Source organism: Vitiosangium sp. GDMCC 1.1324, assembly GCF_003044305.1.
Taxonomy (GTDB): Bacteria; Myxococcota; Myxococcia; order Myxococcales; family Myxococcaceae; genus Archangium.
On sequence record NZ_PZOX01000035.1, the window covers coordinates 57,099 to 108,492 of the forward strand.

General features: G+C 68.0%; 38 protein-coding genes and 3 pseudogenes (1 of these 41 running past the window's edge). 23 read left to right on the plus strand and 18 right to left on the minus strand.

Annotation, left to right across the window (positions count from 1 at the left end):
* Nucleotides 1-435, minus strand: the beginning of a protein-coding gene (locus DAT35_RS54130) for an RICIN domain-containing protein (RefSeq protein WP_108077334.1). 1,437 nt of this gene lie to the left of the window's left edge; the window shows 435 of its 1,872 coding nt (coding positions 1-435); the start codon lies at nucleotides 433-435; its stop codon lies off the left edge, out of view.
* 485 nt (nucleotides 436-920) lie between these two features.
* Here DAT35_RS54130 and DAT35_RS54135 point away from each other — a divergent pair, with 485 nt between their 5' ends.
* Entirely contained in the window at nucleotides 921-2,345 is a 1,425-nt protein-coding gene (locus DAT35_RS54135) for a hypothetical protein (RefSeq protein ID WP_108077335.1), read from the plus strand.
* Nucleotides 2,346-2,372: 27 nt separating this feature from the next.
* On the opposite strand, the gene DAT35_RS54140 is transcribed toward DAT35_RS54135, so the two are convergent.
* Complete coding sequence (locus DAT35_RS54140; RefSeq protein ID WP_108077336.1) at nucleotides 2,373-2,699, minus strand: hypothetical protein; 327 nt, start codon at nucleotides 2,697-2,699, stop codon at nucleotides 2,373-2,375.
* Nucleotides 2,700-3,016: 317 nt separating this feature from the next.
* Between DAT35_RS54140 and DAT35_RS54145 the strand changes: the two genes are divergently transcribed.
* Entirely contained in the window at nucleotides 3,017-4,720 is a 1,704-nt protein-coding gene (locus tag DAT35_RS54145; protein WP_233262254.1) for a serine hydrolase, read from the plus strand.
* Between the two features lie 60 nt (nucleotides 4,721-4,780).
* Here DAT35_RS54145 and DAT35_RS54150 read toward each other — a convergent pair whose 3' ends face one another.
* The 7 genes from DAT35_RS54150 to DAT35_RS54180 all read right to left on the minus strand — a co-directional run bounded on the left by DAT35_RS54150 (nucleotide 4,781) and on the right by DAT35_RS54180 (nucleotide 15,009).
* Nucleotides 4,781-5,713 (minus strand): alpha/beta fold hydrolase, encoded by a 933-nt coding sequence (locus DAT35_RS54150; protein ID WP_108077338.1) that lies wholly within the window; start codon nucleotides 5,711-5,713, stop codon nucleotides 4,781-4,783.
* 1 nt (nucleotide 5,714) lies between these two features.
* Nucleotides 5,715-6,104, minus strand: a complete 390-nt coding sequence (locus DAT35_RS54155) for a MerR family transcriptional regulator (protein WP_108077339.1) — start codon at nucleotides 6,102-6,104, stop codon at nucleotides 5,715-5,717.
* A gap of 98 nt (nucleotides 6,105-6,202) precedes the next feature.
* Complete coding sequence (locus DAT35_RS54160; RefSeq protein WP_108077340.1) at nucleotides 6,203-8,146, minus strand: AbfB domain-containing protein; 1,944 nt, start codon at nucleotides 8,144-8,146, stop codon at nucleotides 6,203-6,205.
* Nucleotides 8,147-8,544: 398 nt separating this feature from the next.
* On the minus strand, nucleotides 8,545-9,714 hold the full coding sequence (locus tag DAT35_RS54165; protein WP_108077341.1) for a hypothetical protein: 1,170 nt from the start codon (nucleotides 9,712-9,714) through the stop codon (nucleotides 8,545-8,547).
* A 129-nt stretch (nucleotides 9,715-9,843) separates the two neighbouring features.
* The gene (locus DAT35_RS54170; RefSeq protein ID WP_108077342.1) at nucleotides 9,844-12,009 is read right to left on the minus strand and encodes a M4 family metallopeptidase; all 2,166 of its coding nucleotides are present in this window, start codon (nucleotides 12,007-12,009) and stop codon (nucleotides 9,844-9,846) included.
* 217 nt (nucleotides 12,010-12,226) lie between these two features.
* Nucleotides 12,227-14,314 (minus strand): serine/threonine-protein kinase, encoded by a 2,088-nt coding sequence (locus tag DAT35_RS54175; RefSeq protein WP_108077343.1) that lies wholly within the window; start codon nucleotides 14,312-14,314, stop codon nucleotides 12,227-12,229.
* 44 nt (nucleotides 14,315-14,358) lie between these two features.
* Nucleotides 14,359-15,009 carry a TetR/AcrR family transcriptional regulator gene (locus tag DAT35_RS54180; protein WP_146210263.1) on the minus strand — a complete coding sequence of 217 codons (651 nt, stop codon included), beginning with the start codon at nucleotides 15,007-15,009 and terminating at the stop codon, nucleotides 14,359-14,361.
* Nucleotides 15,010-15,125: 116 nt separating this feature from the next.
* Between DAT35_RS54180 and DAT35_RS54185 the strand changes: the two genes are divergently transcribed.
* Nucleotides 15,126-15,692: a VOC family protein gene (locus DAT35_RS54185; RefSeq protein WP_108077345.1), complete on the plus strand. Its 567-nt coding sequence runs from the start codon at nucleotides 15,126-15,128 to the stop codon at nucleotides 15,690-15,692.
* Nucleotides 15,693-15,696: 4 nt separating this feature from the next.
* On the opposite strand, the gene DAT35_RS54190 is transcribed toward DAT35_RS54185, so the two are convergent.
* On the minus strand, nucleotides 15,697-17,856 hold the full coding sequence (locus tag DAT35_RS54190) for a neutral/alkaline ceramidase (RefSeq protein ID WP_233262255.1): 2,160 nt from the start codon (nucleotides 17,854-17,856) through the stop codon (nucleotides 15,697-15,699).
* 117 nt (nucleotides 17,857-17,973) lie between these two features.
* On the opposite strand from DAT35_RS54190, the gene DAT35_RS54195 reads away from it, so the two are divergent.
* Nucleotides 17,974-18,345: a hypothetical protein gene (locus DAT35_RS54195; RefSeq protein ID WP_108077347.1), complete on the plus strand. Its 372-nt coding sequence runs from the start codon at nucleotides 17,974-17,976 to the stop codon at nucleotides 18,343-18,345.
* A 217-nt stretch (nucleotides 18,346-18,562) separates the two neighbouring features.
* Here DAT35_RS54195 and DAT35_RS54200 read toward each other — a convergent pair whose 3' ends face one another.
* On the minus strand, nucleotides 18,563-20,380 hold the full coding sequence (locus tag DAT35_RS54200) for a long-chain fatty acid--CoA ligase (RefSeq protein WP_108077372.1): 1,818 nt from the start codon (nucleotides 20,378-20,380) through the stop codon (nucleotides 18,563-18,565).
* 237 nt (nucleotides 20,381-20,617) lie between these two features.
* Between DAT35_RS54200 and DAT35_RS54205 the strand changes: the two genes are divergently transcribed.
* The 5 genes from DAT35_RS54205 (at nucleotide 20,618) to DAT35_RS54225 (ending at nucleotide 28,929) form a co-directional block, all read left to right on the plus strand.
* Nucleotides 20,618-22,042 (plus strand): WGR domain-containing protein, encoded by a 1,425-nt coding sequence (locus DAT35_RS54205; protein ID WP_108077348.1) that lies wholly within the window; start codon nucleotides 20,618-20,620, stop codon nucleotides 22,040-22,042.
* A gap of 1 nt (nucleotide 22,043) precedes the next feature.
* Entirely contained in the window at nucleotides 22,044-25,118 is a 3,075-nt protein-coding gene (locus DAT35_RS54210) for a hypothetical protein (RefSeq protein ID WP_108077349.1), read from the plus strand.
* Complete coding sequence (locus DAT35_RS54215) at nucleotides 25,108-26,754, plus strand: SWIM zinc finger family protein (RefSeq protein WP_108077350.1); 1,647 nt, start codon at nucleotides 25,108-25,110, stop codon at nucleotides 26,752-26,754. Before DAT35_RS54210 ends, DAT35_RS54215 begins: the two co-directional genes overlap by 11 nt.
* 278 nt (nucleotides 26,755-27,032) lie before the next feature.
* Entirely contained in the window at nucleotides 27,033-28,631 is a 1,599-nt protein-coding gene (locus DAT35_RS54220; protein WP_108077351.1) for a reverse transcriptase family protein, read from the plus strand.
* Between the two features lie 28 nt (nucleotides 28,632-28,659).
* On the plus strand, nucleotides 28,660-28,929 hold the full coding sequence (locus DAT35_RS54225; protein ID WP_233262256.1) for a hypothetical protein: 270 nt from the start codon (nucleotides 28,660-28,662) through the stop codon (nucleotides 28,927-28,929).
* Nucleotides 28,930-28,997: 68 nt separating this feature from the next.
* On the opposite strand, the gene DAT35_RS54230 is transcribed toward DAT35_RS54225, so the two are convergent.
* Nucleotides 28,998-29,585, minus strand: coding sequence for a GAF domain-containing protein (locus DAT35_RS54230; RefSeq protein WP_158502323.1), 588 nt, complete (start codon nucleotides 29,583-29,585; stop codon nucleotides 28,998-29,000).
* Nucleotides 29,586-29,868: 283 nt separating this feature from the next.
* Between DAT35_RS54230 and DAT35_RS54235 the strand changes: the two genes are divergently transcribed.
* Nucleotides 29,869-30,498, plus strand: coding sequence for a hypothetical protein (locus tag DAT35_RS54235; RefSeq protein WP_108077353.1), 630 nt, complete (start codon nucleotides 29,869-29,871; stop codon nucleotides 30,496-30,498).
* 30 nt (nucleotides 30,499-30,528) lie between these two features.
* Here DAT35_RS54235 and nth read toward each other — a convergent pair whose 3' ends face one another.
* Nucleotides 30,529-31,272, minus strand: a complete 744-nt coding sequence (gene nth / locus DAT35_RS54240; RefSeq protein WP_108077354.1) for an endonuclease III — start codon at nucleotides 31,270-31,272, stop codon at nucleotides 30,529-30,531.
* Between the two features lie 351 nt (nucleotides 31,273-31,623).
* Between nth and DAT35_RS54245 the strand changes: the two genes are divergently transcribed.
* Together DAT35_RS54245 and DAT35_RS54250 are read left to right on the plus strand one after the other, a co-directional pair.
* Nucleotides 31,624-31,851: a hypothetical protein gene (locus DAT35_RS54245; RefSeq protein WP_146210264.1), complete on the plus strand. Its 228-nt coding sequence runs from the start codon at nucleotides 31,624-31,626 to the stop codon at nucleotides 31,849-31,851.
* Nucleotides 31,852-31,986: 135 nt separating this feature from the next.
* A complete protein-coding gene (locus DAT35_RS54250; protein ID WP_108077356.1) occupies nucleotides 31,987-32,559 on the plus strand; it encodes a hypothetical protein in 573 nt (190 codons plus the stop codon).
* Nucleotides 32,560-32,591: 32 nt separating this feature from the next.
* On the opposite strand, the gene DAT35_RS54255 is transcribed toward DAT35_RS54250, so the two are convergent.
* Entirely contained in the window at nucleotides 32,592-33,095 is a 504-nt protein-coding gene (locus DAT35_RS54255; RefSeq protein WP_108077374.1) for a GNAT family N-acetyltransferase, read from the minus strand.
* 207 nt (nucleotides 33,096-33,302) lie between these two features.
* On the opposite strand from DAT35_RS54255, the gene argC reads away from it, so the two are divergent.
* Nucleotides 33,303-34,367 (plus strand): N-acetyl-gamma-glutamyl-phosphate reductase, encoded by a 1,065-nt coding sequence (gene argC / locus DAT35_RS54260; RefSeq protein ID WP_108077357.1) that lies wholly within the window; start codon nucleotides 33,303-33,305, stop codon nucleotides 34,365-34,367.
* The gene (gene argB, locus DAT35_RS54265) at nucleotides 34,364-35,212 is read left to right on the plus strand and encodes an acetylglutamate kinase (RefSeq protein ID WP_108077375.1); all 849 of its coding nucleotides are present in this window, start codon (nucleotides 34,364-34,366) and stop codon (nucleotides 35,210-35,212) included. The genes argC and argB overlap by 4 nt, the downstream gene beginning before the upstream one ends.
* A gap of 67 nt (nucleotides 35,213-35,279) precedes the next feature.
* On the opposite strand, the gene DAT35_RS54270 is transcribed toward argB, so the two are convergent.
* Both DAT35_RS54270 and DAT35_RS54275 read right to left on the minus strand, forming a co-directional pair.
* On the minus strand, nucleotides 35,280-35,651 hold the full coding sequence (locus DAT35_RS54270; RefSeq protein WP_146210265.1) for a hypothetical protein: 372 nt from the start codon (nucleotides 35,649-35,651) through the stop codon (nucleotides 35,280-35,282).
* A gap of 250 nt (nucleotides 35,652-35,901) precedes the next feature.
* Nucleotides 35,902-36,705 (minus strand): helix-turn-helix domain-containing protein, encoded by an 804-nt coding sequence (locus DAT35_RS54275; protein WP_108077359.1) that lies wholly within the window; start codon nucleotides 36,703-36,705, stop codon nucleotides 35,902-35,904.
* Between the two features lie 116 nt (nucleotides 36,706-36,821).
* Here DAT35_RS54275 and DAT35_RS54280 point away from each other — a divergent pair, with 116 nt between their 5' ends.
* The 8 genes and pseudogenes from DAT35_RS54280 to DAT35_RS54315 all read left to right on the plus strand — a co-directional run bounded on the left by DAT35_RS54280 (nucleotide 36,822) and on the right by DAT35_RS54315 (nucleotide 49,443).
* Nucleotides 36,822-38,282 (plus strand): FAD-dependent monooxygenase, encoded by a 1,461-nt coding sequence (locus tag DAT35_RS54280; RefSeq protein ID WP_233262257.1) that lies wholly within the window; start codon nucleotides 36,822-36,824, stop codon nucleotides 38,280-38,282.
* A gap of 230 nt (nucleotides 38,283-38,512) precedes the next feature.
* Nucleotides 38,513-43,927 (plus strand): hypothetical protein, encoded by a 5,415-nt coding sequence (locus DAT35_RS54285; protein ID WP_233262258.1) that lies wholly within the window; start codon nucleotides 38,513-38,515, stop codon nucleotides 43,925-43,927.
* A gap of 49 nt (nucleotides 43,928-43,976) precedes the next feature.
* On the plus strand, nucleotides 43,977-44,234 hold the full coding sequence (locus DAT35_RS54290; protein ID WP_108077361.1) for a hypothetical protein: 258 nt from the start codon (nucleotides 43,977-43,979) through the stop codon (nucleotides 44,232-44,234).
* Nucleotides 44,235-44,303: 69 nt separating this feature from the next.
* Entirely contained in the window at nucleotides 44,304-45,977 is a 1,674-nt protein-coding gene (locus DAT35_RS54295; RefSeq protein WP_108077362.1) for a hypothetical protein, read from the plus strand.
* An 11-nt stretch (nucleotides 45,978-45,988) separates the two neighbouring features.
* Nucleotides 45,989-46,621 carry a hypothetical protein gene (locus DAT35_RS54300; protein WP_108077363.1) on the plus strand — a complete coding sequence of 211 codons (633 nt, stop codon included), beginning with the start codon at nucleotides 45,989-45,991 and terminating at the stop codon, nucleotides 46,619-46,621.
* 102 nt (nucleotides 46,622-46,723) lie between these two features.
* Nucleotides 46,724-46,940 (plus strand): annotated as a pseudogene (locus DAT35_RS54305) (hypothetical protein); the annotation flags it as partial.
* A 317-nt stretch (nucleotides 46,941-47,257) separates the two neighbouring features.
* Nucleotides 47,258-48,190: a carotenoid biosynthesis protein gene (locus tag DAT35_RS54310; RefSeq protein ID WP_108077364.1), complete on the plus strand. Its 933-nt coding sequence runs from the start codon at nucleotides 47,258-47,260 to the stop codon at nucleotides 48,188-48,190.
* Nucleotides 48,187-49,443 (plus strand): FAD-dependent monooxygenase, encoded by a 1,257-nt coding sequence (locus tag DAT35_RS54315; protein ID WP_199243288.1) that lies wholly within the window; start codon nucleotides 48,187-48,189, stop codon nucleotides 49,441-49,443. Before DAT35_RS54310 ends, DAT35_RS54315 begins: the two co-directional genes overlap by 4 nt.
* Before the next feature lie 134 nt (nucleotides 49,444-49,577).
* On the opposite strand, the gene DAT35_RS54320 is transcribed toward DAT35_RS54315, so the two are convergent.
* Both DAT35_RS54320 and DAT35_RS62610 read right to left on the minus strand, forming a co-directional pair.
* The gene (locus tag DAT35_RS54320; RefSeq protein ID WP_233262259.1) at nucleotides 49,578-50,753 is read right to left on the minus strand and encodes a hypothetical protein; all 1,176 of its coding nucleotides are present in this window, start codon (nucleotides 50,751-50,753) and stop codon (nucleotides 49,578-49,580) included.
* Nucleotides 50,754-50,792: 39 nt separating this feature from the next.
* Nucleotides 50,793-51,029: pseudogene (locus tag DAT35_RS62610) on the minus strand (SEC-C metal-binding domain-containing protein); the annotation flags it as partial.
* Here DAT35_RS62610 and DAT35_RS54325 point away from each other — a divergent pair.
* A pseudogene (locus DAT35_RS54325) lies at nucleotides 51,028-51,394 on the plus strand (hypothetical protein); the annotation flags it as partial. The pseudogenes DAT35_RS62610 and DAT35_RS54325 overlap by 2 nt on opposite strands.

Below are 51,394 nucleotides of genomic sequence, written 5' to 3' on the forward strand. Positions count from 1 at the left end.
GATCCGCGCGGTCGTGCCTGGGAAGACCAGCGGGAGAATGGCGACCCGGATGGTCCTCGGCGTGCCATTGAGCAGGGCGTCACTCGTGGTCGCGAGCCCCTCGGCGGGTCGTACGACCTCGATGGACTCGGCCTGGAGGAGCTCGCCGACCCGCCCGGGCTGCTCACCACCGGAGCGCGATCCGGGCTCGAGCCGACCGCGAACCTTCACGTGGTCACCCGTCTGGAAGTCAGACGGCCCATCGAAGGACAGCTCGAAGCTCTGGCCTTCCGGAGTCGTCAGGCCATACCCCATCCGATGTGAGCCGTCCGCGTTGTCGACGGAGAACATTCGCAGCTCGCCCTCGTAGAGGGGCAGCTCGTCGGCACCGGAACAACCCAGCGCCAGGACGGAACACGTCCCGACAAACCATTTCGTGATGCGTCCAGGAAACATGAGCTCACCTTTCGCATTCGGTTGAAACGAAACGTTGGTTCGACATGGGTCACGCCCATGCCGTGCGCGCATATAGCGCTCTCGTCTCTCCGCATGAAATGAAAAACGTGTTTAAGCTGAAATCCATGCAATCGAACCGAAAACATCCAGGCCCTCTGTATCTCCTCCGCGCCGTATCCCTCGCGAAGTCATCCAGGGAGGAATCTGCTGCCGAGGGTGTTCAGCATCCGGTTGTGATTGAGGACGCCACTGTTCGGGAGCTCGATGGGGTGGCGGAGCGGATGGGCCGGCTTCCTGCTCGCGGGTGTTTTGCCGGGCCCTCGTACGACGCAAATTCGTAGAAGCCGAGAAGGTGGCCCCCGCGCGTGCCGAGGTGCTGTCACTCATTGGCTGTAGAATGGCCGCGGCCACGAGTCGGGGCAGGCTCTCAGGGGCGCCTTCCGCACGTTGCGTGGCCGTTCAGCAATCCTCTCGAGGAGTGGAGCATGAGCGCAGTCCTTCTGGGCCGACGTTCGTCATCTTGGGGTTTCTTCCTGGCGCTCTCTGTCGCGGGAGTGCTCGCTGGCTGCACTTCGTCGTCGGAGGGCCCGTCTGAAGAGACTCCTCGACCCGAGGAAGAGTCTCCGCCAACACCGGTCCCTTCGTTCACCTGGGGCAGTGGCACGGACACCGGCAAGCTCGAGGGCAACGTGTGGACCCCTGGGCGTGACGCGACGGGACTCGTGAACGAGGTGTCGTGGGCGCTCGTCCCCAAGGGGCGGTGGATCGAAGTCGCTGGAACGCCGCTCACCTCGCTCGACGCGGAGGTCAAGGCGGCGATTCCTGGCTTCCGAGATCTCGGCTCCCAAGGGCTTGCCGGGGTCATCAACGCCTACTCCGGCGTGGCGGTCGACGCGCCTCACGCCCGCTGGTGGGCCTTCGGTGGCGGGCACGCCGACAGCTCCAACAATGGCCTCTACCGCTTCGACATGGCGAAGATGCGCTGGAGCATCGAGCAGCTCCCCGATGACCCGGCGAACTGGGCGGGAGTCACCTACGGAAACACGTACAGCTTCTACCCACCCGCCGCGGAGTACTCCAAGGCCCACCCAGACAGTGACGTCTACTCGGATGAGTTCTTCGATCCAGGCCGGCCTGCCGCGTCGACCGGCCACCCGGTGGCCCGCCACACGTACAACGGGCTCGTCTACAACCCGGACCTCCAGGAGGTGGCTTTTGGCGTCCGGCGGATGTGGCGCTACAGCCTGACCACCCACACCTGGAAGCGCCACAACCCCTTCAACACCCCGGGTGCCACGTACGACGGGGCGACCGGATACGGCGGCGCGTCCGGCTGGACGTTCTGGGACGAGGTGAAACACCGTTACCTCTTTGGCCCCACGGAGAACTACAACTATTCGAGGTGGTGGTCCTTCGACACCGACGACCAGTCCTGGAACTGGGAGGTCATCACTCCCCCCGCGTGGTATTTCGCCCAGATGGTCAGGGTCGATCGGAAGCTGGTGAGCTTCCCCGCCCCGGAGGAGGCCCACGGCACCTTCCCTCCGAGGCTGGTCACGTACGACATGGACACGGGGAAGTGGGAGACCCTGCTCCTGGAGAGCAACCTCGAGCTCTCACGCTGCTACAGCGAGTACTTCGAGGGACAGATTTTCGCCTACGTGCCACCGCGCAACCGCTACGTCGCCGCGTTCCGGTACGACGGCGATGGGGATGGGAGGTTCGAGTACCGGACCTTCGAGATCGACCCGGTGACCCTCGAGCTTCGCGAGGCGCCGGAGTACGAGGCCGGCGCCTTCGGCGGGTGGCACGACAACGTCAAGAACCGCTTCTTCTACCTGGCGACGCATGACGCCCTCGTCTACGTGCGCAAGGGAGAAGAGAACCTGCGAGTCTTCCGGCTCCCCTGAGTCAGCCGTTCTCCACGGCCTCGGCGCCTACAGCACGCGGTAGTCGTTGCCGCGGCCGTGGTGCTCCATCAGGGCCTCGACGATGACGTACTGGCCATCTCCTGGTTGGTTCTCCAGGCGCCAGGCGATGGCCAACGACCCGCCCACATGCGTGTGGTAGCAGTTGTAACCGTTGACGCTGTAGACGCCGTTGTTGGCGCCAATGCCACCACGGATCTCCTTGATCTTCCGCAGGATGTCCGAGCGGCTCGCATGGTTGTTGATGGCCATGGAGGCCCCCGAGTACGTCTTCCAGCCCTTGAGCTGACGGCCCGCCTCGTCGGCGCCAGAACCTGCTTCCTTGCGGTAGCCCATGTAACCTCCCATCGTCCACCGGTCGTGGTGGAGGGGGACGAGTATAACACCCCTGTAACGGCGCAGGGTGAGCGCATGAATTCAGTGGGCGTGAGATTGGGCAGGGCAAGCGTACCGTCTGCCTTTATTTTGCTGCATGCGTCCCGTTTCTGCTGGGCTGCCGAGTCCAGGGCCAGGATGATCGACCACCCCATGGGTGGTGTGCTCATCCTATAGATAGAGGCGCCCCATCTGGGAAATATCGCCACATGATTTCTGTTCGAGCGCCGGTCCTTGCCTGGTTGCCGGCTGCGCGGACAGAGAGAAGGAGGTTCTTGGTGAATGCCGTTCGAGTGAGCTGTTGTCTGGTGGCCGCCGTCCTGGCCTGGTCCGCGCAAGCGTCGCCGGCCCGGGCTCAGGCGGTGGAGGATGCCGACGCCACCCGGCGCCACCAACAGGTGGATGCGATCTTCGCGCCATGGAGCGGCGCGGATACGCCCGGTTGTGCGGTCGGCATCTCCCGCGACGGAGTGCTCGACTATGCGCGCGGCTACGGCGTGTCGAATCTGGAGTACGACGTTCCCATCACGCCGGAATCGATTTTCCACGTCGCCTCGATCTCAAAGCAGTTCACCGCCTTTTCGATCCTGCTGCTGGCGCACGAGGGCAAGCTGTCGCTGGACGACGACATCCGCAAGTATCTCCCGGAACTGCCTGACTACGGCAAGACCATCACCATCGCCCACTTGCTCCATCACACCAGCGGCCTGCGCGAACAGGGGCAGTTGCTGAACCTGGCCGGTTGGCGCAGCGACGACCTGTCCACTCAGGCCGACATGCTGTGGGCCGTGACCCGGCAGCGCAAGCTGAACTTTGATCCGGGCAGCGAAGTCGTTTACGGCAATGCCGGCTACACGCTCTTGGCGCTCGTCGTGAAGCAGGTGACAGGACAATCGCTGCGGGCATTTGCCGACGAGCGCATCTTCCGGCCGCTCGGCATGAGCGACACGCATTTCCATGTCGACCACAGCGAAATCGTGAAGCGGCGCACCTCCGCCTATCGTCCGGGCGACAAGGGCGGCTGGCGCGTGAGCATCCCGAACTACGACCACTACGGCTCGACCAGTCTCTTCACCTCGGTCGGCGACCTGCTGAAATGGCAGGACAACCTCATTCGCCCGCGTGCCGGCGCGACAGCCGTCATGGCCTCGATGTTGACGTCGGGCACGTTGAACGACGGCCGGTCGATTGGCTACGGCGGCGGGGTGATGCTGAGCACCTATCGCGGCTTGCGCACCATCGAGCATGACGGTGTCGACGCCGGTTATCGCGCGGATGCGCTGACCTTTCCCGATCAGCGGCTGAACATCGCGGTGCTGTGCAACGGCGCTTCGATCGAGCCGCAAGAGCTCGCGCAGCGGATCGCCGAGGTGTATCTGGGCGACCGCATGGGCCCCAAGCTGGTGCCCGCGGTCGAGGCTCCCATGGCGACGCTGCAGGCGTTGGCCGGCACCTACTGGAGCCCCTTGACGGACGAGGTGGTGCGCGTGGAAATGAAGGACGGCGCGCTGCGGCAGGTCGGTGTGAAGACGGCGTTTGTTCCGATCGGCAAGGACGTGTTCCGTCCCGGCGAATCGACACACGAATGGCGCTTCCGCAGGTCGGCCGATGGCCGGCACGCGTTGAGCATCCTCGACTTCTGGCCTACGGCCCGGAGCTTCGAGCGCGTCAGTGCCCCGATGCCGACCCCGGCCGCACTGGCTTCGTTCGCCGGGCAGTACCGCAGCGACGAAGTCGACATGACCTATGCGGTGCGCCTGGCGGACGGCAAGCTGACGATGCGCTGGTCGCGGCAGAAGGAGACCGCGCTCGAAGCCGTCGGCGGCGATCGTTTCATCAGCGACATGCTGGGAACGGTGACCTTTACGCGGACAGCGACGGGCGAGGTGAACGGCCTGATGATCAGCAACCGCCGCCTGCGCCGCCTGCATGCCGAGCGCCTTGCGACGAGTGGGGCCTCGGCGCAGGCGGACGGGCCGTGAGACTGCACCCGTTTCGTGACTCTCCTGGCTCGAGCATGCCCCCTGGGATTCGCGTCGCGCTCAACCCGCTCCGAGGCTCGCCAGGAGCTCGGCGAGCCGTGCAGGCTGCGACGCGAAGGGCGAGTGGCTCGCCTCCAGGGTCTTCTGCTCGAACGGGTTGGCGGGAGTGAGGGCATCCGCCTCGCGGATCATCAGATCCTGGAGGGCGGGCGCCATGGCTCGGTCCTTCGTGCAACGGATGTAGCTGCGCGGGATACGGCCCCAGCGCTCGCGCGTTGCGATGACCTCGGACGTCCACAGGGCGATCGGGAGGTCCGGTGTGAGCGCGAGCGCGAAGGGCAGGAACTCCTGGGCGTCCACGTCGTTGTAATAGGCCGCGCGCAGCGCCTCGAGGTACGCGGCATCCCCGCGCGGATTGATGCGGACCGCCCCCAGGGCCGCCGGGTCTCCCACGAAGAGCTTGTCTCCGTAACCGGTCTTCGCCTCGGGCAGCGCCCCATAGGCGCTCGGCTTCTTCAGCCGCACGGGGCAATAGGCACTCAGGTAGACCAGCCGGCCCACCCGTTCGGGAGCGAGCTCGCCCACCCGGGTAATCACCGTCCCGCCCATGCTGTGGCCGACGAGGATCGGCCGGTTCGCGCCCCTCAGCGCCTCGAGCGCGTCGACCACCGCCGAGGCGCACTCGTCGAGGCGGATGTCTCGCTGCGGCGAGGGCTCCTGGGCGAACTTCGCCCCATCTCCCGTGAGGTACGAGGAGGGAAAGCGGGCGTTGAGGCCGTGGCCCGGCAGATCGATCGAGACCACGCGGTGGCCGAGACCGGAGAGGTTCTGCGCGACACGTCCCCAGTGCAAGGCGTTGTGCCAGGCACCGTGCACCAGCAGGAAGGTCTTGCTCTCTGTGCGGGAGGCCGCTTGGGCCTGGGAGCCGGGGCCTGCGAGGGACAGCGCGGCGGTGGTGAGCACGGTGCCCTTCAGGAGGTCTCTGCGTTTCATGTCATCCTCGTCTGGCGGAGGCGGCCCTTCGCCAGGGAATGCTGGGAAGGGCCGCTTGTGAGAGCGTTTCAATGAGCCGGGCGCGACGAGACTCCAGCTCGGCGATCTGCCGCTCGATGTCGGCGAGCTTCTCCTCGTGCGCGGCGAGGGCGTTCGGGCAGACGATGTTCGACTTGCTCCTGAACATGCACGGGGAGAAGGTGGCGATCTCCTCGAGAGAGAAGCCCAGACGGATCATGCGGGCGATGTGCCGGACCCGGAGCACGGCCTCGGGATCAAAATCACGGTAGCCATTGCTCCGGCGGCTCGAGACGAGCAGCCCTGCCTTCTCGTAATGGCGGATCGAGCGCGCACTCGCGCCCGACAGCCTGGAAAGCTGTCCGATGTTCATTCCTGCCTCGATGAGAAAAGACCGTAGCACCTGACACTGGTGTCAAGGTCAAGGGCCCTCCGCAACCTCCATGCGCGAGGAATCGGTGAGCGCCCGGCTCACTCCCGGAACGTCGCGTCGCTGCGGTCGAGCGCCGTGGACAGGGGCTCGCTGTAGAGCAGGCTGTCTCGGTGCCGGATGTAGCTGCCCGGGAAGTTGTAGGACTCGAGCGACGTCAGGCTCGAGTTGGCCTGTCCTGGCCGCCGCCACCAGGTGGCGTCCGCCTTGAACAGGGCGGAGCCATCGTTGGGGTCCAGCCACAGCAGCCCGTTGCGGTGGCGCAGATAGGTGCCCGGGAAGGCGACGGACTCCAGCGAGATGGCCGATGCGTCGGCCAGGCCCGGGACGATCCGCCACTCGGCGTCCTCGGCCGGAGACAGGAAGTTGTCGATCCGGCCCCGGCCCTCGCGGTGCCGGATGAAGTAGCCCTGGTAGGACGACTCGAAGCGGGTGAAGGCGCTCACCGTCACGTTGTCGAACCGGGCATCGGCCAGGTAGGTCCTCACGCCCACCGTGCCCGCCGTGTACGAGACGTCCGTCACGTTGAGCTTCGGCGTGGCCATGTCATCCAGGTAGACCTTGAGGTTGGAGCCCACGGCCACCACGCGCAGGTGGTGGGGCACGTTGGCGGCGATGCTCATGGCCACCGAGGCCACCAGGGTCCAGTTGTTGTCCGCCCTGCCCAGGAACACCTGGCCCTGATCGATGCCGGCGAAGTAGCCCTGGTAGGCATCCGTGCCGATCTCCAGCCGGCTGGCCCGGAACAGCAGTCCCGCGTTGCCCGCGGTGCCCATCGTGATGTCGGCGTCGAGCGTGCCATTGGAGAAGAGCACGCCAGCGGGCACGGCCTTGGCGCCCGCGTGGGCCGCGACGCTCAGCTGGCCGTTCGTCACGCTCCAGCTTCCGCCGTGGATGTTCCACCCGTTCGCGTTGCCGTCGTTGAAGTCATCGCCGAACGGAGGCACCCACCGCGCCGTCTTGGCGATGAAGGGCGCCAGCAGCCGGGCGATCTTCACGTGGCCGCTGTCGGACGGGTGCAGCGAGTCCGTGAAGTCCGAGGTGCCCACCGTCACCCAGCCCGTGGTGTCCACGTAGTAGAGCTTCGTGTCCCCGGCGGCGATGCGCGCTTTGACGGCGTTGAGCGTGGGCACGGCTTTGAAGCCGCCGAAGGGCCGCAGCGCGAAGAGCACGGCGTTGGGGTACTTCGCCCGCACGTCCTGCAGGAAGGTGGTGTACGTGCCCTGGAAGGTGGCGTCCGAGACGCCGAAGTTGTGGTCGTTGGTGCCCAGGTTGATGACCACCGCGTCCGGCTGGTAGCGGGTGAAGTCCCACGCGGGCGAGGACGGGTACTGCACCGTCTGCAGCTTGAAGAACCAGGTGCTCATGCCCAGGCTGTTCGGCGAGGAGCAGGACACGCCGTTCTGCAAGCAGATGCCGGAGTAGGCGACCTGGGTGTGATCCGCGTTGAGCGCCTCGCCCACCAGCCACGAGTAGTCACTCAGGATGACCTTGCTCAGGGCGCAGCAGCCCGCGGTGATCGAGTCCCCGATGAACTCGAGTCGTCGGCTCCGGGTGGGGGACTCCAGCGTGGTGGCCCCGCTGCTCAGCACCAGCCCCTGGAACTGCAGGACCTCCACCTCGGAGCGGGACGTGACGCGCAGGGTGTGGTTGCCCGCGGCCAGGGGCGTCGGGGTGAGGTTGATCGTGCCCGAGCCGGAGAAGGCCACATCCGCCCCGCCGTCGATGCTGACGAAGAAGTTGGCGGCCGCCGCCAGGCGCAGCTGCACGGTCGTGCCGGTGAAGCCCACCCGGAAGTAGGCGCCCGACCAGTAGCTCCGGGCGATCGACGCATTCGACGTGTCCCACCGGCCCACGTAGCGGATGTTGGTGTCGGAAGGAGAGCCGTCCCCCGTGGCCGCATTCGCCACGGGACCACTCAGCAACCCGGAGAGGATGCCGACCCAGACCGCCGTCAGCAGGGGGGTGAGAACGTGCCTCGTCATCTCGATGGCTCCTGGCCGTGAGGGGAAAGGGGTTCGGCCAAGAAAGCCGCTTAACACGAAAAAGCCGGAAGTAAGAGACCTCCTCTTCCAAGCTGGCTTCAAGGAGTGACTCGGTGATCACAACCACAGCACCCATGCTCAGTCCTGCTGAAACGCAGCACAACCCAGGAGCGAGCACATGAAGGTCAAGACGAACATTCGTGGTGGATTGAATCCCCAACCCGAACCGCCGGGTCGTCTCGGATTGAGACGACTCCTGGGTCTATGACGAGCCGAAGGAGCACGGGGCTCGAGTCGCCAGTGGGCGGTACGCCGCCCGCTGGCGGGAGGGCTCGTAGGTGCAAGACGGAACGGAGATTCCGCCAGAAGCACCCGCCCGCGCTGCGGGACCTCCAGCGCTAGTCGACGTACCAGAACGAGCCATAGCCGTACACGCGGGCGGCCATGGAGATTTGCCGGTCCGTGATGACGGTGTCGCAGCCCGTGGTGTTGCACTGGATGATTTCCCCGAGCACGCCCGTGTACTCGATGACGTAGTGGTCGGGGTTCGTGGAATAGCCAATGGGCGGACAGTTCGTTCCGGGGACCGAGCAGTTGCAGCTGTTCGGAATCAGGTTCCCCGAGGCGTCGCTGGCGCACTGCATGTTGTTGATGCGGTTGACGAAGTTGATGAGGTTCTGCCGCGTGTAGTGCATCCGGAAGAACCGCAGGTCGGAGAACTGGGAGATGCTCATCGTCGCGCCCGTGTAGCGCACCGTCGACACGTCCGTGGTGCAGATGGCGTTCCCGGAGTACCAGGCGCCCGTCGGATAGTCGAAGCTGACGTTGCCCCTGCCATTCGTGGGACAGGTCGTCGAGCCGTTGTTCGCATAGGCGCCGGCGAGCACCGCGATGGGACGGAGGTTCGGGTGAGACGTGTCACGCAGGTACGCGAACATGCTCAGTTGGGCCGCGCCGGAGTTGAGGAGGTCTCCGGGGCCCGGGTTGCTGATGCCATTCCACGTCGCACCGCCGTTGGACGTGTTCCAGCCTGTCACCAGGGGTACGGCCATGCTCCCCTGGAGAACGAGCTCCGAGGGCCAGGTTCCGAGGACGCCGTTTCGCGTCGTGACGAGCGAGAACGGACGGGGCCTGTTCGCCGAGCTCCAGGCGTAGCCATACATGTCATTGTAGCCGCCTCCCTCCACGTGAGTGCGCGGCGAGCTCCACGTGTTGAGGATCATGCCCGCGTCGTAGCAATAGACCTGAGCTGCCGGCGTCCCCGACGCGCTCTCCGGCTGCTGGCCCCGCTGCCACGAGGAAAAGGGCGTCGGGACGGACAGCCCCGTGAATGTCCCCACGTTGTACGAAACGGGCGTCGACGCGATGTTGCCCTGCCAGCGCATCAACATGGACCACGCGTCCTGGCGGACGCCGTTGTTCGGGTCGAGATACTGGCCCCCCGTGGTGAACAGGGGCGCGACGTTGGTGTGACAGGTCGTCGGCGTCATGCCGTAGAAATCTCCGGCCATGGCGCTGGTGGACACGAGCACGGTGAGTGCCGCGCGGACGAGTGGAGTGGACTTCATGACCCGGTTCTCCTGGATGTGGGACTGGCGGGATGCCAGGCTCAGTATGTTCGCCGAGCCTGACAGACCATGGGTCCTCGCGGCGTGGAGGTGTTGACCTGTCCGGGTTCCTTCGCTGGACGCGCTGAGCTAGTTCACACCCACGGCGCTCCAGCTGTCCTTCACCTTCTGCACCTCGGCGGAGTTGGCGCCGTACAGGTCCGTGGCCGCGCTGATGCACGCCTGGCGCGCCTGGGCGAAGGTGGTGTTGGGCGTCATGTAGTGGGCCAGGGCGCGGCCGAAGACCTTCAGCCCCTTCTCCATGCCGATACCGTCCTTCACCTGGAGGCCCGAGGTGCGGTTGGTGCCGCCGTTTGCCAGCAGGTAGAAGGCGTTGTTGGCGATGCCGCTGGAGCTGTGCACCTCGGTGTTGTTCTTGAAGTTCTTGTAGTTGTCGAGCGAGTACCCGTCCTTCGTCGGGTCATCCATGTAGCGCAGGGCATCGTTGGTGCCGTTGCCCGGCGTGTAGGCGTCCTCGCCGATCTTCCAATCGAACTTCACCGAGGGGTTCTTCTGTGAGGCGTACCACTCCACGCCCACGCCCATGATGTCGCTCATCGCCTCGTTGAGGCCGCCGGACTCGCCGCTGTAGACGAGGCCCGCGGTGCGCTCGGTGAAGCCGTGGGAGATTTCATGGCCGGCGATGTCCAGCGTGGTGAGCGGGCTGAACTCGCTGCCGTCACCATCGCCGTAGTTCATCTGGTTACCGTCCCAGTACGCGTTGTCGTAGTTCTTGCTGATGTGCACGTAGGACTTGAGCTGCTCGCCGCTGCCGTCGATGGAGTCGCGGCCGAGCACGTTCTTGTAGAAGTCGTACGTCATCTCCGCGCCGTAGTGCGCGTCCACCGCGGCCTTGGAGCGGGCCGGGTCGCTCGTCTCGCCCCAGACGTCATTGGTGTCCTTGAAGTCCGTCTGGCCGCTGGCCTTCTCCTTGTTCTGCCCGTCGAACGTCACCACGCCCTTGCCACGGGTGTTGTCGCGCAGGCTGTAGGTGCCATCCGCGTTCTTCGTCGTGACGAGGTCCACCTTGCCGCTGTACATCGTGGTGTCGTTCGGCGTGCCCGTCGGCGGAGGCGGCTGCGGGGTGCCCGTCTTCGCGGTGGCGGTCAGGCCCCACGTGTTGAGCGTGCCCGTGCCCTTGCGCACGCCGTCCTTCACGGTGAGGGTCCAATCGCCCTTCGAGTGCTCGCCCGCGAAGGCGCTCAGGTCGAAGTCGCCCTTCACCCCCGTCGTGCTGGTGCTACCGGCGCCGTTGAACACCACCGCGCTCTTTCCCGAGGGGCTGGTCAGGGTGACGGTCAGGTCGCTCGGCTTCGAGTGGGTGAGGTCCAGCGAGAGTTTCAGCTTGCCGATGGAGACGTCCTGGCCGAGCGTCAGCTTCGACGTGAGGGTTCCCAGGTCCTTGATGTGCTCCTTGGGGCTGACGCTGCCCGTCGCCTGCGTGGGCGCGGTGCTGGTGCTGGTGCTCCCGGCCTTCGCGCTGCCCTGGCGCACGAAGCCATCGATGGTGTTGAACTTGTCGTAGATCTTCCCGGTGTTCGCATCCACCAGGTAGTTCATCCGGCGGGGCTGCGCCTGGCCGGCGATCTGGGAGATCTCCACCCGGTAGGCCGAGTGGTAGGTGCCGGAGGGGTCCTTGTAGATGACGCGCTCGGCGGAGGGCTGGCGGTCCGGCTTGTCGGCGAAGTCCTTGCGGACGAGCTCCTCCACCTGCGCGGGCGACAGCTTGGGCTTCTGGCTGCCCAACCCCGCGGGGATGACGGACTTGTCGCCGGTGAGGCTCGTCACCTTGCCGTCCTTGTCGAGGTGCGAGATGACCTGCTCACCGAAGACCTTCACGCCCTCGTGCAAGCGGTCCATGCGCACGTGCGTCATCCCGAGGTCATCGCGTTCGATGTTGCGCGGGACGAAGGCCTGGGACGTCGCGGACGCGCTCATGAGGGCACGGCCCGTGGGCGCGGCGCTCTGGGGATCGAGCGTGGCGAGTGTGGCCTGGATGGCGGTCTGACCCTCGGGGCTGTTCAGGGCGACGCGGCCCGGGCGGGGCTGCGGCACCAGCGGCGTCAACGTCTGCTCGGCGCGGGCGAGCTCGCTGGGGCGTACCGTGGGGCCGAATCCGTCTGTGGAGACGCGGTTGCCCTTGGCTTTCTCCGGGGTGGCGGCGGGCTTCACGGTGTTCTTCGCCGTGGGTTCGGAGGAAGTGGTGGAGCGGGGGGTGTTGATCGGCTTCTGGCCATCGGTGCGACGAATGCTCATGGGATGCTCCCTGCGCGAGGGTTGAACAATTATCGCCCAGATGTGCCCCGGGTTGCTCGTCACGGGTGAGACGGAGTGGGGACGTGTCGTTGGTATGTCTGTCGTTGGTGTGTCTGTCGTTGGTGTGTTTGTGGTTGGTGTGTCAATGAATCGGGGCCGGCTCCTTGCTCGCAGGAGCAGCGTCCGGGCACTCTCTATTCCGTGGCGGAAGACAGGCTCAGTTGGCGGAGAAACCCAGCCGCGCGCTGCCCTCCGCGCACTTCACGTCCACCCAGGTCAACTCCGCGTCCAGCTCCTCGCCGTCCTGACGGAAGCGAGCCATGGCGATGCTCTCCTGGTCGCCCGCCGCCAGGTGCGTCAGTTTGTACTGCTTGTTGTTGGCCAGCCGCAGGTTGCACGCCGTCCAGGGGCGCGTCTCCATGTTGTGGATGACGAGCCGCTTGAGCGGCCCAATCCCTCCGAGAGATGCCCGCCCCTTCAGCGACTTCTGTACGGCGGGCGCCGCGACCACTGGTGCGACCGGAGCCGTGGCGGCGGCCGGTACCACTGTCGCGCTGGGACGCTCGGGAGCCGGTGATGCAACGGCCGGGGCGGCGCGCTGCGGGCGGCGGCGATTGCCACGCTCCTCGGCCGGCTCCGGCGCGCGAGGGACGAACAGCTTGCTCCCCTCGGGCGGGGCCTCGTCGAGATGCAGGCGCGCCAGATGGTCTCCGCTCACCTCCATCACCACGGCCTTGCCATGGCTCGGGCGGCGGCCGTCACTGTCCGGTGGCCCCACCAGTTCCAATTCGGTGCCCTTGCGAATGCCATCCAGCCGGCCGGCGCGAACGTAGTGCTGCCCGTGGTCCTCGAGGACTTCGTGGAACGCGTTGTCCTCGTTGGACTCGGCGGGTGCACGCTCGGCGCGGGAGGGCGCATCAACGGCGGGCGCGGGCGCGGGGTCCGGGGGCGCGGGGGTGGAGGGAGTCTCCCGAGCCACCGGCGATGGCGCGGCGGCGGGAGCGGTTCCCGCTTGGTCTCGCCTCGCGAGCACCACCACCAGGATGCCCGCCAGCACCACGCACATCATCAGCAACGCGAGCATCGCCACGCGACTCTGACGTGCTGGCTGTGCCACCGGCGCGGACATCACGGGAGCCGGGGGCGCCACCGCGACAGGAGCAACGGACGGCGTGGACGGAGCGGAGGCCACGCTCGGACGCCAGGCGACGCTCGGCCCCGAGGCCCCTGTGGCGGAGACGCTGGCCGGAGCCGGGCCCGAGCCACTCCCCGAGCCATCGCGCACATACGTCCCCTCCAACTCGGCGGAGCGGACATCGGGCGCGGAGGGCACGCGGCGGCTGAGCGTCGAGATGAGCCTGCGCTGCTCGGCGAACTCCTCTGGGCAGAGGGCTCGCAGGTACGCGCCCACTTCCTCGGCGCCGACGTGCGCGCTTTCGCGGACAGCCTCTTCATTCAGCGCGCGGGCGAAGTCATCCGCGCGGGCATACCGGTCGTTGACCTCGGGAGCCAGCGCGCGGTGGACTACCTTGTCCAGCGAGGCCGGGATGTCCGGACGGATGGAGCGGAGGGACGGGAGGCTGGGGCGTCCCATCGCGACAATCATCTGTCCCACCGAGTCCGCCTCGAACAAGCGGCGTCCGGCCAGCATCTCCCAGACCATCACGCCGCAGGAGTAGATGTCGCTGCGGTGGTCGAGCTTCTCCCCGCGCGCCTGCTCCGGAGACATGTAGCCCAGCTTGCCCATCACCGTGGACGGCAGGGTGTGCGCGCTACCGGCTGCGCTCTTGGCGAGGCCGAAGTCGATGACCTTGACCTCGCCCTCGTAGGACACCATCACGTTGTGGGGCGACACATCGCGGTGGACGATGCCCAGCGGCGCGCCATCCGGGCCGACCTTGCGGTGCGCGTAGCCCAGGGCCGCGGAGACCTGCTGACCGATGTAGAGCGCGATGGGGATGGGCACCGCCGAGCCCACCTGCTCGGCGCGCCCCTGCATGCGCGACAGGTCCACGCCGGGCACGTACTCCATCGCCATGAAGAACGTGCCGGCGACCTCGCCCATGTCATACACCTGGGCGATGTTCGAGTGCTGGAGGTGCACGAGCAGCCGCGCCTCGTGCTGGAAGCGCTTGACGAACTGAGGGTCCGCCCCCATCTGCGGCAGCATGGTCTTGAGGACGTAGAGCTTCTCGAAACCCCCCGCCCCGGTGAGGTTGGCGAGGTGGACCTCGCCCATTCCTCCCTGTCCCAGGCGATGGACGAGCTGGTATCGGCCGAAGGTGGCAGGCGGGTTCGTGGACATGGCGGCGGAGCCTATACCATGCGCGCAACGGTTCGAACCCCGGGTCAGCGCGCGTGTGCGCCGCGCGCCGGGCGGCGCTTCCCCGTCTTGGGGTGGAGCAGCACGCCGGCGAGCACGAGGTCGATCATGGCCTCCAGGCGCGCATCATCCGAGCCGCCCCAGTGCAGCAGCTCGAAGTTGAGCACGGCGCCGAAGAGCAGGCCATGGATGAGCTGGGGGTCGGCGTCTAGCCGCAGCTCGCCGCGCTCCATGGCACGCTCGAAGATGTACATCACCTGGGCATCCTTCTCGTCCCGAAGCTTCTGCACGAGCTCCCCGACGGGGTCCCCCGGTCCCGCATTGAACAGCAGCCGGAAGACCGCGCGGCGTGAGGGCTCTCGAGCCAGTGCGCGCAGCGAGCGGAACTGCTCGAGGAGGTCACCCCGGAGCGTTCCGGTATCAGGCCGGGACGGCGTCTCCTCCGCGGCGAACTGGACCGCGGCCCGGATGAGCTCCAGTTTCGTGGGCCAGTGCCGGTACAGCGTGACCTTGTTCACGCCCGCTCGCGCGGCGACCTGCTCGAAGGCGAGCTTCTCGTGGCCTACACGGTCCAGCTCGCTCAACACGACCTCGAGCACCTTCGCCGTGAGGTTCTCGCCGCGAAGTTGCTTGGGCCTGGGTGGAGGCCTGGACTCCTCTTTGTCTCTTCGCCTCATGGACGTGAAGGTACGCGGCGTCCGGAACCATCGCAACGGTACCGTTGCGATTTCCCGGGCCCCTCATTACATGCGGAAAGCAACGAAGGCGTTGCTTTCTTCAGGAGACAGACGCGATGACCTCACCCACGAAGCTGTCCCATATCGTCCTGCGGACCGGCCGTTTCCAGCAGATGCGTGACTGGTACCTCAACGTTCTCGGAGCGACCGTGTCCTACGACAACGGTGAGGTGTGTTTCCTCACCTACGACGACGAGCACCACCGCATCGGCATCGTGAACACGGGGGCGAGCGAGCAGCCCGGGCCGAAGACGCGTGGCCTGGAGCACGTGGCGTTCACCTACGCGGACCTCACCGCATTGCTCGACACGTACGCGCGCCTCGAACAGGCGGGGATCACCCCGTTCTGGAGCGTCAACCATGGTCCGACGACTTCGCTCTACTACCGAGATCCGGATGGCAATCACATCGAGCTGCAGGTCGACAACTTCGCCCGCGCGGAAGATGCGGCGCGCTTCATGAAGTCGGAGGTCTTCGACATCAACCCGATCGGTGTCGACATCGATCCTCGCGAGCTGCTCAGCCGCCTGCGCGAGGGTGTGCGGCCCTCGGAGCTCGCGAGGGCGCACACGAAGGCCGAAGCGCGCGGCTTCGAGACCGTACCCGAGGAATTCTTCCGCTGAGGGCCTACTGAACCGTGAACGACTGTGAAACCCCTTCATAGGGGCTGATCTGCCCGGTCCATCCCGATTTCCAATGGCCCTTGTGGCGGATGCGGTAGGTGCCGGCCGCGGCGTTCTTCGTGTCCCAGGTGATCGTTATCTTGGAGTAGGAGATGCCGCTCCGTTCCCAACGGTATGTCGTTTCCGGGTCCCAGTCCCACGCCATCGCGACCCATGCGCCGTTCACCAGTCTTTCGACCGCCAGGAACGACCCCTGCGTCTGGAGATTGTTGTTCGGGTGTCCGCCCCAGTATTGCACGGTCACCAGGCTTCCCTTCGTATAGCTCGCGGCCGGCTGGGTGATCACACTCCCGAAGTCCTTGTCGAGCGGCTTGTCGTCCAGCACCACTTTCGGGGTCAGATCGACCGTCAGCTCCGTCACGTCCTCGGGCGTGGGGCCGGCCGCGACCTCCGTGCCGCTGACGATGGCCTTGCTGAGTTTGGCGTATTCCTGCTGAAAGGCGGACAGCTCGTTCGGGCCGAACTGCGTGCAGGCTCCCTCATACCACTGCTTGGCGTACTCCTCCCGGGTGGCCAGGTAGGACGCGTACGAGTTGGAGAGCCCGGCGATGACCGCCGTGTCGACGCCAACGCTCGCAAGCTCCGTTTTCACCGTGTTCTTCAGGCGGCGGCCCGACATGGTGGTCACCTCGGTGGGGACGGCGGCGATGGCCAGGTTTCCGATCTTCAAGACCTGGAGGGGCATGATCTGCGGGGTCATGGTCGGACCGTTGATGTTGAGGTGCGCCACGCCGGTCGGTATCAGCACTGGTTTTTCCGCGTGGCACGCCTTGTAGGCCGCGTTGTTGGTCGCCGGCCACGCGAAGGCGAAGATGCCGCCCAGGAACCCGGAGAGCGCCGCCTTGCCGGAGTCCTCGCTCCACTGGATGCTGTCAACCGTGGTCCCATTGGGGAAGAGCGGCGAGGGGCTCGGATTGTCATACGGGCTGCCGGCCGAGAAGGATGCCCCCATACCAGCGGCGCAGGTCGTGGTTCCCGCGGAAGCGACGTAGAGCGTCCGCATATCCACCCACTCGTGGCGGAAATCCACCGAGCCGGTCAGCTCCTTCGTCGCGCTGTTATAAAGCTCTTTGGCCTTGTTGTACTGCTTGAGGACGGCGTTCTCGAGGCTCTTGTTCTTTTCAAACGTCAAATCAGGAGGCGCCTGGCCGAACCCGATGTTCGGCGTCACGTCGCCGGCATTGGACTGGGCGAACGCGGCCACGAACGTCTTGGATGCCAGGTAATCGGTCCCCTTGTCCTTCTCGAAGAGGTACGACGCCCAGCCCTTGTTGTCGCCGCTGATCAGCTTGTTCGCGGGGCCGATGCTGTCCGGGTGCACCGCGTACCAGTTCACCATGCCGATCTCCTCGCCGTCGAGTCCGACGAACTTCAGGAGCGTCATGGTCTTGTCGGTGATGCTGTCATACCGGCCCCGCTCCGCCGCGGGATTGTTGTTGTACGCTTCCTCCGCGCGGTTCCCGCCGCAGCCATCAATCGTTCCCTCGTTGACGAGGATCTTCCCGGGCTTCACGTTCTGATGGGCGCGCAGGATGGACTGATAGATGCCATCCACGATCGCGTTGAAATTCTGCTTCACGAACCCGTTGATGGTCGCGTCGTACATGAAATATCCCGAGTAACCCCCGGGACCGCTGTGGGTATGCGTCGCCGACAGCAGGATGTTCTTCGTGTTGTAATATTGCGCGAGCTCGGGATTGGCCGCGACCTTCTCGCTCACTTTCAGTTTGACCATCTGGAAGAGCTGGCCGAGGTCGGCGCTGACGAAGACGACCCGTTTGGCTCCATCACCAATGACGAAGGCGCGTGACCGCAGCCTCATGTGGATGCCGGCGGTTTTCTGATCCGATACGGCGAATCCCATCATCGTGATCTCGCCGGCGGGGCCGGTGATGTCATAGATGCCGCTTCCGATGAGGAAGACGCTGCCACCGGCTTGGGCGTTGATGCCGCTGACCAGGTTGCCCTGAGTGTGCTGGGTATCTATCGTCCCTTCCGGCGAGTCGTCGTTCCGGGTGTTGTCCAAGCACCCGGTGGCCAAGACGATGCTTCCCCAGAGCAGCAAGAAAGGAATCCGGTGGAGCCTGGCTGTCGCTGTGCGCATCAACATCCTCCTGTTTACTCCCAGTGAAAGTGGACAGAATGCATCAAATGGCCAGGGTGTGCCAGGCAGGCGGTTTGGGGTTGACGTGACAGTGCTGGCGTTCGAGGCTTCGCCGTCATGGAGAAGAAACACCGCAGGCTCGTGGTCGACGGTTGCCAGTATGCGTGGGTCGGAGACTGGCGTTACACCGCGGGCGTTCGTGTGGTGCGGATACGCGCATGGTTCCAGACGGAGGATGACAAGAAGGTCGGACCGATGTTGTCGGTGAACCTCGTCGGAAAGGGCCATGGCATGGTGGACTGTTCGGCCGCCATGCCACGAGACGCCCGCGCCGCCATCCTGCTCGCGAGGAAGCTCGGGTGGTCTCCAGAAGGTCGTGGCACCTTCTGGATTCTGCCCATGCACGGCCTCGAGCTCGAAACGCTCGAGGTCGTCGCCCCCGAGCCCTCTTCGGGACAGCCAGGGCTCAGCAGCCCCGGTTACAAGTGACGTCGCAGATCTGGTAGTCGGCCATACAGGCGTCCATGCAGTCGGCATCGCCGCCACATCCGGCGGTGCAACGGCTGTACGCGCCAGGGCAGGACGAGCAGCACGGCGCCGCCGCGGTCTCCTGGCTACCCGTGGTTTTTCAATGGATTCTGATTGATGTGTATTGATTCACTGGGAGTGTCTTCGGGCCCGCTGTACACAGGCCCGGGAGTGTGCGTCAGTCGCCACCGCCGCCGCGCTCGTACAGGTGCTCGATGACCTGGGCGTAGTGGGCGCTGACGACGTGGCGCCGCACCTTGAGCGAGGGCGTCAGCTCGTTGCGCTCGATGGTGAAGTCCTGCGGGAGGATGACGAACTTGCGGATGGACTCCGCCCGCGACACCGAGCGGTTGGCCGATTCGATGGCCTGGCCCACCTCGGCGCGCAGCGCGGCGTCCTCCAGCAGCGATTCGAGCGGCTGCCCGGTCCTGCCATTCTTCCGGGCCCAGTTGGAGAAGGCCCCGGGGTCGAGCGTGACGAGCACCGCCACGAAGGGCTTGCCCTCGCCCACCACCATGGCCTGGCTGATGAGCGGGTGTTCGCGGATGCGGTCCTCGAGCGGTCCCGGCGCCACGTTCTTGCCGGCGGCGGTGACGAGGATCTCCTTCTTGCGGCCGGTGATGCGCAGGAAGCCCTGGTCGTCCAGGCTGCCGAGGTCTCCCGTCTGCAGCCACCCGTCCGGGGTGAAGGTGCGCTGGGAGGCCTCCGGGTTGTGCCAGTAGCCGCGGAAGACCTGGGGTCCCTTCACGAGGATCTCCCCATCGTCGGCGATGCGCACGGTGGTGCCGGGAAGGGGCAGGCCCACCGTCCCGATGCGGTTGGCTTGGTCGATGTCGAGGGTGAGCACGGGGCTCGTCTCGGTCATGCCGTAGCCCTCGAGCACCATCACCCCGATGCCGTTGTAGAAGTGGTTCAGCCGCTCCGGCAGCGGCCCGCCACCGGACACGGCGAAGCGGAGCTGTCCGCCGAAGGCCTGGCGGAGCGTGCGGTACACGAGCCGCTCGAAGACCGCGTGCCGTAGCCTCGTGAGGAGGCCGATGCGGCCCGCGGAGCGCTCGCGCGAGTACTGGATGGCCGCCTCCGTGGCGAGATCGAACACGCGGACCTTGCCGGCCTGCTCGGCCTTCTGCTGCGCGGTCTGGAAGACCTTCTCCAGCACGCGAGGTACCGTGCCGAACCACGTGGGCCGCACCATGGCCAGCTCCTCGGTCAGCTTGCCGGGGCTGGTGGCGAAGGCCACGGTGTTGCCCTTCTCCACCGCGGCGAGGAAGAGGATCTTGGCCAGCGCGTGGGCGAGCGGCAGGAACAGGAACGTCCGGTCCTGCTCGGTGACCATGTTGCCCGCGTAGACCATGATCTGCAGGGCGTTCGACCGGATGTTGCCGTGGGTGAGCTCGCAACCGCGAGGCCGCCCCGTGGTGCCCGAGGTGTAGATGAGGGTGGCGAGGTGGTCGGTTCGCAGCTGGGACAGCCGCTCGTCGAGGCGGGCGTCGTCGACCTCGTCCCCGCGCTGCTGGAGGTGCTCGAGTGCCGCCTGATCGATGACGAAGGTGTGCCGGCAGGCCGGGAGCCGCTCCGCGGACTGCCGATAGAGGCCGTGCAGGTGGTCGGTCTCGAAGAACGCCACCATCGCCTCGCTGTCCTTGAGGATCCACTCGACCTGGTCGGCGGAGGAGGTCTCGTAGATGGGCACCGTGGTGGCGCCGGTGGCGAGGATGGCGTAGTCGAGGAGCACCCACTCGACGCGCGTCTTCGACATCAGCGCCACCCGCTGGCCCGGCTCGACGCCGAGTGCCATCAATCCCCGGGCGATCCGCCGCACGGTCCGCACGATGTCGGCGGCGGTGAGGGGCTCGAACCGGTCACCGGCGCGACGCGAGAACAGGGGCTTGTCCGGGTTCTTGCGTGCGTGCTCCAGCAGGGGTTGGAGCAGGTGTGCATCGGGTGCGAGCGAGACCTGGCCCTGACCCGCCATCTCCTTCTTCTGCGCGCTCATGGGGCCTACCATAGGGCCTCGCAAGGGCCGCGACCACCGCGATGAGGCTCCTCGGCCCATGCTGTTCCGGAAGTGACGCGGGCTCTCATCTTCTCGCCGGCCAGCGTGCCGTGAATGAGACATCACCGCAGCGTGTTTCACGGAGATACCGCTCGTGGCTCCTGGCTGGGGAGGGCTTCCGTGTTGTCAGTCCCTCGGACTACTCTGTGCGTACTGCGTCAGCAGGGGGACCTGAGAATGGCCGAGGAACGGACGTACCTGGAGCTGTCGGAAGAGGGCGGCGGCTCGCACAAGTTCTACGAAGTGAAGGTGGAGGGCAACTCCCTCACCGTCCGCTATGGCCGCATCGGTGACAAGGGCCAGACGCAGGTCTCCCAGTTCCCGTCCTCCGAGAAGGCGCTCGCCGAGGCCCGCAAGAAGATCAACGAGAAGGTCCGTAAGGGCTATGCCCCCGCCGTCATGGGTCAGCGCAAGAAGCGCTCGGTTACCCGCCGGGAGATCACCAGCGGCCGCTCCAACGCAACCCAGGCCCCCCTCCTCTGGAAGTTCAACTCCGGTGACCGCGCCTTCGGCATCTTCGTGGATGACTCGCGCTGCTGGGTGGGCAACGAGAGTGGTTCCATCTACTCGGTGGACCACGAGGGCCGCACGCTCTCCCAGTTCCGCCTCGCCGATGGTGTGAAGTGCATCGTCGCCGATGACCGCTGGCTCTATGCCGGGTGCGACGACGGCCGCGTCTATGACCTCGGCGGCAAGGTGCCACGCGTGGCGTACAACATCTCGGAGGACGTGGACATCTACTGGCTGGACATCAAGGACGGTGTCCTCGGCGTGTCCGACGCGGGCGGCAAGCTCACCGCCATCAACCACGAGGACGAGTCCCAGTGGGAGAAGCAGAGCGTCGGCACCCACGGGTGGATGGTCCGCTGCGACGAGCTCGGCATGTACCACGGTCACGGGCGCGGCCTGACCATGTACGACTGGGAGGACGGCGGCGAGTTGTGGCACCGCCCCACCCAGGGCAACGTCATGTTCGGCTGGCAGGAGGAGTCCTCCCTCTATGCCTGCACCAACCTGGGCTTCGTGCACCGCTTCACCAAGAAGGGCGATGCGGGGCCCGTCATGCAGTGCGACGCGGCGGTGTTCTCCTGTGCCGCGGTGGAGGATGGCCGGTACGTCTTCGCTGGCGACAACATGTCCAGCGTCTACTGCTTCAACGACAAGGGCCAGCGGTTGTGGAAGCTGTCCACCGGGTGCGGCTCGGCCTTCTCCATGCAGCTCTTCCAGGACCGGCTCTACCTCGTCACCACCGAGGGCGTGCTCGCCTGCATCGACGCGAGCGAGAAGGCCATCCAGGCCGCGCAGTCCGGTTCGCTGCCGCAGGCCCGCAGCATCCAGGCCCCCACCCCCGTGGCTGCCGTGCCCACCGGCACCGTGGAGTCCACGCGCGAGGTGGGCAAGGGCGTCATCGTGGAGTGCTACCAGGACGGAGCGAACCTGCGCGTGCGCGTGGTGTCCCCCGGTTACCACCCGGACTGGCACGTGCAGTTCCCCAAGGACATCCGCCAGGCGGGCAGCCGCTACGTGGTGGAGGGCGTCCACGAGTCCGCGCGCGGTGGTTTCTATCGCGCCTATGGCGACATCCGCAGGCTGGTGAGCTGACGTGAAACTGCTCGAGCAGGTGACGCTGCTCTTCCAGGAAGGGAAGAGCGACAAGGTCTACGAGGTGGACCTCCTGGAGGTCTCCCCGGGCCAGTGCGTGGTCAACTTCCGCTACGGGCGCAGGGGCACCGCGCTGAAGGATGGCTCGAAGACGCCCGTACCCGTGCCCCAGGCCGAGGCGAAGCGCGTCTTCGACAAGCTCGTCCAGTCCAAGCTGGACTCGGGCTACCTGCGCGGGGGAGCACCCGGGACACCGGTTTCCCCGCCTGCGCCCCGGGTTCCCGAGCCGCCTCCTCCTCGAGTGGAGGCTCCGGCCGGTACGTCGCCCCGGGAGCGTGCCCTCCTGGAGCAGCTCCAGCAGGAGGCCTCGGCCCGGCAGTGGTTCCGCCGTGCCAACGTGCGTGCCCAGCCTCGTGCGCTCGAGCGCGTCATCTGGCGCGCGGGCGAGCTGCGGCTGCGCGCCGCCGAGCCCCTGCTGCTGCCCATGCTGGAGCGGGCCACGCCCCTTCGCGCGTACAGCGTCGCCGCCGCCCTGGGGCGCGTGGGCTCGGAGCGCTCGGTGTCCGCGCTCGGGCGGCTCTACGGGGAAGCCTCCACACCGGACATGGTGCGCCGCATCGCCACCGAGGCCCTGCTGCAGCTCTCCGACGAGGCCACCCGCGCCGACTTCCGCCGGGACGTCCAGGAGAAGCTGCCTCCCGCGCTGCGCGAGCCGTCCCGGGGGACGGATTCGGAGGCCTTCGGCAAGGCGCTCGATGCGTACCTCGCCGCCGGGAAGGAGGATGCGATCAACGTCCTCGAGCCCCTCTACCTGGTGGACTCGGAGACGGTGCGGCCGGCGCTCCTACGGGTGCTTCGCACGGTGCCTCTCACGCTGCCGTCGGTGCGGGTGCTGCGCCACCTCTTCAAGGCGGCCGAATACCGGTACGACGGTGAGGTGTTCGGTCTCATCGCCTGGCGCTACGAGAAGGAGCGTCCGCTCGGGGCCAGTCGGCCGCGGGGCTTCACCCCCGAGACGCGTACGTACTTCCGCCGCCGGGTGTGGCGCACGCTGCGCCGCCTGGGCGAGCTGGAGAGCCCGGACTTCGTGAGGATGGCGGTGGGCGTGTTGCTCGCCTTCGGTGACGGGGACGCCGTGCCCGTGCGCACCACGGGCTGGGGACGCAATCAGAAGCAGTGGGACGTCTGGTGGCCCTACTGGGCCTTCAACCAACTGCTCTACCGCCGGAGCCCACGCTACGAGCCCGTGGAGAACAGGCTCGGCTTCCGCTGCAGGGCGACGTACAGGGCCGGGGAGCGCGCGCCCGATGTTCGCGAGGAGGCCTTCCCCAAGCTGTGGGAGCGCACCCCGGCGGGCCTGCTGCACCTGCTGGACGAGAGCCGCTGCGCCCCGGTGCATGACTTCGCCTCCCGCGCGCTGAGGGCTTGTCCGGACTTCCTCGCGCGGTTGGACGTGGACGCGGTGGCCATGCTGCTGGAGCGTCCCTACGAGTCCACCGCGCGCCTCGGCTTCGAGCTGGCGTCGCAGCGGCTGGATGCGCGGCGCGAGCCCCGGGCCCTGCTGCTCGCGGTGGCTCGCTCGTCGTATGCGCCCGCCCGTCAGCAGGCCTTCCGCTGGATGGACGAGGTGCGCCACGCCCTCATCGAGGACACCAGCTTCATCGCGGGGCTGGCCACCGCTCGGCACGCGGACACCCGCGCCTATGCCGCCAACCTGGTGCGCGGCTCCGTGCTCTCCGCGCAGGCGGTGCAGGTGCTCGTGGGCCGGCTGGTGGCGGAGCTGCTGTCCCTGAAGGCGAAGGAGGACGGGCCCATCGCCGCGGACGTGGCGCGCGTGGTGCTCGCCGCGCTGGGGCCCTCGGCCCGGGCAATGGGGCTGGCGGTGGTGCGCGACCTGCTCGCCCACCCGCTGCCCGAGGTGCAGGAGTTGGGTGGCGAGCTGCTCCTGCGCTGGGACCTGCGCACCGAGCCCGTTCCGGAAGCGCTGCTCCTGCTGCTGGTGCAGTCCGAGCATGCGCCGCTCCGGGCCCTGGGCCTGCGGCTGCTCGGGCTCCTCGCCGAGTCCGAGGCCATGCTGCTCGCCCAGGAGGTGCTCCTCACGCACCTGGCCACCAGCCGCGTGGCGGATGTGCGCGCCGCGGTGCGCCCGCTGCTCGGGCGGCTCGTGGTCGCGAGTCCCTCCGCCGGGGCTCGGGTGGTGGAGGCTTTGTTGGCCGCGCTGCTGCGCCGCCGCCTGCCGGAGGGGGTGCCTGCCCATGTGGCCTCGCTGCTCTCCGGAGAGCTCTCGCCCGCGCTGGCCGCGCTGCCGGTGGAGACGGCGTGGCGGCTGCTCGAGTCCGAGGACGCGGATGCGCAGACGGTGGGCGCGGCGCTGCTCGCCCGCCCTGGCGCGGTGTTGACGGTGGACGTGCCGCGAGCGGTGAAGCTCGCCGGGCACGACGTGCTGGCGGTGCGTGAGTGGGCCTGGCGCTGGTTGGAGGCCCATATCCCCGAGGTGCGCGCGGAGCTGTCCACGGCGGTGGGCCTGCTGGACTCCCGCTGGGACGATGCACGCGCCTTCGGCTTCCGCTACTTCCGCGAGCGCTTCGCCCCGGAGGACTTCTCCCTGGAGGTGCTCGTCTCCGTGGCGGACAGCGTGCGCAAGGATGTGCAGGCCTTCGGGCGGGACATGCTCACGCGCTCGTTCCGCGAGGCGGACGGGCCGGCGTTGCTCCTGCGTCTGTCCGAGCACCCCGCGCCCGCGGTGCAGCTCTTCGCCACCAACTACCTGGACCGCTTCGCCAGCGGCAACCCGGCGATGGTGGAGCAGCTGGCGCCCTACTTCACGCGGGTGCTGAGCCAGGTGAACAAGGGCCGCGTCGCGCGCCAGCGTGTGCTGGGTTTCCTCCAGCGCGAGGGCCGCGGCACCGAGGCCGGTGGCCGCGTGGCCATGGAGGTGCTGCACCGGATGTCAGCCACCATTGCTATTGAGCACAGGGCCGCGGCGCTGGAGGCGATGCTCTCCATCGCGAAGGCGCAGCCGTCCATCCCCATTCCCTTCCACGTCCGTCCGGTGGAGGTCCGCCGTGCAGTTTGAGTATTCCTTCGCGGGCAACACCGCGGTGCAGCACCGGGGAGACAGCACCCAGCTGTCCTTCGCGCCGGACGTCAAGCGCCAGCCCACCTTCTTCTCCGGCGAGCTGCGTCAGAACGTGGCCTTCCGCGAGGCCATCTCCGCGCTCCACGACGTGGTGGTGTCGGACCTGCGCTTCAAGCCCAAGGACAAGACGGCCTACAAGGCCTGGGCCGCGCAGCAGGAGCAGGTGGACCTGGCGGCAATCGCCTCGCAGAAGCAGGCGGTGGCGAACCGGCTCAAGGCCCTGCGCGAGGAGCTCTCCGCGCTGGAGCAGGAGAGCTCCCGCCGGATGGGCCCCTTCTACACGGCGCGCTCGCGCTACTTCCAATACCTCTACGAGAAGAACCGGGACATGTGGTTCGTGTTCGACCCGGTCATCACCGTCCACCCGGACGAGTGCTTCTTCGAGTGCTTCAGCCAGGACGAGTCCAGCTATGGCCGGCTCGGCGCCAGCTACGAGGTCTTCCAGAACATCGGCGAGTTCTCCTGCGGCACCACCAACATCGACTACTCGACGCCGCTGTACGACGAGTTCCAGAAGATCCGTTCCTACAAGCGCACGCGCTTCGAGGTGGACCCCAGTGGCTTCACCACGCAGACGGGCACGGACACGGCGTACAAGGAGGTGAAGATCGACCTCCCGGACTCGTGGGTGCGCGGCTTCCTGCAGGTGAACTCGGCGATGGCCCTGTCGGCGGTGCGCTTCACGCTGCACCCCATGGACGTGCACAACTTCCTCTTCGTGCTCAAGCGGCACAAGGAGAAGAAGGGGCCGCGCTCCATGCGCTACAAGCTGGCGCCAGGGCAGCCGGTGAAGGTGGTGTTCGAGCCGTGGGGGACGGAGGTGGTGTGCCCGCGCTCGGTCTACGAGGGCGAGGGCGTGCACGACATCCGCGTGTGGGGCCGCCGGCGTCTGGGCGTGCTCGAGCGGCTCATCCCCGTGGCCCGGCGCTTCTCCGTACACCTGTTGGGCACGGGGCTTCCGTCCTTCTACGTGGCGGACCTGGGAGACCTGTCCTTCACCCTGGGGCTGTCCGGGTGGACGGCCAATGACTGGTCCACCGCGGGCAACTTCGACCTGATGGCGCCGCGCGGGCAGGTGGACGAGTTCACCCGCCGCCGCGTCTTCGACGCGCTCAAGGAGACGTGGTCCTCCAAGCCCGAGGCGCTGGCCGCGAAACTGGGGCTGGAGCGTGGCGCGGTGCTCGGCGCGCTGTCTGCCTGGACTCAGGCGGGGCGGGCCATCTGGGACCTGAACAAGGGCGTGTACCGGGCTCGTGAGCTGAGCCGCGAGCCGCTGCCCGTGGACAAGCTGCGCTTCGCCAACGAGCGCGAGGAGCGTGCCACGCGCTTCCTGGACGCGGGGGCCGTGGCCGTGAAGGCGCAAGCTGGTGCCACGGATGGCTCGTTGGAGCTGAGCGGCACGGTGAAGGAGGGCGCGAAGGTGTTGCGACCCTCTTTGCGACTCGACGCGGACCAGCGTATGGTTTTCGGCGAGTGCACGTGCAACTTCTTCCAGCAGAACAAGTTGTTCCGGGGGCCGTGCGAGCACCTGCTCGCGTTGCGGCTCCAGCACTCACGGGTGTCTCGCACATGAGTTGGGGGAGGGTCCGCGCACGCGGCGGTCAGGGGGCAGTACCTTGCAACCCGGACGGTGTTTCGCCGTCCATGCCTCATGGCCTGTCATGCATCACTGGCCCGCTCTTTACTGTGCGGTGCCTCCCTCCTGGTGGCGGCAGCGCTGTCGACCTCGTAGGTCCTGCGCGCCACCAGGAGGGGGCACCGCTTGAGTTGAGACGGTCCAGTCCCGAGAGCAGTACGAAGGTGCTCTCTGACCGCCGCGTGGACGGACCCTCCCTCCCTCTCTGACCCGCCATGTCCTCCCAGCCGCCCCGCAACCGACAGGAGCTGTACGACCGCATCCGCGCCAGCTCCAAGGAGGAGGTCATCCTCCAGGAGATGGTGCGCCTGGGTTTCTGGCCCGAGCGCAGCGGCATCCCTGGAGATCCGGCGGACGTGGTGCACCGCCGCACCGAGCTACTGGCGCAGATCCGCGCGCTCGCCACCGAGCAGAGCCGGCTGGGCAACCTGGAGGCGATGAAGCGCGAGCTGCGCAAGCGGCGGCTGGAGGAGAGCCGGCGCAAGCAGCAGGAGACGAAGGAGCGGCGCGAGCGCGAGCGGCAGGCGCGGGCCGCGGCCTGGAAGGAGCGCAAGGGCAAGGAGCTGCTCTTCCTGGGCCGGGGTGTGTCCGGAGGGCTGAGCGAGCGCACTCCGGACGAGGTGAAGCTCGCGCGCCTGGGGCTGCCGGTGCTGGCCACCCCCGAGGCGCTGGCGCAGGCGTTGGGGCTGAGCGTGGGGAAGCTCCGGGCGCTGTGCTTCACGCGCACCGCGTCCACCACCAGCAACTACGTGCGCTTCCTGCTGCCCAAGAAGACGGGCGGCACCCGGCTCATCTCCGCGCCCCTGCCGAGGCTGAAGGCGGCGCAGGCGTGGGTGCTGGAGAACATCCTCGAGAAGGTGCCGGTGCACGAGGCGGCCCATGGTTTTCGCGCGGGGCGCTCCATCGTCACCAACGCTCGGCCGCACGTGGGCGCGGGCGTGGTGGTGAACCTGGACCTGAAGGACTTCTTCCCCTCGGTGCTATACCCGCGGGTGAAGGGCGTCTTCGTGAAGCTGGGCTACAGCGAGGCCACCGCCACGGCGCTGGCGCTGCTGTGCACCGAGCCGGACGTGGAAGAGGTGGAGCTGGACGGGCGGCGCTACTACGTCACCCAGGGCGGGCGGCGGCTGCCCCAGGGCGCGCCCACCTCGCCCGCGCTGACGAACATCCTCTGCCGCCGGTTGGATCGGCGGCTGGCGGGCGCGGCGCGCAAGCTGGGCTTCGTCTACACGCGCTACGCGGATGACCTCACGTTCTCCGCCCACGGACCAGGGCCGCACGACGCGGGCGAGCTGCTGCGCTTCGTGCGCTGGCTGGTGCGAGAAGAGGACTTCACCCCGCACCCCGACAAGACGCGCGTGCTGCGCCGGGGCCGGCAGCAGGAGGTGACGGGCGTCGTCGTCAACGACAAGCCCGGTGTGGACCGCGAGACGCTCAAGCGCTTCCGCGCCCTGCTGCACCAGCTCGAGAAGAGCGGGCCCGAGGGCAAGCGGTGGGGCCGCGGTGGGGATGTCATCGCCTCCGCCGTGGGCTTCGCCAACTACGTGGCCATGGTGGACCCGGTGAAGGGCCGGGTGTTGCAGCAGAAGGCCCGGGCGCTGGAGGCCCGTTTCGGACGCCGTCCCGTCGCTCCGCCGCGAGGCAAGGGGACGAAGGTGGCCGCACAGGCCGGGGCGTCCGTGTCCGTGCCTTCCCCGGCTCCGGCCCAGGCTCCCGTGGCCCCGGCGGCTTCTCCCGTGGCGCCCGTTGGCAGCCCGGAGGGCGAGCAGAAGCCCGCCGAGCCTCCAAAGAAGAAGTGGTGGAAGCTGTTCTGAACCGGGACTCGGGGTAGGGTCCGGCCGCGTGAACGTGAACGGAGAAGTCGCGACCGGAGACCTCATCGTCCTGGTGGTGGGCGCGTTGCTGGCGCTCGGAGTCCTCTACTGGCTCCTGGCGGGCAACGAGCCCAGCCGCCTGCGCGATCAGTACTTTCGCAGCATCCACCTGCCGCGCTCCGAGGCCGAGAAGTCCCTCGCGCGCCACCTCGCCCGCCTTCAGGAGAACCACCCCGGCAAGTCCGAGGTCTGGTACCTGCGCCGGGTGGTCGCCGATCTGCACCGCGATCGCCGGTGAGGAAAAGCAAACGGCCTGGACCGCTCTCGAGAAGCGGTTCCAGGCCGGGTTGCTGCGTTGGGAGCGTGTTAGCGCGAGCCCGTCGCCGCGCAGCGCTGCATCATCGCCTCCAGGTCCATGCGCGTCTGCGCCAGCGTCTCGCGGCGCATGTCCTGGCGCAGCGCGTTCGACAGCGAGCGCGACAGCGTCCGGATGACGGTCAGCTCATCCGCGGACCAGCGGCGCTCCTTCTGGCAGTCGTCCAGCCGCAGGAAGCCCCACCACGGGCCGTTGATGTTGCCCACGTTGATGGGGCTCAGCAGCACCGACTGCACGCCCTGCGCCTCCAGGTTCACCTGCAGCGGTCCCTGGATGTTGCGGACGAGCTCCCACACCGGCTGCCCGCGCGAGAGCACCTCCACCCACCCCGACATCTGATCCTTCAGCGGGAAGGTCTGCAGCAGGGGCGTCATCGGCGCCACGCCCCAGGCGTGACGCAGCGGCGCCAGCCTCTTGCCCGGCATGGTCGCGGAGCTGTTCTCGTACACCACCGCCCGGTCCACTCCGATGGCCCGGCCCACCATCTCCATCGCCGACATTACCGCTTGGTTCGAGAACCCCTTCTCCACCAGCAACTTCGAGGCCTCGGTAACCTTCGTGAATGCTTCGAGGGACATTGCATCCTCCGTGCCGAGGGCGAACCCGGGTTGAAACCTGGAAAACCAGCTTGAGCCACCTTCCTGGCGACTCATGGGTTCATTGAACATCAAGTGAGCCGGGCTGTCAAGCATGGCTGGATTTTCGTGCCTGATCTGGAATTCCGTGGTTCCGGCGGGTGAACACTTCCCGGTGTGCACTGTCCCGGGACTCGAGCGCCGCCCGGGACTACCGAGGGGGTGTGCTCGGTTAGCCTCCAGCCGGCCCACCGGCCGGTGGTCCCGGACAGGAGGTCTCAACAGGATGGAGAGCCTGGAGTCACGCCTGGAGCAGTTGGAGCGCCGCTGCCAGCGCCTGCGAGCCGTCACCTTCGCCGCGCTCGCGCTCGGGGCGCTCGGGGTGGGCGTGGCGGCGCTGCGTCCCAGGTGGCCCGCGGAGGGAGGGGAGTTGGTGGCCTCGCGGCTGACCCTGAGGGACGCGCAGGGCCGCACTCGCGCCACGCTCTCCGCGAAGGAGGGAGGCGAGGGCGCCCTGGTGCTGCACGACACCGAGGGTCGGCCCCGGGCCCTGCTGGGCGTGGACAGCAGCGGAGCACCCCGGCTGCGCTTCGCCACCGCCCAGGGCGCCATGTTGGCGGAGCTCACCGTGTACGCGGACGAGGCGCCGCGCCTGGCGCTCGGGAAGAACGGTGGCACCGAGTTCTTCACCGTGGCCCTCATGCCGGATGGCTCCTCGCGCCTGGAGCTCGCGGATGAGGACGGGCGCCCGCGAGCCATCCTCGGCGCGGACGAGCACGGGGCGCCCGGACTGCTGCTGGTGGACCGCAAGGGGCAGCCCCGGGCGTCGCTGCGCGTGTCTCCCAAGGACGGCGCGAGCCTCGTGCTCGAGGGGCAGGACGGAGAGGTGTTTCGGGCGCCGTCCTCCGTGCAGTAGTCCCGGGTGGGGGAGGGCAGGCCGGCGGGCTCAGCGCGGGTGGCGTACCCCGACCTGCCGGCACATGGGCAGCACCGGGCACGTGGAACACTTCGGCGCCGTGCCCGTGCAGACGTGCTTGCCGAAGGGCACGAGCAGCCGGTTGAGCTCCACCCAGTGCGCCCGGGGCAGCTTCGCCTCCAGCGCGGCCAGCGTCTGTTCGGGAGTGCGCGCGCGCACGTAGCCCCAGCGGTTCACCACCCGGTGCACGTGGATGTCCACGCTGATGCGCGCCTGCCCGCAGGCGATTCCCAGCGCCAGGTGCGCGCACTTGGGCCCCACGCCCTTGAAGGACTGGAGTACCTGCGCATCACAGGGCAGCTCGCCGCCGAACTCTTCCACTGTGCGCACCGCGATGGCGTGGAGGCTCTTCGCCTTGGGCTCGTGAAACGTCACCGGGCGGATGAGGGCTTCGATGCGCTCTGGCCCCAGACGGCGCAGTGCCTCGGGCGTGCGGGCCTGGGACAGCAGCCGGAGCGCCACGGGCAGCGTCACCTCGTCCCGCGTGCGGATGGACAGGATGCAGCCCACGAGCTGCTCGAAGAGGCTCGTGTGGCCGCGCGCCGCCAGCTCGAACATGGCCGCGTCCGCGAAACCCCGGATGGCCTCGCGCACCCGCGCGAGCGCCACGTCGATGTCGAATGGCTCCTTGTCCACACGGGGAGGGAACTCCGGAGCCTCGTGGACCGTCCGTCCGCTGCGGCTCGCGGGGGCGCGCAGACTCCTGTGAGCCATCGGGCACCTTCCTTTCCCAGGAAGGATGGGGACGCCGGGTGGGAGCGTCTCATGGCACCGCCGCGCCGCCGGGCGTGCGGGCAGGCGGGCGTCGGGAGATGCGCCTGCCATGGCTCGGAGGGACGCTCGTATGGGTTTTATTCATCATTGCATTATTGGGAATTGAGCGAGGAATTGGACTCGTGGCCATGCTCACAGACGCGTGGTCTTACTTTGCGAGGAAGCTGTGCACTGTGTGTGTCTAAAGCAGAGCATCGCGATAAGTCATGCAAACACGCATTGCCTGTCATCGCCTGAGTGGATAGAAGCGCCGCGCCCGATGGACGGGCTCAACTGAGAGGGAATTCTTCGATGAAGCTTCTTGGACACATCGCGATGGTGTTGTGCGGGGCGGCGCTGGTGGGCTGCGGCGTGGAAGGGTCGGCGGCGGATGAGGTGGTGAGCACCGAGAACCTGGCCACCGAGTCCTTCGCGGTCGTCTGTCCGGAGCTGGTGCCGCCGGGTGAGGGCTTCTGCCCGAACGGCACCATCGTGCCGGTCTACGAGGGCAAGTGCATCGTGGGCTTCAACTGCATCTGATGAACCCCGCGGCACCCGCCCATGGCTCCCATGGGTGGGTGTCCGTGCCCGACTTCCCGGGGGCTGTCACGATGTCTACCTTGTGTGCGGCCTCGGAGCGGGCGTTGACACCCGGGTGGAGGGAAGGGCGGTTCCATGGACAACGGAGAGCGGGCACTCATTGGAGAGCAGACACTCATTGAACAGTTGGAGGAGCGCTTCCGGCGAATCACCGAGCTGCTCTACGACACCCGCGTTCCCTCCCAGCTTCTGGATGAGGAGGTCCTGCCCTTCCTGGCCGAGGACGTCCGCTTCATCGATCCCTGGCAGAGCGGTGGCGGCCGTGAGACCTACCGGCGCGGTGCGGCCGGCTTCCACTGCATGTTCTCCTTCGACTTCGACATCTTCCAGCTCAACGTCCAGATGGAAGAGGGCAACCCGAGGGGCAGGGCAATCGTCGACGGGGTGATGAACCTGAAGCAGTTGAGCTGGCTGTACACCTATCCACTCAGGACGATCCTCGTCTACGACTTCACCCTCGCGAGCCCCTCTGCGTCGGGTGGGGACGTCAGGCCCCTCATCCATACGCACGAGGAGATGTGGAGCCTGGGCGATATGCTCGAGGCCATTCCCCTATTGGGCAGGCTCTACGCGCGCGTCTTCCGCAGGGCCTTCAGCTACGGATTCCTGGCGGCATCCTCCGTCTGCCGCCGTGTGCGCGGGGCATGACGGGCGTTGGCCGCGAGCGCATCGGGGGGTCGTTACCCGGACGCGCGCAGGTCGAGCGCGTACCAGCAGTCACAGCCGAAATGGCCCGTGGCGCCCATGGGGCGCGGCAACGGCTGGAAGCCCAGGCGGCGGTACAGCTTCTGCGCCTGCGCCATCCCCGCGAGCGTCTCCAGGTAGCACGTCCGGTAGCCCGCCTCCCGCGCGAACGTCAGGCTCTGGCGCAACAGGCGCTCGCCCACGCCGCGCCCACGCGCGTCCGGCAGGAAGTACATCTTCCGTAGCTCGCACACGCCCGGCTCGTTCCCATCCAGCGGGGCGATGCCGCCTCCACCCAGCACCCGGCCCGATTCATCCTCCACCACCCAGTACGCGCGGCCCGGCCTCGCATAGGCCGCGCTCATCCCGTCCACCTCCGCGTCGTGGAGGGCGAACCCTGGCCCGTCCGCTCCGAACTCGGGCATCACCTGGCGGATGATGGCCGCCACCGCCGCGTCATCTCGCGGCTCGATGGGGCGCAGCTTCAGTTCCGTGCTCATGGTGGGCTCCACGGTTCCACAGCCTCCGCTTCGTGGCCAGTGCTCCCCAGTGGAGCGGTCCTACCCCGAGCGCATCCATCATGGGTCCGTGTAGCGGAGGCAACAGCTCCTCATGGCCCGCCGCGTCAGGGGTGCGCCGAGGTGGATTTCCCGGGCGCGGACCCCCTATACACCGGCTCCAGGAAGTACCTCACGGAGACATCGCACATGGCCAACAAGGTCAAGGCAGTCCTCATCGGCGGTACCGGCTACGGCGGGGCCGAGATCCTCCGCCGGCTCCTCTTCCACCCGAACGTGGAGGTGGTGCGCATCACCTCGGTGGACAACATCGGCAAGAAGGTGGGCGACGTCCACTTCAACCTCGCCGGGCTCACCGACCTCACCTTCCAGGAGCTGCCTCCCGCTCAGGCCGTGGCCGGCGCCGACGTGGCCTTCCTGGCCATGCCCCACAAGACCACCGCCAAGGTGGTGCTGGACATCCTCAACTCGGGCGTGCGCATCGTGGACCTGTCCGGTGACTTCCGCCTGCGCGACGCGGCCTCCTACGCGAAGTACTACGGCGTGGACCACCCGGCACCGCAGATGCTCACCGAGGGCGCCTTCACCTACGGCATGCCCGAGCTCAACCGCGAGGCCATCCGTAAGGCGCGCTACATCGCCAGCCCCGGCTGCTTCGCCACCACCATCGCGCTCGGCTTGCTCCCGCTGGCCAGGGCCGGTCTGCTCTCCGGTCCCATCCACACCGTGGCCGCCACCGGCTCCTCGGGCAGCGGCGCCAACCCGCAGATTACGACGCACCACCCGCTGCGCGCGGCGAACCTGCGCACCTACAAGCCGCTCGAGCACCAGCACATCCCCGAAATCCTCCAGACGCTGCGCACCGCCGGCGGCAAGGAGGACATGTCGCTGGAGTTCGTGCCCGTGTCGGCGCCGCTGCCGCGCGGCATCTTCGCCACCTCGTTCGCCGAGGTGCCCGCCTCCGTCACGCAGGAGCAGCTCACCGCCGCGTGGAAGTCCGCCTTCGCCAACGAGCCCTTCATCCGGATTGTCGGCGGCGGCCGGCAGCCCGAGGTGGTGGGCGTGTCCGGCAGCAACTACGTGGAGGTGGGCTTCACGCTCGGCCCCGTGACGGGCAACACCCGCCGCGTGGTGTGCTTCTCCGCGCTCGACAACCTGGTGAAGGGCGGCGCCGGCCAGTCCATCCAGAGCTTCAACCTGATGATGGGCTGGGACGAGCGTCTCACCCTCGCCGAGCCGGGGCTGTGGCCGTGAGCGGGCTCCCGGACTTCCGCGGGCGCTGGTTCGTCGTGAAGATTGGCGGCGAGCTGGCCATGGACAAGCCGAAGCTGGCCGCGAGCGTGGGCGCCGCCGTGCGCGCCTTCCTCGACGCGGGCATCCGTGTGGCCGTCATCCACGGTGGTGGGCCTCAGGCCACGGAGCTGCAGAAGAAGCTCGGCCTGCAGCCGAAGATGGTCGCCGGCCGGCGCTACACGGACGAGGCCACCCTCGAGGTGATGAAGATGACGCTCGCGGGCCAGGTGTCCGTGGACGTGGCCTCCGCCTTCCGCATCGCAGGTGTCCCGGCCCTGTGCACCACCGGCATGTCCTCGGGGCTCATCGACGCGAAGCGCCGGCCTCCCAAGGTCATGAGCGGCGCGGGCCCCGACCCGGTGGACCTGGGGCTCGTGGGCGACGTCACCGGCGTGGACACCGCGCTCTTCCAGCGCATCTCCGACGCGGGCTTCGTCCCCGTGCTCGGCTCGCTCTCCGGCGACGCCCAGGGCAACGTCTTCAACATCAACGCGGACACCGTGGCCACCCGCGTCGCGGCGAAGCTCGGGGCGGCCAAGCTCTTCCTCGTGTCCAACGTGCCCGGCGTGCTCGCCAACAAGGATGACCCCACCACCCGGCTGCCCACCCTCACTCCCGCCGAGGCCCGCGCGAAGATTGCCTCCGGCGTCATCCAGGGCGGCATGATTCCCAAGGTGGAGGAGAGCCTGGAGATGCTCGAGGAGGGCATCGAGGCCATCCACATCGTGGGGATTTCCCCCAACGACGCCGTGCTGCACGAGGCCGAGAAGCCCGGCAGTCACGGCACCGCGTTCCTGCGCGGGTAGGGAAGGGCCCGCGCGCCCGTGCCCCGAGTGCGGAGGACGCACGGGGGCACGGGTGTTCCGGCGGTGGCTACTTCGAGCGCCCCGTCGGGACGTTGGCGGACAGCGCGGGGAACAGCTTGCGCCACTCCGGGACCTCATCCTGCACCGCTGGAGCCGAGGGGGCGGTGCTCGGCGTGGGACGCACGCCGTAGGAGGGAGGGGGCGTGCTCTCGGTACGCGCCTGGGGGGCCCGGCCGCGCGCCGTCTTCGACGCCGGGAGCGTCCCGGCCGTGGCCTTGGCGCGTCCCTTGCGGGAACGCACCCCGAGCAGAGGTCCGAGCGAGTCCGCGAGCTGGGTCAGTTCCTCCAGACCCTTCCGCGCTTCCCTCAGACGGTCGACACCCAGCTTCAGCCTCCGATCGAGCTCAACGGTCAAAGGCAACCCTTCAGTGTTCTTCATGACACAGCCCTTCTCTCGAGCATGCCGTCCACCCCTTCCGCAGAGCGCGGGTCCGGCGCAGGCGAGCGCTTCGCACGGGTGTCCAGCGTGATGGCAATAGACAAGTCTGGAAACAACATTGAATTGAGAGGGGAATCGCTCGCAAATCCACCTGGGCGGGCACTGTAGCACCTCGGCTCGGCGGTTTCTCCGGTTGTCTTCGCTCCAGGCGCGGATGAAGCGTGGAGCTGCAACCTCGGGGGTGGGCCCGTCACCCGCTCCTCGCCTCCGATAGGCGCCGGCCGGCCATGCACCGGGCCGGGGTGGTGCCGAGAAACCGCTTGAACATGGCGATGAACGCACTCACGCTCTCGTAGCCCAGGGAGAAGGCCACGTTCGAGACGGCCTCTCCCTCGGAGAGCAGCTCCAGGGCGCGCGCCAGCTTCGCCTGCTGCCGCCACTGCGCGAAGGTCATGCCCGTCTCCTGCTTGAAGTGGCGGGTGAGGGAGCGTTCGCTGATGCCCGCCCAGGAGGCCAGGGCGCCGAGGCTCCTCGCATCGGAGGGATTCGCGGCAAGCGCCCGGGCGATGGCGGCCAGCCGCCGCTCCCGGGGCATGGGCAGGAGCAGCCCCGGTTCGTCCTCCGCCTCCTGTAGCTCGTCGAGCACGACCGCCGCCAGGCGGGACCGGGCCGGGTCGAGCGGCGCGCCGGGCTCCCAGTCCGTGGCGCGCTCGACGATGGCCTCCAGCACCCGGGACATCCGCACGACCCGGGCCTCCCGGGACAGCCGTTCACAGGCTGGGGCGGCGACATAGACGCTCCAGCCGTTCGTCGGGCCGTGCCAACGCGCCGAGTGCCAGGTGCCGGGCGGAATCCAGCCGGCCATCCCCGGCGGCATGAGCCAGTTGCCGCGCTCGGTGTGCATCACCATCAGTCCGCTCCTGATGGAGTACAGCTGCCCCCGCTTATGGCGGTGCCGGGCGGTTTCGGGCTCGTTGCCGGAGTGGATGGGGACGGCGATGAGCACCGGGTCGTCCGGACGCTCGATGGCGGCGATGGTGGGGCGGCTCAGCATGTTGGCGGAAAGTCGGTATTTTTTGGCGGGATGACGTTACCACGCCAGACACGCTCCGCTCTACGGTGATTCATGAGCAGTCGATTCATGAGCAATCATTGCCATGGAGTCACATCATGACGGACGTCGTTGAAGTCGCGGTCGTTGGCGGAGGGCCGACGGGGTTGATGCTTGCCTGTGAGCTGGCCCTGGCGGGTATTTCCGTGAGGGTGCTCGAGCGCCGCCTGGAGCCTGTCCGGCAGTCGCGGGCCTTGACGCTCCATCCACGCTCGCTCGAGGTCCTGGCGCTGCGCGGACTGGACGGGCGTTTCCTGGAGCGCGGCATGCCGCTGCCGACCGGCCATTTCGCCATGCTCGATACGCGGCTGGATTTCTCGGCGCTGGACACGACCTTCAAGTTCACGCTGTTCCTTCCCCAGCTCGTCACCGAGATGTTGCTCGAGCAGCGGGCCCGCGAGCTCGGTGTGGACGTGCGGCGCGGACATGAAGTGCGGGAGTTGCGGCAGGACGCTGACGGGGTGGAGCTCACCGGCACCGCCGGGGGCCAGTCATTCCGTTGCCGCTCGCGCTATGTGATTGGAGCGGATGGGGCGCGCAGCATCGTCCGGCAGCTCTCCGGCATCGGGTTCGTGGGAACGGACACCTCGGTCACCGCCGTGCTGGGCGATGTGGTGCTCGCCGAGCCTCCTTCGACTCCAGTCGTCTCGGTCATCAACGGCCGGGGTGGCATCATGATCGTCCCGCTCAGCCCCGGTCTTCACCGTGTCCTCGTCGTCGACCCCGAGCGCATGCACGCGGCGGCCAGGGAGGAGGTCACGTTCGACGAGCTGAGGTGGAGCGTCATGAAGATCGCTGGCGCCGACTTCGGGATGAGAGAGCCGCAATGGCTGTCACGCTTTGGCAACGAGACGCGGCTCGCGGAGGCCTACAAGGCCGGCCGCGTCCTGCTCGCAGGCGATGCCGCGCACATCCACTTCCCCGCGGGAGGGCAGGGCCTCAATGTCGGCATGCAGGACGCCATGAATCTCGGCTGGAAGCTCGCTGGCGTGTTGCGGGAGGTGGCACCCTCCTCGCTGCTCGAGAGCTATCACCGGGAGCGGCACCCCGTGGGCGACGCGCTCCTGCGCAATACGGAGGCGCAGACGGCGCTCATGAACTTCACGCCGTCTGTTCTTGCCTTGCGTGACATGATGTCGGGCTTCTTGAAGAACCCTGTCTTGAATCGCCCGCTGGCCGAGCGTCTCGGTGGCATGGACACGGTCTATCCCGAGCTGGAGCTGCCTGCCCCTGCGTGCGAGGGCGAGCTCGTGAAGACCTCGACTGGCAGGAGGTTGCCGGACGTGGCGCTGAAGCTGCCCTCCGGGGCCGTGAAGAGGCTCTATTCCTTCATGCACGAGGGGAAGTGGCTGATGCTCCAGCTGCGAGACGACGGCGGGCCCGCGGTCCGGTTGGACTCGCGATGGATGCGCTGGACCAATGTCGTCCAGGCCCACCTGGGCGAAGAGCGCGAAGAGCTCCGTGGGCTGAGGGGCGTCCTGCTCCGGCCGGACGGGCATGTGGGCTGGGCCTGGGCATAGGGCAGGGTCGTGGTGTGGCTTGCGTGCGCTCGCGTCCCTTTGTGCAGTACGCTGCACATGGCCGCGGGCGCACTGCGTTGGTCGGGTTGCACCCCCAAGGCCCAAGTTCTTCATTTTCCTGGGCTTCGTGCCCGGCACGGCCGTTGTAGGGGGCTTCACCCACCATGTACTGCTCGTCATGCCGCCAGGAGCGTCTCGGCGGCCTGCTTTGTGCCGCCTGCGGCAAGGCCATGAATCCGCGCCCTCGCGAGGTCCTCGAACAGGAGCTCGCCCACGTCCAGTTCATCCTCGGTGAGATGAAGGACTGGGACTCCACCTATGTCGCCAAGGGCGCTCGGACCTATCTCACCCAGCGCTACGAGCGGCAGGTCCGCATCCTGCTCTCCGTGCTCGCCGAGTCGCCCTCCGCGCCCGTGGCTCCTGTCGCTCCGGCCCCCGAGCCCGTGGCTCTCGCCGCTTCTCCCGAGGCGCCGGCCGCTACCGTGGAGGCGTCCGTCGAGGCCCCCGAGCCCGCTCCGGCAGTGGAGGCGGCAGAGCAGCCCGTGAGCGCTCCCCACGTGGAGGATGTGGTGCCTCCGGCGGAACCGGTGCCGCCCCAGGCTGTCTTCGAAGTGGCGGGGGACACGGAGCCGGCTTCGGACGAGGACGAGGCTCCGGACGAGGACGAGGCTCCGGACGAGGACGAGGCTCCGGACGAGGACGAGGAGACGCGGCTTCCTCCCGTCGCGACGGAGCCCCTCTTCGAGGCGCCTCCTCCCCGCACCGTCACCGCCCGCCTCGTCGAGGAGGTCTCCACCTGGGACACCGTCTGGCGGCCCTTCCTCTACGAGAGCATCGGCTGGTTCATCGGCGCCTTCCTCATCGTCGCGGGCTCGCTCTACCTCGCCTTCGATAGCTGGGCCGGTCTCACCTCCTTCTCCCGTTCGCTCGTCGTCTTCGGCATGACCGCGGGCTACTCCGCCGCCTTCTCCATCTGCGGCACCCTGCTTGCCCGCCGCGAGGCCCTCGCCGGCGCTGGCCGCATCCTCGGGCTCATCGGTGCCGCCGTGGCTCCGCTCGCGGGCGTCGCGCTCGGTCCTCTCGACAGTCTCAGTCTCGACGGCGTCCCGCTCGCGCTCCTCCTTCCGCTGCTCCTGGGCTGGTCCGTGGGTGCCGCCGCCCTCGTCCGCAAGCCCGCCGAGTCCTTCGACGCGCCCTCCCGCCCCTTCGTCCAGCTCGCGCTGCTCGGCACCACGTTGATGATGGGGCTCGCGCCGTTCTTCGCGCGCGTCGGCGCTCTCGCGTTCTGGCTCGATGCGCTGCCCTGCGCCCTCTTCTTCGTCCTCTCGCGCCGAGCTGTCCCCGAGCCCCGCGGCAGCAAGGCGTTCGCCTTCGTCCTGGCCGCGCCCCTCTATCTGCTGCTGCTGTACTCGGTGCGCCTGCACCTGGCCCTCTCCGCCGCCGACGTGCCCATCGCCTTCGGCAGCTACGCTCCGTTCCTCGCCTTCCTGCTCGCCTCCAGCCTCGGCTTCCGCGGGCTTCCTCCCGAAGAGGGCGCGGACGCGCTCTCGGTGGGCGTTGCCTCGCTCCAGGTGGCCTGTCTGGCGCTCGCCGCCACGGGCTCGCCTCCGGCCTTCTTCCTCAGCGCGGCCATCTTCACCTGGACCGTGTTCGGGCTCTCCCGTGGCGGGCTGCCCCGCGTCCCCTGGTTGTACCTCGCCTATGCCGGCGCGTACTTCTCCTATGCGTCCGCGGGCCAGCTCGTCCCTGGTGCCGTGAAGGCCCTGCTCGACTCGCTCAAGGCCGCGCTCGGCTACCCCGTGACCGGTGCGCTTCCCCTCCAGTTCGGGTCGCTCTCCGCCATGCCCTTCGTGCTCGCGGGCACTGTCCTCGCATGGTGGCTGCGCTCCCGCAACGAGAGGACGGGCTCGGTGCGTGACGCGGCGTGCGCCGAGGTGCTCCTGCGCTCCACCGCCATCGCCAGCCCGCTCTTCGTTCTGCTGGGGCACTCGGGCTCCGATCAGCGCCCGGCCTTCTGGACCGCGCTCGGGCTCGCCGTCATCTGTGTGGCCAGCGGCCTGCTCTTCGAGCGCCTCTACCTGTCCATCGTCGGCGCCGCGCTCACCGCTCTCCTCCCGTTCTCCGCCCTGGCCCTCTTCGGCTCCGGGGTGGCTTCCCTCGTGTGTGGTGGCGTGGCGCTCGTGTTCGCCGCGCTGTCGCTCGTCTGCACCCGCCGCACGCGCATCACCTTCAGCGCCGCGGTGGGGTGGCTCTCGCTCATCGGCTTCGCGTATGGCCTCCACGCGGGGGCCCGGGTGTCCGCTCTCGTGGGCCTGGTGCTCGGTGGTGCCGCCGCGCTCCTCGTGGCGTGGAACCTCGCCAATCCGTACCTGCTCGCCGTCGCGGCCTTCGGGGCCGCGGCCGTGGTGCCCAAGCTCGCCAGCCTCGTTGACCCCGCGTGGGTGCCCCTGGCGCTCGCCGTCTCCGCGCTGGGGCTCGCCGCCCTGGGTCAGCTCGGGGGCCGGGCTCGGTTGCTCGGCTGGTCCGGCGTCGCCTATGCGCTCCTGGCGTTCGGTTGGGGATTCTCCCTCCAGGTGCCCTGGTTCGGCGTCATCGTGCTGCTGGCCGCGGCCGCCGTGGCCGTGGCTTCGCGTGTCACTCCGGAAGTGCGTCCGCTCGCGGTCGTCCTCGCCGGCTTCGCGCTGCTGCCTCGGGTGGGCGACTTCTCCGTCTGGCCGTGGATGACGCCCGCCCTGTCCGTGGCGCTGTTCATCCCCTGGTCCCTGGGTGCGTCGCTGGCCGCCGCGCGTTGGGGCCGCAGCGCGAGCACCCTCACCGCGGGCCTCGTGGCGCTCATCTACCCCGTGGTGGCCGTGTCGGCGGCGTACCACACGATGCCGCCGTACCCGCTCATGCTCGGCGCGGCGCTCGCGGCCCTCCTCACCGCGCGTGCGCTGCACCCGTCCGTCAGCGTCGTCGCCTTCGCCCTGTGGGTCGGCACCTACGTCGTCTGGAAGGGCGGTGCCGTGCTGGAGTTGGGAGTGGCCACGCTGTTGAGCCTGCTCGCCCTCCTCGAGTCGCATCGCGCGGCCTTCCGTCACCTCGCGGGAGAGCGCCGCTTCGCGCTCGCGGCGAGCCTGTGTGCGATGCCCTTCCTGTTCCTCACGACCGTGGATGGTCACGGCTCGGAGGCCCCGCTGGTGCTCGCGGGCACGATGCTGCTGCCCCTGGTGTGGACTCGCGCCAACCGCCAGCCCTTCTTCGCGGCCCTCGCGCCGCTGTTCACGCTCCTGCTCGTGAAGGATTGGTGGGGGCCTACCCCCTGGGCGCCCGCGCTGCCGTTGCTCGCGCTCGGGGTGGTGCGCGCCGTGGAGCACCTGCCGGCCGTGCGCTCCCTCCTGCTCGGGAAGTCCGAGGATGAGACGGCACGCAGGCTGTCCGAGTGGATGCAGGGCTCGCTGACGCTGGTGGGCGTGATGCTGGTGCCCGGAACGAAGGCCGACCCATGGGTGCTCGCGCCCCTCGTGGCCTCGCTCGTGCTGCTGCCGGGTCCGAGGCCCTCGGTGCGCGTGGGGCTCGGGGTGGGCCTGCTGCTCTTCTGCTTCCCGCTCCACCCGGCGGCCATCGTCCTGCTGCTGGCGCTCGGCCTCCTCACGCACCACATCCCTGGCGCGCTGTGGGCCTTCTTCCGCGCGCCGCCGGACACGTTGCTGCGGCCCGTCACCGTGGTGGGGTCGCTCGCGCTCTGTGGGTGGACGCTCGTGCTGGAGGCGCCCACGCCCGGCGCCATCGCGATGCTGGCCGGGGTGCTGCTGGTGGGGGCCTTCCTCCTCTCCCAGAGTTGGATGCTGACCGCCTCGGTGCTCGTGCTCGCCAGTGCCTCGCTGGGCAAGACGCCGGAGCATGGCTTCCTCCAGTGGCGTCCGGAGGCGTCGTTGGCCTTCGCCGCGGTGGCGCTCGGCGCGGCGCTCCTGTCCGCGCTGTGCCAGGTGGGAGGCTTCCAGCGCGCCGTGTCCCGTTGGTCCAAGCGCCTGTCTCCAGGGCTCCCCGACACCTGGAGCGAGCCGCTGTGGCTCGCGGGTGCCGTCGCCACGGCGATTCCCGTGGTGCAGCATCTGATGGACGTGGGGCCCGGCGCGCTGCCCCTCCCGGCGGCGCTGCTCGCCGGACTCGCTTCGCTGGTGCTGATGGTGACGCGCGAGCGGGCCATGGCCAACGTGGCCACCGCGCTGCTGGCGGGAGTGCTCGTCGCGGCGGTGCCTCCGCTCTGGACGCCCGCGGTGGTGAGTGGCACGGGGCTCGTGCTGTGCATGGTGGGCACGTGGCTGGACGAGCGCGAGGTCAGCGTGGGCGTGGCGCTGCACCACGCGGGCTGGGTGTTGTCGCTGCTCGCCATCTTCGGACTGCGCGACCTGAAGCACCCGGGCACGGCGGCCTGCCTGATGTTCGGCATCACGACGGCCTGGGCGGTGGTGTACCGGCGCCCCGAGCGCGCGGTGGTGGGCTGGGTGGCATCGCTGGTGGGGCTGCACGGGTTGCTCGCGCACGTGGGCGCGCTGTTCTCCACCGGGAAGGGGCCGGAGTTCATCCTCCCGCTCTTCGGGGCGCTCAGCGCGCTGCTGGCCACGGCGGCCCTCTTCCTCGCGAGCGAGCGTGTGCGCCGGGGCGTGGGCCACTCCTTCGCGGTGGTGGCCATGGTGGAGGTGCTCCTCGGGCTGATGCTGGTGCCCGGGTCGGCCGGGGTGGTGATGGAGGCGCTCATCGACTGCGTGTGCCTGGCGGTGCTCTTCTTCGCGCTGGTGCGCCGGGGCGTACGCGAGCAGGACGAGGGCTCCGCCTTCCTCGCGCAGGGGACGCTGGTGCTCGGCTATCTGGCGGTGCGTCTGCATGCGCTGGCCTCGGGGCTGGGCACGGCGGACAGCCTCGCGGCGCTGGTGGGTGGAGCGATCTTCTCCGGCCTCTACGTCTTCGCGCAGCGCGAGGGCGCGGGGCTGCCCGCCTTCCGCCGGCCGGCGCTGTGGGGCGCCTTCCTCTTCCCCATGGCGGGCCTGCTCACCGCGCCGTGGCACCAGCCGCTGTACGTGGCGGCGCTGCTGGTGGGCTACGCCGCCCACTTCGCCGCGCTGTCCGTGCACCCCTCGCAGCGCGGCGTGTCCTCGCTGGTGTCGGTGGGCGCCTTCAACGCCGCGCTCTTCCTCGTCTGGAGGGGCACGGGGGCCGGGGAGCCGCAGTACTACGTCATCCCCGCGGGCCTCTCGCTGCTGGTGCTGCTGCGCGTCTTCCGGGATGCGCTCGCCCCGGACACGCGGGCGAAGCTGCGCGCGCTGGCCGTCACCCTCATCTACGTGGCCGGAGCGTGGAAGCCGCTCATGTTCCAGGACGGCCGGGCCATGATGCTGTGCGTCCTGCTGTGCGTGGTGGGCGTGGCGGCGGGCATGGCACTGCGCATCCGCTCCTACGTGTACCTGGGCAGCGCCTTCCTGGTGACGTGCGTGCTCGCCAACCTGGCGCGCTTCGGCATCCGGGACCACCGCATGGGCGCGGCCTTCCTCTCCCTGCTCGGCGTGGGCGTGGTGGGCTTCATGGTGCTCTTCACCGCCAAGCGCGCCGAGCTGCTGGAGCGCTACGAGCGGGTGCGCGCGATGATGTCCACCTGGGAGGGGTGAGGCAGAGGCTGTGAAGCACACCATTTAAAGGTGTGTGGCGGGAGTAGGCATGAGCGCGATTCTCCTTCGCGTTCGTGCCCACCGGGTGGAGCTGGTGAGCACCGAGGGCGTGCGGCTGCGAGCGCTGCGCGGATGGTCGTCCGAGCCCCTTCTGTCCGGAAAAAGGAGCCAGCTCGCGGTGGTAGCGGAGGCCACGGCGGAGCAGCTGCGGGGGACCTTCCTTCTCCGGCTGGGCGAGACGAATACAAGCGGCCACGAGGCCCCAACCCACTGCATCTTCCAGCCTACTACCTACCTGGTGCCTTGACGGGCGTATCCGCATTTCCGTGTAATTCCGGAGCGACGGCTTTGGGTGCGTCGCTTCAGGAGGTGCGCCGTGTCCACCCGTCTTCCTCGCGCTCGCCCCACGGGCGCGCGGCTGGGCCCCTGTGTTGGCACCTGGGCCCTCATCGTCCTCTTCCAGTTCGCGTGTGCCACGGGCACCCCACGGGGCAGCTACCGCTCCGACTCGCTCACGCCCCCACCGGCACCGAAAGAGCGTGGGGAGGCTACGGCAGAGCCCGGGCTCGAGTCCGCCACGGTGTACGTCGTGGACTTCATGGAGCCCGGTGCCGTCGCCACCCGGCCGGTGCCCATTCCCAGGGCCGAGTTCCAGCAGGCCGTCCTGCGCCTCTCGCGCGACGTGCGGCTGAAGCACAAGACGCCACGGCAGGCCGCCCATGAATTGCTGAGCCTCTTGGGGACACCACCCGACGACCCCAAGGTGGCAGCGACAGGCTACTGGAAGCTGGAGCAGCACCGCGGCGAGGGCGTCACCTGGATACTCGAGCGCCAGGAGGGCCTCGTTGTCCTCACCCCCCAGGCCGAACAAGCTCTCAAGGAGAAGTACCTCAAGTGGTGTGAGCCCCGGGGCGGCGGCGACTGTCTGGGCCTGCTGGACGATGACCCGTACCTGCGCACGGACGACCGGCGCACGCTGGCCCTGGCGCTGGCTTTCGGCAATGTCCTCGACGAGACGCGTGCGGCGCTGGGGCGAGAGCTGCTGAACGTGCAGGCGCTCGTCTCCATGGTCGTCTGGACGGTGGCCCTCTACTGCATGATGTGGGTGGTGCCCGAGCCGACGACCAAGGCCCTGGCCGCCGGCATGACCCTCATCCTGATGGGTTACCTGGGCCTCAAGACGGTGTACGGGCTGATGGACGGCTGGGCCCGCATGGCCGACACGGCGTACCACGCCACCACCTTCGAGGAACTGCGCGCAGCGGGTGAGGAGTTCAGCAAAGTGCTGGGCGAGGACGCGGCACGGGCCATGATTCTGGCGGTGTCCACACTCGCCGGGCACACGCTGGGACAGGTGGTGGCACGGGTGAAGTCGCTTCCGCGATTCAATCTCGCGGGAGCGCAGTTCGAAGCGCAGGGCGGTGCCGCTGTCATGGGGCACCTGGAGGCCACGGAGGCGGCGCTCGCGACGGAGGGGGCCCTGGCCAGGGCGGTGGCGGCGGCGGAGACGGTGGCCACCTCGCCGCAGGGCCCCATGGCCGTGGTGATGCTCAAGAAGGGGCGGGTGGGTGGAGGGGAAATGGCCCCTGGGGGCCGCTCCGCGGAAACCGTCATCCGTCACCGGGGCGGCAACCGGCAGATAGAACTCAGCGATGGCCAGCGCTGGCACGTGCCACGTGGCAAATCGGCTGCGGATATTCCCGCCGAGGACAAAGTGGGTGACATGCTCCAGGAGGCTGTCACCAAGGCCGCCAATGAATGGGGGCCCCACAGGCTCTCGGACGCGGAGAAAGAGGCCATTAAAAGTGCTAGGGACAGCGGCGAATACTGGTTGGCGCGGTTGCTGGAGCGCGAGGCCCGGGGGCGCTACGTGCAAGCGAAGGTGAAAGCGCAGTTCGATCACCTCTACGACTTCAGCCTGAGTAAGGGCGTCGACGTGGTTGACCCGGCAACGGGCACCCGATACGAAATTCTCTCCGGGACGGCGTCGAATCTCGCGCGGCATGGCAGGCGCATGGCCGGCGAGTTCTTCCGGATGCTCACCTTCTGAAAGGGGCGGCGATGGATTCGCTCGGTAACGTCGTCTTCAAAGACCAGGAAATCGAAAACGAGCGGTTGGAACTGACGGACAAGAAGGCGAACTACATCCTCGGCCCCAATCTGACGCTGAGGAACTGTACCCTCGTGTTGAAGGTGTCCGCTCGGCGCCTGAGCCTCAAGCAGCCTCGCTTCATCGACTGCACCTTCGAGGTGAAGCAGGAGTTGAAGAATTATCAGAGCTGGGTGGCCTCGTCCCTGAAGGGCTGCCGGTTCAAGGGGATGCTGACAGGATGTGACTTCGGCCACTGGCCTGAATACATGAGCCTGCCGTGGTATCAGCACGGGTCCATCGAGGACTGCGACTTCACCGAGGCCCGGCTGGATGGCTGCCGCATCATGGGCTGTGACCCTGCCACCATTCGCTTTCCGAAGTGGCCCTGCTTCACCTTCCTTGACCCGATTCGCTGGGCTCCCGAGCTACGCGGCGTCAAGTGGCCGGGCCGCTTTGGACGTATTACCGTGGAGGAACTTCACACCCAACCGGTTCCTACCAGGTCGCTGACCTATCACGCCCCTTCGATAGCCAAACGTATGGAGACCACAGAGGAAGAGCTCCGGGCCGTCATCGAGAAGTTCGACTGCATCGTCTACTGACGCAGGCGAGATTCTCTCTGGGACGGAGTCCAATCTGGCGCGGCATGGCCGGCGCATGGCGGGCGAGTTCTTCCGGATGCTCACCTTCTGAACGGGGCGGCGATGGATTCGCTCGGTAACGTCGTCTTCAAGGACCGGGAAATCGAAAACGAGCGGCTGGAGCTGACGGACAAGAAGGCGAACTACATCCTCGGCCCCAACCTGACGCTGCCTCGTGCTGAAGGTGTCCGCTCGGCGCCGGAGTCTCAATCAGCCCCACTTCATCGACTGCACCTTGGAGGTGAAGCAGGAGTTGAAGAATTACCAGAGCTGGGTGGCCACGTGACGGGACCCGCCTGGCGCACAGCCCGGGGGCTCCCGTCGGCGGCCCTCCTCGGCTCCAGCCCTCACCAGCTTCGGGGCTTCGCTCATGCCCTGAGATGCTGACAGACAGGGACAGGACTGGCAAGCAACCGTGAGGGCAATGACGCCAGGGCTCGCTGTTGTTGAGCCTCCGTGTCCTGTCCCAATCCAAGCCGATTTCCGCCACAAACCACGCTCTGGTGACGGGCGCCGTCGCTCTTTACTCTCAGGGAGTCAGGAGCCGGCCGATGCGAGGCAACCGGCGTTGCCAGGGGCATCCTCGAGGTAGGGAAAATGATGGGCGAGCAACAACAACAGCGGACAAGTGGTGGCGGGGACTCGGCGCTGGTGAGACTGCGCCTGTGTTGGATTTTCGCGGCGCTCTGGCTTCCGGTCTTCCTCTGGTCGACCGTTCAGGCGGGCTTCGGCGGAGCTGCGTTCGGCCTGCAGGTCCTGTGCACCCTGCTGTTCGTCGTGACCCATGCCTCCCTTTCCAACGGCTGGAGGGGAGGCGGGCTCTTCTTCGTGTTCGCCGTGTCCGTCGCCTTCGTGCTCGAGGCGAGCAGCATCGCCACGGGCTTTCCATTCGGCTTCTATGTGCACAACGTCGCGGGTTTCAAGCTGCTGGGCGTGCCACCCCTGGTCGCCTTCATCTATGCGATTTTCGGCTGGCTGGCCTGGAACCTGGCCCGGCTCATCGTGCGACAGCACCCTTGCGACGCCGGGGGCGTCAATCGCTTCACCACGCCCCTGGTCGCGAGCTTCATCCTCGCCGCCCAAGACCTTCCCTTTGATCCGATTGGCTCGACTGTCCTCGGGATATGGACCTTCCGCTCCCCCAGCGGCTATTTCGGCGTGCCTCTGACGAACTTCCTGGGCTGGATGTTCACCGGTTGGGTGTTCTTCCAGCTCTTCGCGCTGGTCGAGAGCCGATTCCCCCCGCACCGCGCGGCCGTGACCAGGGCGAGCTACTGGCTGTTGCCTTGCTTCATCTGGGCCATGAACGCGGTCCAATATCCGATCAAATTCGCCTCTGCGTCCGCGGGGAGCGTGACCGTGGCCGGGCGCACTTTTGTCACGGCCGATGTCTATGAATCGTCGGTGGTGGTCGCGCTGCTCACCATGATGTTCACCGCGGTCACCGCCGCATTCCGGGTTGGCGCGATCGTGCACGGTCCCCTCAACCCCAATCCAAGCCGATTTCCGCCACAAACCACGCTCTGGTGACGGGCGCCGTCGCTCTTTACTGTCTGGCCATCATGACGAACTCAACGACACCTCGTCGCCGCGTTCTGGTGGTGGGACTCGGCATCAGCGGCATCGCCACGGCCATCCGGCTTCACAAGCTTGGTTGGGAGCCCGTGCTCATCGAGCGGGCACCCGAGCGTCGCAAAGGTGGCTACTTCATCGGCCTGTTCGGTACCGGCCAGGCGTCCGCCAGGCGGCTCGGGGTGCTGGACACCCTGGTCGATCGCAATTCCTCGCTGATGAGGACCTACGAGATTGACCGGGCCAATCATCGGACCGAGGGCATGTCCTTCGTGGACGCACCCGGCACGCCGCTCCCTCTGCTGCGCGGCGACGTGGAAAACTCCTTGTTCTCCGCGTTGCCGAAGGATGTGGAGATCCGTTTCGCAACGGTCCCCACCCGGATCGAGCAGGACGCGCAGGGGGCCGACGTCACGCTGACCCACACGAAGAGCGGCACGAGCACGACCGAGCGCTTCGCGCTCGTGGTGGGCGCGGATGGCATGCGCTCGACCGTCCGTCAGCTCGTCTTTGGTCCGCACGAGAACTTCCTGCACCCGCTGAACTACATGATCGCCGCCTTCGTCCTGCGCAACCCCGTGCAGGGCTACGCCACGCACGAAGGACTGGTGCTGGCCGAGGCGGGAAGGTCGGCGTGGGTATTTCCCTTCGCGAATCACAACCCCACCGTGCTCTTCTCCTACCGCGTCGATGACGTGGCCGCGCAGTTCCGCGGCCGTCCCATCGAATCGCTGCGCAAGGCGTACGGACCGGAAAAGGCGGGCTCGGTACTGAGCCATCTGCTCGATGAGTTCGAGGCCGCGGACGAATATCTGTTCGATTCGACCAACCATGTCCGCATGCCGAGCTGGCACAAGGGGCGGGTCGTGCTGGTGGGAGATTCGGCGTGGTGCTTGACCCTGTATTCTGGGATGGGCGTGTCGACCGGTCTGGCCGGGGGTGAACTCCTGGGTAACATGCTGGAGAAGCATCCAGACGACATGGAACGTGCGCTGACCCGGTGGGAGGAGAAGCTGCGCCCGTTCGTCGAGGACCAGCAGCGCGACTCGCTGAAAGCGAGACAGCTCTTCACTCCGGCCAACGAGGTGCAGCGAGTCCTTCGCGCGGCGACCATCCGCCTCATGAGCAATCGCCTGACGGGCCCGATCGTCAAGAAAGTGATGCGCGACAAGGACTTCAAAGCGAAGATGATCGACATCGTCGCGCAGTAGTGCTGCCGGGGCCCCCGACTTCAGCACCGGCCCGACGCGATGGGAGGCGCCGGGAATCGAACCTGCTCAGGGAACCCGCCTTTCACCAGAGGGTGCGGACGGAGCGGGGGTCCATGCTCCGCCCGTGGCTGTCTTCACGCCTTGAAGGCAGTCATCGCCGGAGCGGCCTCCCCGCGCAGCAAGGCCTGGAGCCGCCGCACCCGCTGCACGGCCCCGGTTGCTCCGCGCGCCTCCAGGTTCAACCGGTAGGGCTCCAGATCCTCCGCACGCCACTGCTCGCGCCGCTGAAGCTCCCCCACCAGTTCGGCCTCTCCCTCGAAGCGCTCGCGCAGGGGCGCGTCGAGCGCCTTCGCGAACGCGGCGAAGAACGCCAGCGGGCGCACCTGCATCACCTTGTACGCCCATTCGAACCACTGCTGCGCCTCCGGCAGCGACGAGCGGTCCCGGCTGGCCGCTTCCACCCTCGACAGGATGGCCTGCTTCACCTCCTCGTCGAGCTTCGCCATCAGGGCCTCCCCATCCACGTCCGCCGCCTGCTCCGGCTCTATCCGCAGGGGCTCGCGCAACACCACCGTCAGCCACAGCCACTCCTCTCCGTGCAACACCTCGGGAGTGCGGCCGTAGAGGATGGCGAGCAGGATGGACTGCTCGTACCTGGCCAGGATTTCCAGCAGCTGGGGGTCGGCGTCCGCGGCGTCCCTCACGGCCGCCATCACTGCCTCCGGTTCCTCCATGGCACGCCGCAGGGCCCGCGCGCTCATCCCCGGCCCAATCTCGCCGGGTTCCTCGCCATGGGCCCGTGCCACGGCCGCGTTCATGCGCTTGCGGCGATCCACCCACTCGCCGACCTGCGCCAGCGTCAACCACGCCACCGCCTGGTGCCGCCAATGCGTGTACGGCGGATGGCGAGGAGCATCCCGCATCTGCAACACCGCCACGGCCAGTGCGCGCCGCTCCTCCGGCGTCCGTCCCGGCTCCATCAGGACCCGGCGTAGCTCCTGGTCGAATCGCTCCACGCGCTCGGGGCTGAGCAACTCCGGAGCGCAGCGGTCGAACAGCCGCTCCTCCCGCTCGTCCATGTCCTCGACCTCCTCCATCACCCGGAAGATGTGCCGCTCGACGAGCGGAACGAACTCGTCCCAGGACCAGCGCAGCGACGCCAGCGGCCCGTCTTCCCGGAACATCCTCCGCAGCAGGACCATCCCGTCGGAGACCTGCTGGACGCGATCGGGGGAAGTCAGCACCTCCTCGGCCAGGACCGCGGCCTCGGCGGTGACCGGGTCCACCCCGGAGGGCGGCGGGCGTCGCATGGGAGGATGGCTTTGACGGCCGGAGCTCCGGGATTCACCCAGGCAGCACCGCTTGTATTTCTGTCCACTGCCGCAAGGACAGGGCTTGTTTCGAGATGGCATGGGGCCACCGCAATAACATGTCAGACTCCGGAAGTCACCCCGGACGCCACTACCTCTCCCACCTTCCCAGCGGCCAGGTGGTCTCGGCCCCCCCGGGACTCCCTTCCCCACCGCTCGCGCCCACCGGGTCTCAGCGGTCATGTTACACTGAGTCACCTGGGAGGTGGTGCGCATGAGCGAAGCCGGGGCGGCCGGGCCCGTGGATGAGCAGGAGCGGCAGCGGGTGTTGAGGCACTCGCGGATGCGGCAGCTACAGCACGACTCGCCAGAGGAGCATCTGCCCCAGGTGGGCATGGAGGTGGCCGGCTACCGGCTGGAGGCGAGGCTGGGCACCGGCGGCCAGGGCACCGTGTTCCGAGCCCGGCGCGAGGGGCGGCTGTTCGCGGTGAAGTTCATCTTCCTGCCGCGTGCGGCGCGCTGGGCCTGGCGCGAGCTGGACGTCATGGTGAAGCTGTGGCGCGCCGGGGGCCTGCCGCTGGAAGGACATGGCCTGTGGCCCGCCCGCGAGCCGCTCTTCCTCTTCCTCGTCACGCCCTTCG

Excerpts from the sequence above, each read along its gene's own strand:
- DAT35_RS54135 (WP_108077335.1), top strand. The coding sequence starts at position 921 with ATGAGCGCAGTCCTTCTGGGCCGACGTTCGTCATCTTGGGGTTTCTTC.
- DAT35_RS54140 (WP_108077336.1), bottom strand. The coding sequence starts at position 2,699 with ATGGGCTACCGCAAGGAAGCAGGTTCTGGCGCCGACGAGGCGGGCCGT.
- DAT35_RS54150 (WP_108077338.1), bottom strand. The coding sequence starts at position 5,713 with ATGAAACGCAGAGACCTCCTGAAGGGCACCGTGCTCACCACCGCCGCG.
- DAT35_RS54155 (WP_108077339.1), bottom strand. The coding sequence starts at position 6,104 with ATGAACATCGGACAGCTTTCCAGGCTGTCGGGCGCGAGTGCGCGCTCG.
- DAT35_RS54160 (WP_108077340.1), bottom strand. The coding sequence starts at position 8,146 with ATGACGAGGCACGTTCTCACCCCCCTGCTGACGGCGGTCTGGGTCGGC.
- DAT35_RS54165 (WP_108077341.1), bottom strand. The coding sequence starts at position 9,714 with ATGAAGTCCACTCCACTCGTCCGCGCGGCACTCACCGTGCTCGTGTCC.
- DAT35_RS54170 (WP_108077342.1), bottom strand. The coding sequence starts at position 12,009 with ATGAGCATTCGTCGCACCGATGGCCAGAAGCCGATCAACACCCCCCGC.
- DAT35_RS54175 (WP_108077343.1), bottom strand. The coding sequence starts at position 14,314 with ATGTCCACGAACCCGCCTGCCACCTTCGGCCGATACCAGCTCGTCCAT.
- DAT35_RS54180 (WP_146210263.1), bottom strand. The coding sequence starts at position 15,009 with ATGAGGCGAAGAGACAAAGAGGAGTCCAGGCCTCCACCCAGGCCCAAG.
- DAT35_RS54185 (WP_108077345.1), top strand. The coding sequence starts at position 15,126 with ATGACCTCACCCACGAAGCTGTCCCATATCGTCCTGCGGACCGGCCGT.
- DAT35_RS54190 (WP_233262255.1), bottom strand. The coding sequence starts at position 17,856 with ATGCGCACAGCGACAGCCAGGCTCCACCGGATTCCTTTCTTGCTGCTC.
- DAT35_RS54195 (WP_108077347.1), top strand. The coding sequence starts at position 17,974 with ATGGAGAAGAAACACCGCAGGCTCGTGGTCGACGGTTGCCAGTATGCG.
- DAT35_RS54200 (WP_108077372.1), bottom strand. The coding sequence starts at position 20,380 with ATGAGCGCGCAGAAGAAGGAGATGGCGGGTCAGGGCCAGGTCTCGCTC.
- DAT35_RS54205 (WP_108077348.1), top strand. The coding sequence starts at position 20,618 with ATGGCCGAGGAACGGACGTACCTGGAGCTGTCGGAAGAGGGCGGCGGC.
- DAT35_RS54220 (WP_108077351.1), top strand. The coding sequence starts at position 27,033 with ATGTCCTCCCAGCCGCCCCGCAACCGACAGGAGCTGTACGACCGCATC.
- DAT35_RS54230 (WP_158502323.1), bottom strand. The coding sequence starts at position 29,585 with ATGTCCCTCGAAGCATTCACGAAGGTTACCGAGGCCTCGAAGTTGCTG.
- DAT35_RS54235 (WP_108077353.1), top strand. The coding sequence starts at position 29,869 with ATGGAGAGCCTGGAGTCACGCCTGGAGCAGTTGGAGCGCCGCTGCCAG.
- nth (WP_108077354.1), bottom strand. The coding sequence starts at position 31,272 with ATGGCTCACAGGAGTCTGCGCGCCCCCGCGAGCCGCAGCGGACGGACG.
- DAT35_RS54245 (WP_146210264.1), top strand. The coding sequence starts at position 31,624 with ATGAAGCTTCTTGGACACATCGCGATGGTGTTGTGCGGGGCGGCGCTG.
- DAT35_RS54250 (WP_108077356.1), top strand. The coding sequence starts at position 31,987 with ATGGACAACGGAGAGCGGGCACTCATTGGAGAGCAGACACTCATTGAA.
- DAT35_RS54255 (WP_108077374.1), bottom strand. The coding sequence starts at position 33,095 with ATGAGCACGGAACTGAAGCTGCGCCCCATCGAGCCGCGAGATGACGCG.
- argC (WP_108077357.1), top strand. The coding sequence starts at position 33,303 with ATGGCCAACAAGGTCAAGGCAGTCCTCATCGGCGGTACCGGCTACGGC.
- DAT35_RS54270 (WP_146210265.1), bottom strand. The coding sequence starts at position 35,651 with ATGAAGAACACTGAAGGGTTGCCTTTGACCGTTGAGCTCGATCGGAGG.
- DAT35_RS54275 (WP_108077359.1), bottom strand. The coding sequence starts at position 36,705 with ATGCTGAGCCGCCCCACCATCGCCGCCATCGAGCGTCCGGACGACCCG.
- DAT35_RS54280 (WP_233262257.1), top strand. The coding sequence starts at position 36,822 with ATGACGGACGTCGTTGAAGTCGCGGTCGTTGGCGGAGGGCCGACGGGG.
- DAT35_RS54285 (WP_233262258.1), top strand. The coding sequence starts at position 38,513 with ATGAATCCGCGCCCTCGCGAGGTCCTCGAACAGGAGCTCGCCCACGTC.
- DAT35_RS54290 (WP_108077361.1), top strand. The coding sequence starts at position 43,977 with ATGAGCGCGATTCTCCTTCGCGTTCGTGCCCACCGGGTGGAGCTGGTG.
- DAT35_RS54300 (WP_108077363.1), top strand. The coding sequence starts at position 45,989 with ATGGATTCGCTCGGTAACGTCGTCTTCAAAGACCAGGAAATCGAAAAC.
- DAT35_RS54310 (WP_108077364.1), top strand. The coding sequence starts at position 47,258 with ATGATGGGCGAGCAACAACAACAGCGGACAAGTGGTGGCGGGGACTCG.
- DAT35_RS54320 (WP_233262259.1), bottom strand. The coding sequence starts at position 50,753 with ATGCGACGCCCGCCGCCCTCCGGGGTGGACCCGGTCACCGCCGAGGCC.